Annotated in this window: 54 protein-coding genes (2 of these 54 cut by a window edge); 36 read left to right on the forward strand and 18 right to left on the reverse strand. The window is 70.8% G+C overall.

Features of this window, described 5'->3' with window-relative positions:
* From OG965_RS27660 to OG965_RS27765, 22 genes are all read left to right on the forward strand, one after another.
* A protein-coding gene (locus tag OG965_RS27660) for a homoserine dehydrogenase (RefSeq protein WP_371657080.1) crosses the window boundary here: on the forward strand, positions 1-651 show its 3' portion. 639 nt of this gene lie to the left of the window's left edge; 651 of the gene's 1,290 nt are visible here — the last part of the coding sequence; its start codon lies off the left edge, out of view; it ends in the stop codon at positions 649-651.
* Between the two features lie 6 nt (positions 652-657).
* A complete protein-coding gene (gene thrC, locus OG965_RS27665) occupies positions 658-1,716 on the forward strand; it encodes a threonine synthase (RefSeq protein WP_371654757.1) in 1,059 nt (352 codons plus the stop codon).
* 229 nt (positions 1,717-1,945) lie between these two features.
* A complete protein-coding gene (thrB, locus tag OG965_RS27670; protein WP_371654758.1) occupies positions 1,946-2,863 on the forward strand; it encodes a homoserine kinase in 918 nt (305 codons plus the stop codon).
* 401 nt (positions 2,864-3,264) lie between these two features.
* Entirely contained in the window at positions 3,265-5,313 is a 2,049-nt protein-coding gene (rho, locus tag OG965_RS27675; RefSeq protein ID WP_371654759.1) for a transcription termination factor Rho, read from the forward strand.
* A 237-nt stretch (positions 5,314-5,550) separates the two neighbouring features.
* Positions 5,551-6,666, forward strand: coding sequence for an LCP family protein (locus OG965_RS27680; RefSeq protein WP_371654760.1), 1,116 nt, complete (start codon positions 5,551-5,553; stop codon positions 6,664-6,666).
* A 160-nt stretch (positions 6,667-6,826) separates the two neighbouring features.
* On the forward strand, positions 6,827-7,045 hold the full coding sequence (rpmE, locus tag OG965_RS27685; protein WP_371654761.1) for a 50S ribosomal protein L31: 219 nt from the start codon (positions 6,827-6,829) through the stop codon (positions 7,043-7,045).
* Between the two features lie 100 nt (positions 7,046-7,145).
* Positions 7,146-8,225 (forward strand): peptide chain release factor 1, encoded by a 1,080-nt coding sequence (gene prfA, locus OG965_RS27690; RefSeq protein ID WP_371654762.1) that lies wholly within the window; start codon positions 7,146-7,148, stop codon positions 8,223-8,225.
* Positions 8,226-8,300: 75 nt separating this feature from the next.
* Positions 8,301-9,182, forward strand: coding sequence for a peptide chain release factor N(5)-glutamine methyltransferase (prmC, locus tag OG965_RS27695; protein ID WP_079126247.1), 882 nt, complete (start codon positions 8,301-8,303; stop codon positions 9,180-9,182).
* 56 nt (positions 9,183-9,238) lie between these two features.
* On the forward strand, positions 9,239-9,886 hold the full coding sequence (locus OG965_RS27700; protein WP_371654763.1) for an L-threonylcarbamoyladenylate synthase: 648 nt from the start codon (positions 9,239-9,241) through the stop codon (positions 9,884-9,886).
* Entirely contained in the window at positions 9,883-10,533 is a 651-nt protein-coding gene (locus OG965_RS27705) for a protein-tyrosine-phosphatase (protein ID WP_371654764.1), read from the forward strand. The genes OG965_RS27700 and OG965_RS27705 overlap by 4 nt, the downstream gene beginning before the upstream one ends.
* Before the next feature lie 86 nt (positions 10,534-10,619).
* Complete coding sequence (gene glyA, locus OG965_RS27710; protein ID WP_371654765.1) at positions 10,620-11,927, forward strand: serine hydroxymethyltransferase; 1,308 nt, start codon at positions 10,620-10,622, stop codon at positions 11,925-11,927.
* A 93-nt stretch (positions 11,928-12,020) separates the two neighbouring features.
* Complete coding sequence (locus OG965_RS27715) at positions 12,021-13,385, forward strand: MraY family glycosyltransferase (protein WP_371657081.1); 1,365 nt, start codon at positions 12,021-12,023, stop codon at positions 13,383-13,385.
* A 263-nt stretch (positions 13,386-13,648) separates the two neighbouring features.
* Positions 13,649-14,083 carry a hypothetical protein gene (locus OG965_RS27720; protein ID WP_371654766.1) on the forward strand — a complete coding sequence of 145 codons (435 nt, stop codon included), beginning with the start codon at positions 13,649-13,651 and terminating at the stop codon, positions 14,081-14,083.
* Positions 14,084-14,308: 225 nt separating this feature from the next.
* Positions 14,309-15,127: a F0F1 ATP synthase subunit A gene (atpB, locus tag OG965_RS27725; protein WP_371654767.1), complete on the forward strand. Its 819-nt coding sequence runs from the start codon at positions 14,309-14,311 to the stop codon at positions 15,125-15,127.
* A 76-nt stretch (positions 15,128-15,203) separates the two neighbouring features.
* Positions 15,204-15,437 (forward strand): ATP synthase F0 subunit C, encoded by a 234-nt coding sequence (atpE, locus tag OG965_RS27730; RefSeq protein WP_344069828.1) that lies wholly within the window; start codon positions 15,204-15,206, stop codon positions 15,435-15,437.
* A gap of 55 nt (positions 15,438-15,492) precedes the next feature.
* The gene (locus OG965_RS27735; RefSeq protein ID WP_361389566.1) at positions 15,493-16,035 is read left to right on the forward strand and encodes a F0F1 ATP synthase subunit B; all 543 of its coding nucleotides are present in this window, start codon (positions 15,493-15,495) and stop codon (positions 16,033-16,035) included.
* The gene (locus OG965_RS27740; protein ID WP_371654768.1) at positions 16,032-16,847 is read left to right on the forward strand and encodes a F0F1 ATP synthase subunit delta; all 816 of its coding nucleotides are present in this window, start codon (positions 16,032-16,034) and stop codon (positions 16,845-16,847) included. The genes OG965_RS27735 and OG965_RS27740 overlap by 4 nt, the downstream gene beginning before the upstream one ends.
* A 140-nt stretch (positions 16,848-16,987) precedes the next feature.
* The gene (gene atpA / locus OG965_RS27745) at positions 16,988-18,583 is read left to right on the forward strand and encodes a F0F1 ATP synthase subunit alpha (protein ID WP_371654769.1); all 1,596 of its coding nucleotides are present in this window, start codon (positions 16,988-16,990) and stop codon (positions 18,581-18,583) included.
* 20 nt (positions 18,584-18,603) lie between these two features.
* Entirely contained in the window at positions 18,604-19,521 is a 918-nt protein-coding gene (locus tag OG965_RS27750) for a F0F1 ATP synthase subunit gamma (RefSeq protein ID WP_371654770.1), read from the forward strand.
* Positions 19,521-20,963 carry a F0F1 ATP synthase subunit beta gene (gene atpD, locus OG965_RS27755; RefSeq protein WP_371654771.1) on the forward strand — a complete coding sequence of 481 codons (1,443 nt, stop codon included), beginning with the start codon at positions 19,521-19,523 and terminating at the stop codon, positions 20,961-20,963. The genes OG965_RS27750 and atpD overlap by 1 nt, the downstream gene beginning before the upstream one ends.
* A gap of 118 nt (positions 20,964-21,081) precedes the next feature.
* The gene (locus OG965_RS27760) at positions 21,082-21,456 is read left to right on the forward strand and encodes a F0F1 ATP synthase subunit epsilon (protein WP_371654772.1); all 375 of its coding nucleotides are present in this window, start codon (positions 21,082-21,084) and stop codon (positions 21,454-21,456) included.
* 137 nt (positions 21,457-21,593) lie between these two features.
* Positions 21,594-22,040 carry a DUF2550 domain-containing protein gene (locus OG965_RS27765; protein WP_371654773.1) on the forward strand — a complete coding sequence of 149 codons (447 nt, stop codon included), beginning with the start codon at positions 21,594-21,596 and terminating at the stop codon, positions 22,038-22,040.
* A 131-nt stretch (positions 22,041-22,171) separates the two neighbouring features.
* Here OG965_RS27765 and OG965_RS27770 read toward each other — a convergent pair whose 3' ends face one another.
* From OG965_RS27770 to OG965_RS27780, 3 genes are all read right to left on the reverse strand, one after another.
* Positions 22,172-24,031, reverse strand: a complete 1,860-nt coding sequence (locus tag OG965_RS27770) for a glycosyl hydrolase family 18 protein (RefSeq protein WP_371654774.1) — start codon at positions 24,029-24,031, stop codon at positions 22,172-22,174.
* Between the two features lie 175 nt (positions 24,032-24,206).
* On the reverse strand, positions 24,207-24,851 hold the full coding sequence (locus tag OG965_RS27775; protein WP_371654775.1) for a response regulator: 645 nt from the start codon (positions 24,849-24,851) through the stop codon (positions 24,207-24,209).
* The gene (locus OG965_RS27780; RefSeq protein WP_371654776.1) at positions 24,848-26,041 is read right to left on the reverse strand and encodes a sensor histidine kinase; all 1,194 of its coding nucleotides are present in this window, start codon (positions 26,039-26,041) and stop codon (positions 24,848-24,850) included. The genes OG965_RS27775 and OG965_RS27780 overlap by 4 nt, the downstream gene beginning before the upstream one ends.
* Before the next feature lie 198 nt (positions 26,042-26,239).
* Here OG965_RS27780 and OG965_RS27785 point away from each other — a divergent pair, with 198 nt between their 5' ends.
* Positions 26,240-26,800 carry a hypothetical protein gene (locus OG965_RS27785; protein ID WP_371654777.1) on the forward strand — a complete coding sequence of 187 codons (561 nt, stop codon included), beginning with the start codon at positions 26,240-26,242 and terminating at the stop codon, positions 26,798-26,800.
* A gap of 60 nt (positions 26,801-26,860) precedes the next feature.
* Here the strand turns inward: OG965_RS27785 and OG965_RS27790 are convergent, their stop codons facing one another.
* On the reverse strand, positions 26,861-27,433 hold the full coding sequence (locus tag OG965_RS27790; RefSeq protein WP_371654778.1) for a cob(I)yrinic acid a,c-diamide adenosyltransferase: 573 nt from the start codon (positions 27,431-27,433) through the stop codon (positions 26,861-26,863).
* A gap of 225 nt (positions 27,434-27,658) precedes the next feature.
* Here OG965_RS27790 and OG965_RS27795 point away from each other — a divergent pair, with 225 nt between their 5' ends.
* The 3 genes from OG965_RS27795 to OG965_RS27805 all read left to right on the forward strand — a co-directional run bounded on the left by OG965_RS27795 (position 27,659) and on the right by OG965_RS27805 (position 31,736).
* Positions 27,659-28,507 carry a 3-hydroxyacyl-CoA dehydrogenase family protein gene (locus OG965_RS27795; RefSeq protein ID WP_371654779.1) on the forward strand — a complete coding sequence of 283 codons (849 nt, stop codon included), beginning with the start codon at positions 27,659-27,661 and terminating at the stop codon, positions 28,505-28,507.
* Positions 28,508-28,666: 159 nt separating this feature from the next.
* Positions 28,667-28,990 (forward strand): STAS domain-containing protein, encoded by a 324-nt coding sequence (locus OG965_RS27800; RefSeq protein ID WP_067163978.1) that lies wholly within the window; start codon positions 28,667-28,669, stop codon positions 28,988-28,990.
* Between the two features lie 286 nt (positions 28,991-29,276).
* The gene (locus tag OG965_RS27805) at positions 29,277-31,736 is read left to right on the forward strand and encodes an ATP-binding protein (RefSeq protein ID WP_371654780.1); all 2,460 of its coding nucleotides are present in this window, start codon (positions 29,277-29,279) and stop codon (positions 31,734-31,736) included.
* A gap of 317 nt (positions 31,737-32,053) precedes the next feature.
* Here the strand turns inward: OG965_RS27805 and nucS are convergent, their stop codons facing one another.
* Positions 32,054-32,725, reverse strand: a complete 672-nt coding sequence (gene nucS, locus OG965_RS27810) for an endonuclease NucS (RefSeq protein WP_371654781.1) — start codon at positions 32,723-32,725, stop codon at positions 32,054-32,056.
* Positions 32,726-32,939: 214 nt separating this feature from the next.
* Between nucS and OG965_RS27815 the strand changes: the two genes are divergently transcribed.
* The gene (locus OG965_RS27815; RefSeq protein WP_371654782.1) at positions 32,940-33,332 is read left to right on the forward strand and encodes an SCO5389 family protein; all 393 of its coding nucleotides are present in this window, start codon (positions 32,940-32,942) and stop codon (positions 33,330-33,332) included.
* A gap of 108 nt (positions 33,333-33,440) precedes the next feature.
* Here the strand turns inward: OG965_RS27815 and OG965_RS27820 are convergent, their stop codons facing one another.
* A complete protein-coding gene (locus OG965_RS27820) occupies positions 33,441-34,472 on the reverse strand; it encodes an LLM class flavin-dependent oxidoreductase (RefSeq protein WP_371654783.1) in 1,032 nt (343 codons plus the stop codon).
* Positions 34,473-34,687: 215 nt separating this feature from the next.
* Here OG965_RS27820 and OG965_RS27825 point away from each other — a divergent pair, with 215 nt between their 5' ends.
* Positions 34,688-35,014, forward strand: coding sequence for an ATP/GTP-binding protein (locus tag OG965_RS27825; protein WP_371654784.1), 327 nt, complete (start codon positions 34,688-34,690; stop codon positions 35,012-35,014).
* Positions 35,015-35,030: 16 nt separating this feature from the next.
* On the opposite strand, the gene OG965_RS27830 is transcribed toward OG965_RS27825, so the two are convergent.
* From OG965_RS27830 to mce, 7 genes are all read right to left on the reverse strand, one after another.
* Positions 35,031-35,867 (reverse strand): ABC transporter permease, encoded by an 837-nt coding sequence (locus tag OG965_RS27830; RefSeq protein ID WP_371654785.1) that lies wholly within the window; start codon positions 35,865-35,867, stop codon positions 35,031-35,033.
* The gene (locus OG965_RS27835; RefSeq protein ID WP_371654786.1) at positions 35,864-37,084 is read right to left on the reverse strand and encodes an ABC transporter ATP-binding protein; all 1,221 of its coding nucleotides are present in this window, start codon (positions 37,082-37,084) and stop codon (positions 35,864-35,866) included. Before OG965_RS27835 ends, OG965_RS27830 begins: the two co-directional genes overlap by 4 nt.
* Before the next feature lie 146 nt (positions 37,085-37,230).
* Positions 37,231-38,010, reverse strand: coding sequence for an ABC transporter permease subunit (locus OG965_RS27840; RefSeq protein WP_371654787.1), 780 nt, complete (start codon positions 38,008-38,010; stop codon positions 37,231-37,233).
* A 3-nt stretch (positions 38,011-38,013) separates the two neighbouring features.
* Positions 38,014-39,006, reverse strand: coding sequence for an ABC transporter ATP-binding protein (locus OG965_RS27845; RefSeq protein ID WP_371654788.1), 993 nt, complete (start codon positions 39,004-39,006; stop codon positions 38,014-38,016).
* 104 nt (positions 39,007-39,110) lie between these two features.
* Positions 39,111-40,049 (reverse strand): cellulose-binding protein, encoded by a 939-nt coding sequence (locus tag OG965_RS27850; protein ID WP_067163982.1) that lies wholly within the window; start codon positions 40,047-40,049, stop codon positions 39,111-39,113.
* A 113-nt stretch (positions 40,050-40,162) separates the two neighbouring features.
* On the reverse strand, positions 40,163-44,290 hold the full coding sequence (gene scy / locus OG965_RS27855) for a polarized growth protein Scy (protein WP_371654789.1): 4,128 nt from the start codon (positions 44,288-44,290) through the stop codon (positions 40,163-40,165).
* Between the two features lie 169 nt (positions 44,291-44,459).
* A complete protein-coding gene (mce, locus tag OG965_RS27860) occupies positions 44,460-44,888 on the reverse strand; it encodes a methylmalonyl-CoA epimerase (RefSeq protein ID WP_371654790.1) in 429 nt (142 codons plus the stop codon).
* 138 nt (positions 44,889-45,026) lie between these two features.
* Here mce and OG965_RS27865 point away from each other — a divergent pair, with 138 nt between their 5' ends.
* Together OG965_RS27865 and meaB are read left to right on the forward strand one after the other, a co-directional pair.
* A complete protein-coding gene (locus OG965_RS27865; RefSeq protein WP_371654791.1) occupies positions 45,027-46,229 on the forward strand; it encodes an acetyl-CoA C-acetyltransferase in 1,203 nt (400 codons plus the stop codon).
* 60 nt (positions 46,230-46,289) lie between these two features.
* On the forward strand, positions 46,290-47,246 hold the full coding sequence (gene meaB / locus OG965_RS27870) for a methylmalonyl Co-A mutase-associated GTPase MeaB (protein WP_371654792.1): 957 nt from the start codon (positions 46,290-46,292) through the stop codon (positions 47,244-47,246).
* A gap of 362 nt (positions 47,247-47,608) precedes the next feature.
* On the opposite strand, the gene OG965_RS27875 is transcribed toward meaB, so the two are convergent.
* From OG965_RS27875 to OG965_RS27890, 4 genes are all read right to left on the reverse strand, one after another.
* Positions 47,609-48,085, reverse strand: coding sequence for a MarR family winged helix-turn-helix transcriptional regulator (locus tag OG965_RS27875; RefSeq protein WP_371654793.1), 477 nt, complete (start codon positions 48,083-48,085; stop codon positions 47,609-47,611).
* A 157-nt stretch (positions 48,086-48,242) separates the two neighbouring features.
* Complete coding sequence (locus OG965_RS27880) at positions 48,243-49,040, reverse strand: AIM24 family protein (protein ID WP_371654794.1); 798 nt, start codon at positions 49,038-49,040, stop codon at positions 48,243-48,245.
* Positions 49,037-49,687: an AIM24 family protein gene (locus OG965_RS27885; RefSeq protein WP_371654795.1), complete on the reverse strand. Its 651-nt coding sequence runs from the start codon at positions 49,685-49,687 to the stop codon at positions 49,037-49,039. Before OG965_RS27885 ends, OG965_RS27880 begins: the two co-directional genes overlap by 4 nt.
* Positions 49,687-50,325: an AIM24 family protein gene (locus tag OG965_RS27890; RefSeq protein ID WP_371654796.1), complete on the reverse strand. Its 639-nt coding sequence runs from the start codon at positions 50,323-50,325 to the stop codon at positions 49,687-49,689. Before OG965_RS27890 ends, OG965_RS27885 begins: the two co-directional genes overlap by 1 nt.
* 179 nt (positions 50,326-50,504) lie before the next feature.
* Here OG965_RS27890 and OG965_RS27895 point away from each other — a divergent pair, with 179 nt between their 5' ends.
* From OG965_RS27895 to OG965_RS27910, 4 genes are all read left to right on the forward strand, one after another.
* Positions 50,505-50,849, forward strand: a complete 345-nt coding sequence (locus OG965_RS27895; RefSeq protein ID WP_371654797.1) for a DUF3817 domain-containing protein — start codon at positions 50,505-50,507, stop codon at positions 50,847-50,849.
* Positions 50,846-51,139 carry an MTH1187 family thiamine-binding protein gene (locus OG965_RS27900; protein ID WP_190090896.1) on the forward strand — a complete coding sequence of 98 codons (294 nt, stop codon included), beginning with the start codon at positions 50,846-50,848 and terminating at the stop codon, positions 51,137-51,139. The genes OG965_RS27895 and OG965_RS27900 overlap by 4 nt, the downstream gene beginning before the upstream one ends.
* 135 nt (positions 51,140-51,274) lie before the next feature.
* Positions 51,275-53,098: a glycosyltransferase family 2 protein gene (locus tag OG965_RS27905; protein ID WP_371654798.1), complete on the forward strand. Its 1,824-nt coding sequence runs from the start codon at positions 51,275-51,277 to the stop codon at positions 53,096-53,098.
* 3 nt (positions 53,099-53,101) lie between these two features.
* Positions 53,102-55,057 carry a galactose oxidase-like domain-containing protein gene (locus tag OG965_RS27910; RefSeq protein ID WP_371654799.1) on the forward strand — a complete coding sequence of 652 codons (1,956 nt, stop codon included), beginning with the start codon at positions 53,102-53,104 and terminating at the stop codon, positions 55,055-55,057.
* Positions 55,058-55,061: 4 nt separating this feature from the next.
* Here OG965_RS27910 and OG965_RS27915 read toward each other — a convergent pair whose 3' ends face one another.
* Positions 55,062-56,096 carry a glycoside hydrolase family 6 protein gene (locus OG965_RS27915; RefSeq protein WP_371654800.1) on the reverse strand — a complete coding sequence of 345 codons (1,035 nt, stop codon included), beginning with the start codon at positions 56,094-56,096 and terminating at the stop codon, positions 55,062-55,064.
* A gap of 160 nt (positions 56,097-56,256) precedes the next feature.
* Between OG965_RS27915 and OG965_RS27920 the strand changes: the two genes are divergently transcribed.
* Positions 56,257-56,766, forward strand: a complete 510-nt coding sequence (locus tag OG965_RS27920; protein WP_371654801.1) for a MarR family winged helix-turn-helix transcriptional regulator — start codon at positions 56,257-56,259, stop codon at positions 56,764-56,766.
* A 121-nt stretch (positions 56,767-56,887) separates the two neighbouring features.
* On the forward strand, positions 56,888-57,016 hold the 5' portion of the coding sequence (locus OG965_RS27925) for a DUF3817 domain-containing protein (RefSeq protein WP_371654802.1). It continues 210 nt past the right edge of the window; the window shows 129 of its 339 coding nt (coding positions 1-129); it begins with the start codon at positions 56,888-56,890; the stop codon falls past the right edge of the window.

Consider the following 57,016-nt stretch of genomic DNA (forward strand, 5'->3'; position numbering starts at 1 on the left):
GCCTTCCACACCCGGGTCCGGCTCGACGACGTCTACCGCGAGGGCATGGCCGAGGTCACCGCCGCCGACTTCGCCTCGGCGAAGGAGATGGGCTGCACCATCAAGCTGCTCGCCATCTGCGAGCGGGCCGCGGACGGCGGTTCCGTCACTGCCCGCGTGCACCCGGCGATGATCCCGCTCGACCACCCGCTGGCCTCCGTGCGCGGCGCGTACAACGCCGTGTTCGTCGAGGCCGAGGCCGCCGGTCAGCTGATGTTCTACGGGCCGGGCGCGGGCGGCGCGCCGACCGCCTCCGCGGTCCTGGGCGACCTGGTCGCGGTCTGCCGCAACAAGCTCGCCGAGTCCACCGGGCCCGGTGAGTCGGCGTACACCCAGCTGCCCGTGAGCCCCATGGGCGACGTGGTGACGCGCTACCACATCAGCCTCGACGTGGCCGACAAACCGGGTGTGCTCGCCCAGGTGGCCACCGTCTTCGCCGAGCACGGGGTGTCCATCGACACCGTCCGCCAGCAGGGGAAGGACGGCGAGGCGTCCCTCGTCGTCGTCACCCACCGCGCGGCCGACGCGGCCCTCACCGGGACCGTGGACGTCCTGCGGGGGCTCGACACCGTGCGGGGTGTCGCCAGCATCATGCGTGTTGAAGGGGAGTAACGAGCAATGACCCACCAGTGGCGCGGAATCATCGAGGAGTACCGGGACCGGCTCCCCGTCTCCGCTACGACCCCGGTCGTCACCCTCCGCGAGGGCGGCACACCGCTCGTGCCCGCGCAGGTGCTCTCCGAGCGCACGGGCTGCGAGGTCCACCTCAAGGTCGAGGGCGCCAACCCGACCGGGTCCTTCAAGGACCGCGGGATGACGATGGCGATCTCCCGGGCGAAGGAGGAGGGCGCGAAGGCGGTCATCTGCGCCTCCACCGGCAACACCTCCGCCTCCGCGGCCGCCTACGCGGTACGGGCCGGCATGGTCTGCGCCGTGCTGGTGCCGCAGGGCAAGATCGCGCTCGGCAAGATGGGCCAGGCGCTGGTCCACGGGGCGAAGATCCTCCAGGTGGACGGGAACTTCGACGACTGCCTGACGCTGGCGCGCAGCCTCTCCGACAACTACCCGGTGGCGCTGGTCAATTCGGTCAACCCGGTCCGTATCGAGGGCCAGAAGACCGCCGCGTTCGAGATCGTGGACATGCTCGGCGACGCGCCCGACATCCATGTGCTTCCCGTGGGCAACGCGGGCAACATCACGGCGTACTGGCGGGGGTACCGGGAGTACGCGGCGGACAAGGTGTCCACCCGCGCGCCCCGCATGTGGGGCTTCCAGGCCTCCGGTTCGGCGCCGATCGTGCGCGGCGAGGTGGTCAAGGACCCGTCCACGATCGCCACCGCGATTCGCATCGGCAACCCGGCGTCCTGGCAGTTCGCGGAGGCCGCGCGCGATGAATCGGGCGGTCTCATCGACGAGGTGACGGACCGTGAGATCCTGCGGGCCTACCGGCTGCTGGCCGCCCAGGAGGGTGTCTTCGTGGAGCCCTCGTCGGCCGCCTCGGTCGCCGGTCTGCTCAAGGCCGCCGAGCAGGGTCTGGTCGACCCCGGCCAGACGATCGTGTGCACGGTCACCGGCAACGGCCTCAAGGACCCGGACTGGGCCGTCGCGGGCGCTCCGCAGCCGGTCACGGTCCCGGTGGACGCGGCGGTCGCGGCCGAGCGCCTCGGTCTGGCGTAGGCAAAACCCGTACAACCTCGTGCAACTAGGCACGTAGGGGCGCAGGGGGCTCGCGACACGCATCGTGCGCCTCCTGTGCGCCCTATGTCGCCACTGAACCTTCCTTCGATAGGCTGTACCCAACCCACCCCGCCGCATATGCCGCGGTGCAGTTGCCCACGTGGCCGTCGGGTCTTGGGTACCTCTTCGAAAATCTCGCAGCAGTCTCACAAGGAGAGTCATCAGAGCGATGGCCGGTCCCGCATTCCGCGCCGCCGCCGTACGGGTGCGCGTTCCCGCCACCAGTGCCAACCTCGGCCCGGGCTTCGACGCCCTGGGCCTGTCACTGGGGCTCTACGACGACGTGGTCGTCCGCGTCGCCGACTCCGGCCTGCACATCGACATCGCGGGCGAGGGCGCCGAGACGCTGCCCCGCGACGAGAGCCACCTCCTCGTACGGTCGCTGCGCACCGCGTTCGACCTGCTCGGCGGGCAGCCGCGCGGCCTTGAGGTCGTCTGCGCCAACCGCATCCCGCACGGCCGGGGCCTGGGCTCCTCGTCGGCCGCCATCTGCGCCGGCATCGTCGCGGCGCGCGCGGTGACCATAGGCGGCGACGCCAGACTCGACGACGCCGCGCTGCTTGAGCTGGCCACCGAGATCGAGGGCCACCCCGACAACGTCGCGGCCTGTCTGCTCGGCGGGTTCACGCTCTCCTGGATGGAGGGGGGAGCGGCGCGGGCCATCAGGATGGACCCCGCGGATTCCGTCGTTCCGGTGGTCTTCGTCCCCGGCAAGCCGGTGCTGACGGAGACCGCGCGGGGACTGCTGCCGCGCACCGTCCCGCACGGGGACGCGGCGGCCAACGCCGGGCGTGCGGCACTGCTCGTGGAGGCGCTGACCAGGCGCCCCGAGCTGCTGCTCCCGGCCACCGAGGACCGGCTCCACCAGGAATACCGGGCACCCGCCATGCCCGAGAGTGTGGCGCTGGTCAACCGGCTGCGGGCGGACGGCGTCCCCGCAGTCATCTCCGGCGCGGGGCCCACGGTCCTGGCGCTGGTCGAGGACGGTGCGGCCGACAAGGTCGCACGGCTGGCGGGCGACGGGTGGGCCGCGAACAGGCTCCGCCTCGACGCCTCGGGCGCGAGCGTCCTGCCACTGGGCTCCTAGGGCCTTCAGGGCAGGACGCGCGGCTTGCCGGTGAACGAGAGGGGGAATGTTTGTTGGATCCGGTAGTGTTAACCTCAAGTCTGCATCGGTCGTCATTGTGGCGCGGTGCTTCGTGTCCCCTTCAGGGACCGCCTTTCTTCCGGGAGCCTCCCAAACTGCCTGCGCAGCCTGCCTGAGCAGTTTCCGAGCACGCTCCGGAACCCGGCACGACACCCCCCGCTTTTCCCAGGGGGCCGAGTAGGGGAACTCGGGCCGGACCCCACGCACGTTTATCTCTCCGCCGTACGCGGCGGACCACCGCCCCGGCACGGTCAGTGACCCCAGGTCACGAGCCGCGTTCGGACAGCACAACCGGTCGCCGAGCCAGACAGGCCGACGTCCGCTCCAGGGAAGGACCCTTCGTGAGCGACACCACCGATCTGATGGGCGTGACAGCCGACACTTCTGTCGACGACTCCGCGCCCGCCGCAGGTGCTGCCTCTGGCACCACCTCACGGCGCCGCCGCTCCGGCACCGGCCTCGACGGCATGGTCCTGGCCGAGCTGCAGCAGGTCGCGTCCGGCCTCGGCATCAGGGGCACCGCGCGGATGCGCAAGAGCCAGCTGATCGAGGTCATCAAGGAGGCGCAGGCCGGTTCCGGCTCCGCCGCCCCGGCCAAGGGCGCCGACGCGACCGAGACGAAGCCGAAGCGCCGCGCCACCTCCAAGGCCCGTACGGGTGACGAGGCCGCCGAGAAGCCTGCCGCCCAGCAGCAGATCGAGATTCCCGGCCAGCCGGCCAGCGAGGACCAGCCCGCGGGCGAGCGCCGTCGTCGGCGCGCCACCGCGGCCGCCGGCTCCCCGGAGTCCGCGACCGCCGTCGCCGAGCCGCAGACCGTCAAGGCCGAGGCCAAGACGGACGTCCGGGCCGAGCAGAAGACCGACGCCCAGCCGGACGCCAAGGCCGCCGAGGCCGTCGACGGCGCCGAGGGCCGGCGCGACCGCCGGGACCGCGGCGAGCGGGGCGAGCGCGGTGGCGAGCGGGGCGACCGCCAGGGCCGCCAGCGCGGCGACCGTGACCGCGACCGCGGCGAGCGGGGCGAGCGCCGTGGCAAGGGCGACGACCAGCAGGGCCAGGGCGGCCAGCGCCAGCAGCGCCAGGGCGGCCAGGGCCAGGGCGGCCAGGGTGGTCAGGGCCAGCAGAACAACGGTCCCCAGGACGACAGTTACGACGACGAGGGCCGTCGCGGCCGTCGGGGCCGTTACCGGGACCGCCGTGGCCGCCGCGGTGGCCGCGAGGAGTTCGGCGCCGAGCCGCAGGTCGCCGACGACGATGTGCTGATCCCCGTCGCGGGCATCCTGGACATCCTCGACAACTACGCGTTCATCCGGACCTCCGGCTACCTGCCGGGCCCGAACGACGTGTACGTCTCGCTGGCCCAGGTCCGCAAGAACGGTCTGCGCAAGGGTGACCACGTCACCGGCGCGGTCCGCCAGCCCAAGGACGGCGAGCGCCGCGAGAAGTTCAACGCGCTGGTCCGTCTGGACTCCGCGAACGGCATGGCGGCCGACTCCGGCCGCGGCCGCCCGGAGTTCAGCAAGCTGACGCCGCTGTACCCGCAGGACCGGCTCCGTCTGGAGACCGACCCGGGCGTGCTGACCACGCGGATCATCGACCTCGTGTCGCCGATCGGCAAGGGCCAGCGCGGTCTGATCGTGGCCCCGCCGAAGACCGGCAAGACCATGATCATGCAGGCGATCGCCAACGCGATCACGGTCAACAACCCCGAGTGCCACCTGATGGTCGTCCTGGTCGACGAGCGTCCGGAAGAGGTCACCGACATGCAGCGGTCGGTCAAGGGCGAGGTCATCTCCTCGACCTTCGACCGTCCGGCCGAGGACCACACCACGGTCGCGGAGCTCGCCATCGAGCGCGCCAAGCGCCTCGTCGAGCTCGGCCACGACGTGGTCGTCCTGCTCGACTCGATCACCCGTCTGGGCCGTGCGTACAACCTGGCGGCCCCGGCCTCCGGGCGCATCCTGTCCGGTGGTGTCGACTCGACCGCGCTCTACCCGCCGAAGCGCTTCTTCGGTGCGGCGCGCAACATCGAGGACGGCGGCTCGCTGACCATCCTCGCCACCGCGCTCGTGGAGACCGGCTCGCGCATGGACGAGGTGATCTTCGAGGAGTTCAAGGGCACCGGCAACATGGAGCTCAAGCTCGACCGCAAGCTCGCCGACAAGCGCATCTTCCCGGCGGTGGACGTGGACGCGTCCGGCACCCGTAAGGAAGAGATCCTGCTCGGCAGCGACGAGCTCGCGGTCGTCTGGAAGCTGCGCCGGGTGCTGCACGCGCTCGACCAGCAGCAGGCCATCGAGTTGCTCCTGGACAAGATGAAGCAGACGAAGTCGAACGCCGAGTTCCTGCTCCAGATCCAGAAGACGACCCCGGGCAACGGCAACAACGACTGACGTCACCGCCGCGACCTCTGAGAACGCCCCCGCCACCTCGGTGCCGGGGGCGTTCTCGTGCGTACGGGGGCATCCGAGGGCGCCGAGAGCTTCACCACACGCCCAGGGCGTTCTTAAGGCGTTCTTAGAACCCTGTGCAACCCTTCTTGGTGCTTCTCCGTCTGACAAGTGTCGACAAACTGTGCCTGACAGACACGGCGGGGGGTACCAGGAGCGGCAGCGAGGACTGAGGAGAACATGGCCGAGCAGAGCGAGAACGGCAGCGACCGAATATCCGGCGGTGGCCGTGGCAGGCGCCGCAGGCGCCCGACCCCGCGCCGCCGAGCGCTGACGATCGCGGCCTGGTCCGCGGCGGGCGTGGTCCTGGCCGGCGGGGCCGGCCTCGGGTACGTCTACTTCAAGCTGAACGGCAACATCAAGGGCGTCGACATCAACGCCCAGCTCGGCACCGACCGCCCGCAGGACGTCGACAACGGATCCATGGACATCCTCGTCCTCGGCTCCGACTCCCGGGCCGGCGCCAACAAGGAGTACGGCCAGGACGACGGCGGTGCCCGCTCCGACACCGCGATGGTCATCCACGTCTACGAGGGCCACAAGACGGCCAGCGTCGTCTCCATCCCGCGCGACACCCTGGTCACCCGGCCCTCCTGCACCACCACGGGCGGTAAGAGCGACCCCGGCGGCAAGCGCCAGATGTTCAACACCGCGTACGAGGTCGGCGGCCCGGCCTGTGCGGTCAAGACGGTCGAGCAGATGTCCGGCATCCGTATGGACCACTACATCGAGGTCGACTTCACCGGCTTCAAGAAGCTCATCGACGAGCTCGGCGGGGTGCCCGTCACCACCGCGAAGCCGATCAAGGACACCAAGAGCCATCTGGACCTGCCGCCCGGCAGGCACACCCTCAACGGGGAGCAGGCCCTCGGCCTGGTGCGCACCCGGCACGGCGTGGGCGACGGCTCCGACCTCGGCCGCATCCAGCTCCAGCAGGCCTTCATCAAGGCGCTGATCGAGCGGGTCAAGGGTGTGGGCGTGTTCACCAGCCCCACCAAGCTCTACGGCCTCTCGGACGCCGCCACCAAGGCGATCACCACCGACTCCGACCTGAACTCGATCAACAAGCTGATCGGCTTCGGCAACGGGCTCAAGGGCCTGGGCGCGGACGACGTCCACATGATCACCCTGCCGGTGATGTACGACCCGGCCGACCCCAACCGCGTACTGCCGCAGCAGGCCCAGTCCCAGCAGGTCTGGGACGCCCTGCTCAAGGACCAGCCGGTCCCGGCCTCCGCGACCAAGGACTCGGCGGGTGACAAGGGTGACGCGGGCACCGTGGTGAAAACCGGCTGACCTGCTGTTTCGCCGAGCGGGACGGGGCGTGGAATAGATCGGGGCCGACCCCGGTTTTGGGAGATACGCCCAGTCCTGGCAGACTGGTACGTCGGCCCCGGTTCACGTGTGCGCATTCCCGCGCGGACGACCCGGCGCCCTCCCGAATCTAGGAGACACCTTGAAGCGCGAAATCCACCCCGAGTACGTCGAGACGCAGGTCAGCTGCACCTGTGGCGCGTCGTTCACCACCCGTAGCACCCTCGCCGAGGGCACCATCCGTGCCGAGGTCTGCTCCGAGTGCCACCCGTTCTACACGGGCAAGCAGAAGATCCTCGACACCGGTGGCCGCGTGGCCCGCTTCGAGGCCCGCTTCGGTAAGGCTGCTGCCGCCAAGTAGCGAGCCACTGCGCCGGTCTTCGGCCGCCCCCGTGGGGGCGGCTAGGACCGGCGCTTTGCCGTCTCCCGCAGCCACTCACGAAAAAACCCAGGAGCCCCCGATGTTCGAGGCGGTCGAGGAACTGATCGGCGAACACGCCGGTCTGGAGAGCAAGCTCGCCGACCCTTCGGTCCACGCCGACCAGGCGAACGCGCGCAAGCTCAACAAGCGGTACGCCGAGCTGACGCCGATCGTCGGGACCTACCGCTCCTGGAAGCAGGCGGGCGAGGACATCGAGACGGCCAAGGAGTTCGCGGCGGACGACCCCGACTTCGCGGCCGAGGTCAAGGAGCTGGAGAAGCAGCGCGAGGAACTGACGGAGAAGCTGCGGCTGCTCCTGGTCCCGCGCGACCCCAGCGACGACAAGGACGTCCTCCTGGAGATCAAGGCGGGCGCGGGCGGCGACGAGTCGGCCCTGTTCGCCGGTGACCTGCTGCGGATGTATCTGCGGTACGCCGAGCGCGTCGGCTGGAAGACCGAGATCATCGACGCCACCGAGTCCGAGCTGGGCGGCTACAAGGACGTCCAGGTCGCGGTGAAGACCAAGGGCGGCAACGGCGCCACCGAGCCCGGCCAGGGCGTCTGGGCGCGGCTGAAGTACGAGGGCGGGGTGCACCGCGTGCAGCGCGTGCCCGCCACCGAGTCGCAGGGCCGCATCCACACCTCCGCCGCCGGCGTGCTCGTCACGCCCGAGGCCGAGGAGGTCGAGGTCGAGATCAACATGAACGATCTGCGCATCGACGTGTACCGCTCGTCGGGCCCCGGCGGCCAGTCCGTCAACACGACCGACTCCGCCGTGCGCATCACGCACCTGCCGACCGGTGTCGTCGCCTCCTGCCAGAACGAGAAGAGCCAGCTCCAGAACAAGGAGCAGGCCATGCGCATCCTGCGCTCCCGGCTGCTCGCCGCCGCCCAGGAGAAGGCCGAGGCCGAGGCCGCCGACGCCCGGCGCAGCCAGGTGCGTACCGTGGACCGCTCCGAGAAGATCCGCACGTACAACTTCCCGGAGAACCGCATCTCGGACCACCGGGTCGGCTTCAAGGCGTACAACTTGGACCAGGTGCTCGACGGCGACCTGGACGCCATGATCCAGGCGTGCGTCGACGCCGACTCCGCCGCCAAGCTCGCCGCGGCGAGCTGACACCCGTAAGACACCCGGTACTTCCCCCGCCGCACGACCGGGCGGGGGAGGCCCATTGCAGCCCGGAGGACCAGCGTGCCGCAACATTCTGGGGGGCGAACCCCAGGCCCCCGCAGTGTGCTGCTCGCGGAGGTGGCCCAGGCCACCCAGCGGCTGGCCGACGCCGGCGTGCCCTCGCCGCGCTTCGACGCGGAGGAGCTCGCCGCGCACATCCACGGCGTCAAGCGGGGCGAGCTGCACCTGGTCAAGGACGCCGACTTCGACGCCCGGTACTGGGAGGCGATCGCCCGTCGTGAGGCGCGCGAGCCGCTCCAGCACATCACCGGGCGGGCGTTCTTCCGCTATCTGGAGCTCCAGGTCGGACCCGGCGTCTTCGTGCCCCGCCCCGAGACCGAGTCGGTCGTCGGCTGGGCCATAGACGCGGTGCGCGCCATGGACGTGGTCGAGCCGCTCATCGTCGATCTGTGCACCGGCTCCGGCGCGATCGCGCTCGCCATGGCCCAGGAGGTGCCCCGCTCGCGGGTGCACGCCGTGGAGCTGTCCGAGGACGCGCTCGACTGGACCCGCAAGAACGTCGAGGGCTCCCGCGTCGTGCTGCACCAGGGCGACGCCCTGACCGCGCTGCCCGAGCTCGACGGCCAGGTCGACCTGGTCATCTCCAACCCGCCGTACATCCCGCTCACCGAGTGGGAGTACGTCGCCCCCGAGGCCCGCGACCACGACCCCGAACTCGCCCTCTTCTCCGGCGAGGACGGCCTCGACACGATCCGGGGCATCGAGCGCACCGCCCACCGGCTGCTGCGGCCCGGCGGCCTCGTCGTGATCGAGCACGCCGACACCCAGGGCGGCCAGGTGCCGTGGATCTTCAACGAGGAGGCCGGCTGGGCGGACGCCGCCGACCACCCCGACCTGAACAACCGTCCGCGCTTCGCCACGGCCCGCAAGGCCCTGCCGTGACCGTTCCGCCCCCCAACCGCTCCAAGACCGCGTACGTGTACGAGGAGGCCCGTTAAATGGCTCGGCGATACGACTGCAACGACGCGACCGACCGCACGACCGGTCTGCGCGAGGCCGCCTCCGCAGTGCGCCGCGGCGAGCTCGTCGTCCTCCCGACGGACACCGTCTACGGCATCGGCGCCGACGCGTTCAGCTCCGAGGCCGTCGCTTCCCTGTTGGACGCCAAGGGCCGTGGCCGCAATATGCCCACCCCTGTCCTCATCGGGTCCCCGAACACGCTGCACGGCCTGGTCACGGACTTCACCGAGCAGGCCTGGGAGCTCGTCGACGCGTTCTGGCCGGGCGCCCTGACGCTGGTCGCCAAGCACCAGCCGTCGCTCCAGTGGGACCTGGGCGACACCCGGGGCACGGTCGCCATCCGGATGCCGCTGCACCCGGTCGCCATCGAGCTGCTCACCGAGGTCGGCCCGATGGCCGTCTCCTCCGCCAACCTCTCCGGACACCCCTCGCCCGAGGACTGCGACGCCGCGCAGGAGATGCTGGGCGACGCCGTCTCGGTGTACCTGGACGGCGGCCCCACCCCGGGCATCGTCCCGTCGTCGATCGTCGACGTCACGGGGAAGGTGCCGGTGCTGCTGCGCGCGGGCGCGCTCGACGCCGACGAGCTGCGCAAGGTGGTACCCGACCTTGAGGTGGCGAATTGACAGCCCCTGAGACGGGGCGTGGCATAGGCACCGGGCTCACCGGCACCACCTTCCGCATCCTCCACGTCAGCACCGGCAACGTGTGCCGCTCGCCCATCACCGAGCGGCTGACCCGGCATGCCCTGACCGATCGTCTCGGCGACCCGTTCACGGGCGGCCTGATCGTGGAGAGCGCGGGCACCTGGGGCCACGAGGGCGCCCCGATGGAGGCCAACGCGGCGGCCGTCCTCGCGGACTTCGGCGCGGACGCCTCCGGCTTCACGGGGCGCGAGCTCCTGGACGAGCACGTCATCACCGCGGACCTGGTCCTCACGGCCACCCGCGACCACCGCGCCCAGGTCATCTCCATGGGCCACTCGGCGGGCCTGCGCACCTTCACGCTGAAGGAGTTCACCCGCCTGGTGCGCGCCATAGACCCGGCGACGCTCCCCGACCCCCTCCAGGACGGCATGGTCGAGCGCGCCCGCGCCCTGGTCCGCGCGGCCGCGGCCCTGCGCGGCTGGCTGCTCGCCCCGAGCGCGGAGGCGGACGAGGTGAACGACCCGTACGGGGCCCCGATCACGTTCTTCCGCTCGATCGGCGACGAGATCAACGGAGCCCTGGAGCCGGTCGTGACGGCCCTGACGGGTGTGCGCGCGCCGCACTGACGTGATTCTGCCGGGCGTAGGCGCACGCGTCGGCCTACATTGGATCCGACGCCTCACACCACCCCCTGTCAGGCCCGGAGACCCCGATGACGGTCACCACCGCAGCCGTGTCCGCTGCCCGCGCCACCGCCCCCGAGGGGGCGTTCGACGCCCTGCGGCGGCAGGATCCCGAGATCGCCGACGTGCTGATCGGCGAGACGCGGCGGCAGGCCACCTCGCTCCAGCTCATCGCCGCCGAGAACTTCACCTCGCCCGCCGTGCTCGCGGCCCTGGGCTCCCCGCTCAGCAACAAGTACGCCGAGGGCTACCCCGGCGCCCGCCACCACGGCGGCTGCGAGATCGTGGACGTGGCCGAGCGGATCGCCGTGGACCGGGCCAAGGCGCTCTTCGGCGCCGAGCACGCCAACGTACAGCCGCACTCCGGCTCCTCGGCCGTCCTGGCGGCCTACGCGGCGCTGCTGCGGCCGGGGGACACGGTGCTCGCCATGGGGCTCCCGTACGGGGGACACCTCACCCACGGCTCGCCCGCCAACTTCTCCGGCCGGTGGTTCGACTTCGTCGGCTACGGCGTCGACCCGGAGACCGGGCTCATCGACTACGAAGAGGTCGCGGCCCTGGCCGAGCGCCGCCGCCCCAAGGCGATCGTCTGCGGCTCGATCTGCTACCCGCGCCACCCCGACTACGAGGCGTTCCGCGAGATCGCGGACTCGGTGGGCGCGTACCTCATCGCGGACGCGGCGCACCCCATGGGCCTGGTGGCCGGTGGAGCGGCGCCCAGCCCCGTCCCGTACGCCGACGTGGTCTGCGCGACCACCCACAAGGTGCTGCGCGGCCCCCGCGGCGGTCTGCTGCTGTGCGGCGCGGAGCTGGCGGCCCGGATCGACCGGGCGGTCTTCCCGTTCACTCAGGGCGGCGCCCAGATGCACACCATCGCCGCCAAGGCGGTCGCGTTCGGGGAGGCGGCGACCCCGGGGTTCACCGGGTACGCCCATCAGGTGGTCGCCAACGCGCGCGTGCTCGCGGCCGGGCTGGCCGCCGAGGGGTTCGCCGTGGTCACCGGCGGCACCGACACCCACCTCATCCTGGCCGACCCGGCCCCCCTGGGAGCCGACGGACGGGCCGCCAGGGGCCGTCTGGCGGGCGCCGGGCTGGTCCTGGACACCTGTGCCCTCCCGTACGACGAAGCGCGCGGCATCCGGCTCGGTACGGCCGCCGTGACCACCCAGGGGATGGGCGAGGCGGAGATGGCGAGGATCGCGGTGCTGTTCTCCGCGGCGCTGCGCGAGGACCGCGAAGCGGGCGGCGAGGGCCATGCGGAAGGCCGGACCGAAGCCCGCGAAGTCCGTGCCGAAGTGCGGGAACTTGCGGGAAGATTTCCCCCCTATCCGCACTAGATGGGGTTGACTGCAACCATCTCGTGTACCCGCATGTCTTCAACCATGTGGGCGCGAAGCTAGTGTGTGGGGCTGAGATGGCCAGCGATACCTCTGGGGCAGCCCGTGCGTGAATACCTGCTGACGCTCTGCGTCACGGCCGCGGTGACCTACCTGCTCACCGGGCCGGTGCGGAAGTTCGCCATCGCGACCGGCGCGATGCCGGAGATCCGTGCCCGGGACGTGCACCGTGAACCGACGCCGCGGCTCGGCGGCATCGCCATGTTCGGCGGGCTGTGCGCGGGCCTGCTCGTCGCCGACCACCTCGACAGCCTCAACGGCGTCTTCGAGCGCTCCAACGAACCGCGCGCGCTGCTCTCCGGCGCCGCGCTGATCTGGATCATCGGCGTCCTGGACGACAAGTTCGAGATCGACGCCCTGATCAAGCTGGGCGGTCAGATGATCGCCGCGGGTGTGATGGTCGTGCAGGGTCTGACGATCCTGTGGCTGCCCCTCCCGGGCGTCGGCGCGGTCTCGCTCACCTCCTGGCAGGGCACGCTGCTCACGGTCGCCCTGGTGGTGATCACCATCAACGCGGTGAACTTCGTGGACGGCCTGGACGGCCTCGCCGCGGGCATGGTCTGCATCGCCGCCGCGGCGTTCTTCATGTACGCGTACCGGATCTGGTTCGGGTACGGCATCGAGGCCGCGGCCCCGGCCACCCTCTTCGCCGCCATCCTGATGGGCATGTGCCTGGGCTTCCTGCCGCACAACATGCACCCGGCGCGGATCTTCATGGGCGACTCGGGCTCGATGCTGATCGGGCTCGTCCTCGCGGCCGGCGCCATCTCCATCACCGGGCAGGTCGACCCGGACGCGCTGCGGATGAACCTCAGCCTCAGCGGCAGTGAGCGCGAGGCGACGCACGCGATGCTCCCGGTCTTCATCCCGCTGCTGATGCCGCTGACCATCATCGCGATCCCGGTGGCCGACCTGGTGCTCGCGATCGTGCGGCGCACCTGGAAGGGCCAGTCGCCGTTCGCGGCCGACCGCGGGCATCTGCACCACCGGCTCCTGGAGATCGGCCACTCGCACAGCCGCGCGGTGCTGATCATGTACTTCTGGGCGGCGCTGATCGCCTTCGGGACGCTGGCGTACTCGGTGCACTCGGCGTCGATGTGGATCGTCTTCGTCATCGTCGCGCTGAGCGCGGTCGGTCTGGTCCTGCTGCTGCTCCCGCGCTTCACGCCGCGCGCCCCGCGCTGGGCCGAGGCGTTCGTCCCGCCGCGCTACCGGCGCCGTACACGGCTCGCCGCGGCGTCCGTGGCCGCGGAGGGCGGCGAGGAGTGGGACGAGGACGAGGACGAGGGGGCGGAGCGCACACCGGTCGGCGCGGGTGTCTCCGGCGTCAACGGGGCGACCGCCGTCGGCCCCCGTTCGCGCTTCCCCGACCGGCGGAAGACCGGCGCGTCACGCTGACGAATTGCCGCAGCGGGCCGCAATACCAGACAAGTTGCCGCCCGCTCTGCACATGCGCGCACGTTCACTCTCATGTGTGACGGGCAGCACACCATCTTGGTAAAGACCTCATCAAATAGTTTGTGATACGGTTCACGAGACCCGGCAACAGAGCCGAAGGACCGTAGTGCGACGGCCCATTGGCCCGAGGGGACCACCTCGGCCGGGGCCTACGCTCGTCCATGACGACACCCTGCCCCCACCCAGTAAGCGGAGCTGCCGCCATGCCGTCCAACGACGCCCGCACCCTCCTTCGGACCGCCGTACCCACTGCTGCCGCCGGCGTCATCGCCGTCGCGGTCAGCGCCGGGATCGCGGGCGGCAAGGGGGCCATCGGCGCCGCCATTGCGACGGTCGTGGTCGTCTGCTTCATGGGTATCGGGCTGCTCGTCCTGGAACGCACGGCCAAGACCCTGCCCCACCTGTTTCAGGCCATGGGGCTGATGCTGTACACGGCTCAGTTGCTGTTGCTCTTCATCTTCGTCGCGGTCTTCAAGGACACGACGCTGTTCAACCCCAAGGCATTCGCCGCCACACTCGTCGCGCTGACCCTCGTCTGGATCGGCATGCAGGCACGTGCGCACATGAAGGCCAAGATCCTTTACGTCGAGCCGGATTCGGAGGGTCAGAAGCCCACGAAATCCGGGTCTTCGTCGTGAAAGGTAGGGGCGGAATAAATGCGAGTTCGAGACCCTGCTATCGTCCGGTGCCAACTGCGGCACTGCGGGCGCGGGCATCTGAGCTGACGCCTGCTCGAACGCGAGGCTTGATGCCCGACCGCCGCCCCATCATCCGTAACACCAGTCCAGTGCCGAACCGCGGCTGTGCGCCGCGCCGACACAACGAGGTTGCCGTACCTATGCGCCACGCTGAAGGAGCCCGCGGTGAGTGCTGACCCGACGCAGCTCGCTTTCGACACCAGTTGCCACCTGTTCCAGGACTGCGGTGGCTTCGAGGGTCCGGGCCTGCACTCGTTCCTGTTCAAGCCTCTCTGGGGTGACGCGGACGGCGTTTATTTCAACAAGCCGATGCTGCTCGCCCTGCTGGGCTCGCTCATCATCGTCGGCTTCTTCTGGGCCGCCTTCCGTAAGCCGAAGGTCGTCCCCGGCAAGCTCCAGATGGTCGCCGAGGCCGGCTACGACTTCGTGCGCCGCGGCATCGTCTACGAGACGATCGGCAAGAAGGAGGGCGAGAAGTGGGTCCCCCTCATGGTCTCGATCTTCTTCTTCGTCTGGATGATGAACCTCTGGTCGATCGTCCCGGTCGCGCAGTTCCCGGTGACGTCGATCATCGCGTACCCGGCGGTTCTCGCGGGGATCGTCTACGTCATCTGGATGAGCCTCACCTTCAAGCGCCACGGCCTCGTCGGCGGCTTCAAGAACCTCACGGGCTACGACAAGTCCCTCGGCGCCGTCCTGCCGATGGTCATGGTCATCGAGTTCTTCTCGAACGTGATCGTGCGCCCCTTCACGCACGCGGTGCGACTGTTCGCGAACATGTTCGCCGGTCACACCCTGCTGCTGCTCTTCACGATCGCCAGCTGGTACATGCTCAACGGCATCGGCATCGCGTACTCGGGCGTCTCGTTCGTGATGGTCATCGTGATGACCGGCTTCGAGCTCTTCATCCAGGCCGTCCAGGCGTACGTGTTCGTGCTTCTGGCCTGCAGCTTCATCCAGGGCGCCGTCGCCGAGCACCACTGACCGCCCGCCCCCTCAAAACCCCAAGTCGTCCGGTGGCCAACCCCCACCGGTCCGTGAAAGAGAAGGAAGAACTGGCATGTCCCAGATCCTCGCTGCCTCCGATGGTGTCACCGGCTCCCTCAGCTCCGTCGGTTACGGTCTCGCCGCCATCGGCCCCGGCGTCGGCGTCGGCATCATCTTCGGTAACGGCACCCAGGCCATGGCCCGTCAGCCCGAGGCCGCCGGCCTGATCCGCGCCAACCAGATCCTCGGTTTCGCGTTCTGTGAGGCGCTGGCCCTCATCGGCCTCGTCATGCCGTTCGTCTACTAAGACGAACGACGACGACTAGACCGATCCGACGAAAGGCACTGATGTGAACCTCACCATGGTTCAGCTGGCGGCCGAGGGCAAGGAAAACCCCCTCGTTCCGCCGTGGCCTGAGCTGGTCATCGGCCTGATCGCCTTCGTCATCGTCTTCGGCTTCCTCGCCAAGAAGCTCCTCCCGAACATCAACAAGGTTCTGGACGAGCGGCGCGAGGCCATCGAGGGCGGTATCGAGAAGGCCGAGGCCGCGCAGACCGAGGCTCAGAGCGTGCTGGAGCAGTACAAGGCCCAGCTCGCCGAGGCCCGCCACGAGGCTGCCCGCCTGCGCCAGGAGGCGACCGAGCAGGGCACCGTGCTCATCCAGGAGATGAGGGCGGAAGGCCAGCGGCAGCGTGAGGAGATCATCGCTGCCGGCCACGCCCAGATCGAGGCCGACCGCAAGGCCGCGGCGCACGCGCTCCGCCAGGACGTGGGCAAGCTCGCCACCGACCTGGCCGGCAAGCTCGTCGGCGAGTCCCTTGAGGACCACGCCCGGCAGAGCCGCACCATCGACCGCTTCCTCGAAGGTCTTGAGGACGCTTCGAAGGCCGAGGCCACGCGATGAACGGAGCGAGCCGCGAGGCACTGGCTGCCGCGCGCGAGCGTCTTGACGCGCTGATGGACAACACGTCCGTCGACGCGGCGAAGCTCGCCGGGGAGCTGGCGGCCGTCACCGCGCTGCTCGACCGCGAGGTGTCGCTGCGTCGGGTCCTCACCGACCCGTCGCAGCCCGCCGAGGCCAAGGCCGAGCTGGCCGGGCGCCTCCTCGGCGGCCAGGTCGGCGGCGAGAGTGCCGACCTGGTGAGCGGCATGGTCCGCTCCCGCTGGTCGCAGTCGCGCGACCTGGTGGACGCGCTGGAGGAGCTGGCGAACACCGCCGACCTCACCGCGGCGCAGAAGGCCGGCGCGCTGGACGGCGTGGAGGACGAGCTGTTCCGGTTCGGCCGGATCGTCTCCTCCAGCACCGACCTGCGCTCCGCGCTGACCAACCGCGCCGCCACCACGGCCGCCAAGGGCGAGCTGCTGCGCAGCCTGCTCGGCGGCAAGGCCGACGCGGCCACCGAGCGTCTCATCACGCGTCTGGTGACCAAGCCGCGTGGACGTAGCCTGGAAGCGGGACTCGACTCCCTCTCCAAGCTCGCCGCGGAGCGCCGGGACCGCATGGTCGCCGTGGTCACCTCGGCGGTGCCGCTGACCGACGTACAGAAGCAGCGCCTCGGCGCCGCTCTGGCGAAGGTGTACGGCCGCCAGATGCACCTGAACCTGGACGTGGACCCGACGGTCCTCGGCGGGATCTCGGTGCGGGTGGGCGACGAGGTCATCGACGGCACGATCGTGCAGCGTCTCGACGAGGCGAGCCGGCGACTGGCCGGCTGACCTGCCTCGGCAGCGTCACCAATTACACAAGGCATCACAGCGGCCCGGTTGGGCCGTGCAGAACTTGCAGAAGATTCCTGGGGGTCGCCCCCAGACCCCCTAAGAAGCTTCAGGCCCAACAAGGAGAGCAGGGAACCCAGATGGCGGAGCTCACGATCCGGCCGGAGGAGATCCGGGACGCACTGGAGAACTTCGTCCAGTCGTACCAGCCGGACGCGGCCTCGCGCGAGGAGGTCGGTACGGTCAGCGTTGCCGGCGACGGCATCGCGAAGGTGGAGGGCCTGCCCTCCGCCATGGCGAACGAGCTGCTGAAGTTCGAGGACGGCACCCTCGGTCTCGCCCTCAACCTTGAGGAGCGCGAGATCGGTGCGATCGTCCTCGGCGAGTTCAGCGGTATCGAGGAGGGCCAGCCGGTGCAGCGCACCGGTGAGGTCCTCTCCGTAGGCGTCGGCGAGGGCTACCTCGGCCGCGTCGTCGACCCGCTCGGCAACCCGATCGACGGTCTCGGCGAGATCGCGACCGAAGGCCGCCGCGCCCTTGAGCTGCAGGCCCCGGGCGTCATGGTCCGTAAGTCGGTGCACGAGCCGATGCAGACCGGCTACAAGGCCGTCGACGCGATGGTGCCGATCGGCCGTGGCCAGCGTCAGCTGATCATTGGTGACCGTCAGACCGGCAAGACCGCGCTGGCCGTCGACACCATCATCAACCAGCGCGACAACTGGCGCTCGGGCGACGTGAACAAGCAGGTCCGCTGCATCTACGTCGCCATCGGCCAGAAGGGCTCGACCATCGCGTCCGTTCGCGGCGCCCTGGAAGAGGCCGGCGCGCTCGAATACACGACGATCGTCGCCGCCCCGGCGTCCGACCCGGCCGGCTTCAAGTACCTGGCGCCGTACACCGGTTCCGCCATCGGCCAGCACTGGATGTACGCCGGCAAGCACGTCCTGATCATCTTCGACGACCTGTCGAAGCAGGCCGACGCCTACCGCGCCGTGTCGCTGCTGCTGCGCCGCCCGCCGGGCCGCGAGGCCTACCCGGGCGACGTCTTCTACCTGCACTCGCGTCTGCTGGAGCGCTGCGCCAAGCTCTCCGACGAGATGGGTGCCGGTTCGATGACCGGTCTGCCGATCGTCGAGACCAAGGCGAACGACGTGTCGGCGTTCATCCCGACCAACGTCATCTCCATCACCGACGGCCAGTGCTTCCTGGAGTCCGACCTGTTCAACGCGGGCCAGCGCCCGGCGCTGAACGTCGGTATCTCGGTCTCCCGCGTCGGTGGTTCCGCCCAGCACAAGGCCATGAAGCAGGTTTCCGGCCGACTGCGCGTGGACCTCGCCCAGTACCGCGAGCTGGAGGCGTTCGCCGCCTTCGGTTCCGACCTGGACGCCGCGTCGAAGAACTCGCTGGAGCGCGGCAAGCGCATGGTCGAGCTGCTGAAGCAGGGCCAGTACCAGCCGATGCCCGTCGAGGAGCAGGTCGTCTCCGTCTGGGCCGGCACCACCGGCAAGATGGACGACGTCCCGGTCAACGACATCCGTCGCTTCGAGTCGGAGCTGCTGGAGCACCTGCGCCGTGAGCGCAAGGAGCTCCTCACCTCGATCGCCGAGGGCGGCAAGATGTCGGACGACACCCTGACGTCGATCGCGGACGCCATCGCGGCCTTCAAGCAGCAGTTCGAGACCTCGGACGGCAAGCTCCTGGGCGAGGACGCGCCGGCCGTCAACGTCTCCAAGTGACGACGGAAGGGACCTGACTCATGGGAGCGCAGCTCCGGGTCTACAAGCGTCGCATCCGTGCCGTCACGGCGACCAAGAAGATCACCAAGGCGATGGAGATGATCGCCGCCTCGCGCATCGTCAAGGCGCAGCGCAAGGTGGCGGCGTCGATGCCGTACGCGACCGAGCTCACCCGTGCGGTGACCGCGGTGGCGACCGGTTCGAACACCAAGCACGCCCTGACCACCGAGGCCGAGGCGCCGACCCGTGCCGCGATCCTGCTCATCACGAGCGACCGCGGTCTGGCCGGCGGCTACTCCTCGAACGCCATCAAGCAGGCGGACCGGCTCACCGAGCGGCTGCGTGCTGAGGGCAAGGACGTCGATGCCTACATCGTCGGCCGCAAGGGTGTCGCCTACTACGGCTTCCGCGAGCGCAAGGTCGCGGAGTCGTGGACCGGCTTCACCGACAGCCCGGCCTACGCCGACGCCAAGCGCGTCGCGGCGCCGCTGATCGAGGCCATCCAGACGGACACGGCCGAGGGTGGCGTCGACGAGCTGCACATCGTCTACACGGAATTCGTGTCGATGATGACGCAGAACGCGGTGGACGGCCGGATGCTGCCGCTCAGCCTCGACCAGGCTGTGGAGGAGAGCGGTACGAAGGGCGAGATCCTTCCGCTGTTCGACTTCGAGCCGTCGGCGGAGGACGTCCTCGACGCCCTGCTGCCGCGCTACGTCGAGAGCCGCATCTACAACGCACTGCTGCAGTCGGCCGCTTCCGAGCACGCCGCCCGCCGCCGCGCGATGAAGTCGGCGACCGACAACGCCGGGGATCTCATCAAGAGCCTCTCCCGGCTTGCCAACGCGGCCCGCCAGGCCGAAATCACCCAGGAAATCAGCGAGATCGTCGGTGGCGCGAGCGCCATGGCTGACGCGACCGCGGGGAGTGACAAGTAATGACGACCACTGTTGAGACGGCCGCCGCCACGGGCCGCGTCGCCCGGGTCATCGGCCCGGTCGTCGACGTGGAGTTCCCCGTCGACGCCATGCCCGACATCTACAACGCCCTCAAGGTCCAGGTCGCCGACCCGGCCGAGGACGGCAAGCTCAAGACGCTGACCCTTGAGGTCGCGCAGCACCTGGGTGACGGCCTCGTCCGTACCATCTCGATGCAGCCGACCGACGGTCTGGTCCGCCAGGCCCCGGTGACCGACACGGGCGAGGGCATCACCGTCCCCGTCGGTGACTTCACCAAGGGCAAGGTGTTCAACACGCTGGGCGAGGTGCTGAACTACCCCGAGGCGAACGCCGAGGTCACCGAGCGCTGGCCGATCCACCGCAAGGCCCCTCGCTTCGACGAGCTTGAGTCGAAGACCGAGATGTTCGAGACCGGCGTCAAGGTCATCGACCTTCTCACCCCGTACGTCAAGGGTGGAAAGATCGGTCTGTTCGGTGGTGCCGGTGTCGGCAAGACCGTTCTGATCCAGGAAATGATCTACCGCGTCGCCAACAACCACGACGGTGTGTCGGTGTTCGCGGGCGTCGGTGAGCGTACCCGTGAGGGCAACGACCTCATCGAGGAGATGGGCGACTCCGGCGTCATCGACAAGACGGCGCTCGTCTTCGGCCAGATGGACGAGCCCCCGGGCACCCGTCTTCGGGTCGCGCTGGCCGGTCTGACGATGGCGGAGTACTTCCGTGACGTCCAGAAGCAGGACGTCCTCTTCTTCATCGACAACATCTTCCGGTACACCCAGGCGGGTTCCGAGGTGTCGACCCTGCTCGGCCGTATGCCCTCCGCGGTGGGCTACCAGCCGAACCTGGCCGACGAGATGGGTCTCCTCCAGGAGCGCATCACCTCGACCCGTGGTCACTCGATCACCTCGATGCAGGCGATCTACGTCCCCGCGGACGACCTGACCGACCCGGCCCCGGCCACCACCTTCGCCCACCTCGACGCGACGACGGTTCTCTCCCGTCCGATCTCCGAGAAGGGCATCTACCCGGCCGTGGACCCGCTGGACTCGACGTCCCGCATCCTCGACCCGCGGTACATCGCGGCGGACCACTACTCGGCCGCCATGCGTGTCAAGGGGATCCTGCAGAAGTACAAGGACCTCCAGGACATCATCGCGATCCTCGGTATCGACGAGCTGGGCGAGGAGGACAAGCTCGTTGTCCACCGTGCCCGTCGCGTCGAGCGCTTCCTGTCGCAGAACACCCACGTCGCCAAGCAGTTCACCGGCGTGGACGGTTCGGACGTGCCGCTCGAAGAGTCGATCACCGCGTTCAACGCGATCTGCGACGGTGAGTACGACCACTTCCCCGAGCAGGCGTTCTTCATGTGCGGTGGCATCGAGGACCTGAAGGCCAACGCGAAGGAGCTCGGCGTCTCCTGACCCGAGCCGGTTTTGTGACGACGAGGGGGCGGGTGCGTCCCGCCCCCTCTCTCACGCCCACTAGACTTTGACCCAACACCCGGCAGCAACCGCCGGGTGGTGACCCGAGGAGCCCACCTTGGCTGCTGAGCTGCACGTCGAGCTCGTCGCCGCGGACCGCAGTGTCTGGTCCGGCGAGGCCACCCTGGTCGTCGCGCGCACCACGTCCGGCGACATCGGCGTCATGCCCGGTCACCAGCCGCTCCTCGGAGTGCTGGAGTCCGGTCCGGTGACCATCCGTACGACCGAGGGCAGCACCGTCGTCGCCGCTGTGCACGGCGGGTTCATCTCGTTCGCGGACAACAAGCTCTCCATGCTCGCGGAGATCGCGGAGCTCGCGGACGAGATCGACGTCCAGCGTGCCGAGCGGGCGCTGGAGAGCGCCAAGTCGGTCGAGGACGGCGCCGCCGAGCGTCGCGCCGAGGTCCGGCTGCGTACGGTGTCGGTGCGCTAGCACCCCGCCGAAGAGTTTTGCCCTCAGCCGCGGTCACGGGTCTGGAATTTTCCGGACCCGGCCGCGGCTGAGGCGATGCAGGCACAAGAGACCGGGGCGAACCCCCGGCCCCGAATGGAGCGAGGAGGTCGGTGTAGATGACCCTCGTTCTGCTTGTGGGCGGCCTGGTCGTCGCGCTGGTACTGGCGGGACTCTTCGTCTTCGGTCTGCGCCGACGGCTGATCCAGCGTTCCGGCGGGACCTTCGACTGCAGTCTGCGCTGGGACGTGCCCGAGGGCGGCGACCCCAACGGCAAGGGCTGGGTGTACGGAGTCGCGCGGTACAGCGGTGACCGGATCGAGTGGTTCCGCGTCTTCTCGTACGCGCCCCGGCCGCGGCGGCTCCTGGAGCGCTCCGCGATCGAGGTCGTGGCGCGCCGCAAGCCGGCGGGCGAGGAGGAGCTGGCGCTGCTGTCCGACGCGATCGTGCTCGGCTGTACGCACCGGGGCGTCCGCCTGGAGCTGGCGATGAGCGAGGACGCGCTGACGGGTTTCCTGGCGTGGCTGGAGGCGGCGCCGCCGGGACAGCGTGTGAACGTGGCGTAGTTCTTCCCCACCCCGCCCCTAGGGGGTGGGGGCGCGGGGAACTGCGCGACCAGCCCCCACCGGCCCGCAGGCGAAGGGTGACACCGGGGGACGGGGACGGGCCGCCCGCCCGGTGCCGTACCAGGAGCGGGTTACCTCAGGCCGCTGTCGATCGCCGAGATCAGCTCACCGCCGGACGTGTCGCCGCTGAATTCCCAGAAGAACGCCCCCTTCAACCCCTGGGCCTTCACGTACGACATCTTCCCCGTGATCGTCGACGGCGTGTCATAGCTCCACCAGTTGGAGCCGCAGCGGGCGTATGCCGTGCCCGCGATCGTCCCCGTCGCCGGGCAGGTGCTCTTGAGGACCTTGTAGTCCTCGATGCCCTGCTCGTACGTCCCGGGGGCCGGCCCCGTGGCCGTACCGCCCGGCGCGTCCTGGGTGACACCGGTCCAGCCGCGCCCGTAGAACCCGATCCCCAGGTTGAGCTTGCTCGCCGGGATCCCCTTGACCTTGTACTTCTGGATCGCCGCGTCCGTGTTGAAGCCCGCGATCGGGATGCCGTTGTACGAGGTGAGCGGGGAGTGCGGGGCCGTGGGTCCCTTCGCGTCCCACGCGCCGAAGAAGTCGTACGTCATCACGTTGTACCAGTCGACGTACTGCGCGGCCCCGGCGTAGTCGGCCTGGTCCATCTTGCCGTTGGCGGAGCCGTCGGCCGTGACGGCCGCGGTGACCAGGTTGGAGGAGCCGAACTTGGCCCGCAGCGCGGCCAGCAGGTTCTTCAGGGAGGCCTGGCCGCTGGTGTCGCAGGAGAGGCCGCAGGCGTTGGGGTACTCCCAGTCGATGTCGATGCCGTCGAAGACGTCGGCCCAGCGCGGGTCCTCGACCAGGGAGTAGCAGGAGTTGGCGAACGCCGTGGGGTTGGCGGCCGCCGCGCCGAAGCCGCCCGACCAGGTCCAGCCGCCGAACGACCACAGCACCTTGATGCCTGGGTACTTCTTCTTCAGCTCGCGCAGCTGGTTGATGTTGCCCGCGACCGGCTGGTCCCAGGTGTCGGCGGTGCCGTCGACGCTGGAGGAGGCGTCGTACGTCTTCTGGTAGTCGGCGTAGGCGTCACCGATGGCGCACTGGCCGCCCGTGACGTTGCCGAACGCGTAGTTGATGTGGGTCAGCTTGGCCGCCGAGCCCGAGGTGACGATGTTCTTGACGTGGTAGTTGCGCTGGTAGACGCCCCAGTCGGTGAAGTAGCCGAGCTTGACCGTGGAGCCCGGGTCCGGGTTGCCGCCGCCGCCCGTGGTGGTGACGGTGGCCGACCCGGAGGAGGGGCCCGTCTGGTCGGCGGTGTCGCGCGCGGTCACGCTGTACGTGTACGCCGTCCCGGCGGTGAGGCCCGAGTCGGCGTACGTCGTGCCGGTCACCGTGGCGATCTTCGCGGAGCCGCGGTAGACGTCGTAGTTCTTGACGCCCTTGTCGTCGGTGGCGGCGGTCCACGACAGGTTCACCGAGGTGTTGGTGACGCCGCTCGCCGTCGGGGTGCCCGGCGCGGACGGCGGGCTGTCGCCGGGCGGGGTCGAACTCCCGTCGCAGGAACCCCCGTTGAGCTTGCAGCCGGAGGGGGCGCCGGAGCCCGCGCCGTTGAAGCCGAAGGTGACGCTCGCGCCGGGCGCGAGGGTGCCGTTGTACGACTTGTTCTTGGCGGTCCAGTGGTTGACGTCATGGGTGACGTCCGCGTCCCAGAACGAGGTCACGGACGTACCGGAGGGGTAGTCCCACTCCACGTTCCAGGAGGTGAGCGTCGTGGTGCCGGTGTTCTTGACGGTCCACTGGGCGCCGAAGCCGGAGCCCCAGTCCTGGGTCTTGGCGTAGGTGGCGGTCGCCGAGGCGGCGGCCGCGGCGGGACTGGCGCCGGCCAGGCCGACGAGCGCGGCCAGGGGAAGTGCCAGCGCGGTCAGGGTGGCTGCGGCTCTGGTTCTGAAGCGGGTGCGGGTGCGGATGCGCGTTGCAGGACTCAAGGGAAGCTCCCGAGTGAGGTCCGACGGGTGTGGGGGTGGGACCCTGCTCCGCCCGGTGAGCACACGGTGTCGAGGAGCACACGGTGTCGGTGGCACGCTCACACAGCAGTGCCGTGAGCGTAGAAAGGTCTGTACCAACCGTCAAGAGGTCCAGACCAACGGCCGGAAGCCACCTCTAGACACCCAACTCCTGTGCCAGTACGGCCGCTTGGACCCGGCTGCGCAGCTCCAGCTTCCCCAGCAACCGGCTGACATGGGTCTTCACCGTGGCCTCCGCCATCGCAAGGCGCCCCGCGATCTCGGCGTTCGACAGACCCTCGCCCAGGCACGAAAGCACCTCCCGCTCGCGGCGGGTCAGCGCGTCCAGGGCGGCCGGCGGCACGGCGGGCGCCTTGGCCGCCGGAGCCGCGAACTCCGCGATCAGCCGGCGGGTGACGGCCGGGGCGATCAGCCCCTCGCCGCGCGCCACCGTCCGTACCGCCTCGATCAGGTCCCTCGCCTCGGTGTTCTTCAGCAGGAACCCCGCCGCGCCCGCGCGCAGCGCCCCGAAGACGTACTCGTCGAGGTCGAACGTCGTCAGGACCAGCACATCGGCCAGTTGCTCCGCGACCACCTGACGGGTCGCCGACACCCCGTCGAGCCGGGGCATCTGCACATCCATGAGCACCAGGTCCGGGCGCAGTTCGCGGGCCAGCCGCACCGCCTCCTCGCCGTCGGCGGCCTCCCCGGCCACCTCGATGTCCGGGGCACTGCCCAGGATCAGGACCAGACCGGCCCGTACCGACGACTGGTCCTCCGCGACCAGCACCCGGATCGTCATGTGGTCGACTCGCTTTCCTTGATGGGCAGTTCGGCCCGGACCCGCCAGATCTTGGCGCCGTCCTCGTCCGGCTCGGGGCCGGACTCGAAGCTCCCGCCGAGCAGCACGGCCCGCTCCCGCATCCCGACCAGACCCGCGCCCGAGCCCGGCGCGCGCGGCCCCGGACGCTCACCGTACGGGCTGGTCACCCGGACCGTCAGCGCCCGCCCGGTGTGCGCGAGCGCCGCCGTGACCGTGCCGGGCGAGGCGTGCTTGAGGGCGTTGGTCAGCGACTCCTGGACGATCCGGTACGCGGCCAGCTCGACCGGGGCGGGCAGCGCGGTCCCCTCGGGCCGGGTGTCGTCGAGGGCGAAGTCGAGCCCGCTGGACGCCCCGTTCGTACGGGCCTGGGCGATCAGCGCGTCGAGCCCGGCCAGCGTGGGCGCCGCGGCCGGGGCGCGCCCGGCGCCGCTGTCGCGCAGCAGCCCGATCAGCCGGCGCATCTCCGCGAGCCCGTCCACGCTGTTCGCGCGGATCACGGTGAGCGCCTGGCGGGTGGTGGCCGGGTCGTCGAGGGAGAGCGCGGCGGTGGAGTGGATGGCGATCGCCGAGAGGTGGTTGGCGACCATGTCGTGCAGTTCGCGGGCCATCCGGGCGCGCTCGGCCACCACCGCCTGGGTGCGGTCGACCTCGGCGAGCAGCGCGGTCTGTTCGGCGCGCAGGGTCGCCGCGTCGGCGGCGTCGCGGTGGTTGCGCACCAGCGCGCCGGTGGTGGCGGGCGCGAACGAGACCAGTCCGGTGATCAGGCCGATCAGCAGCGCCTCGGGCTTGTGCAGCCAGGCCACGAAGCCGATGGCAACGCCCACCGAGATCAGCCCGGTGGTGACGGGGATGCGGCGGGCGGCGGCCGGGGTGCCGTACAGGACGGCCGCGTAGACCAGATCCGTGAACATCAGGACCGTCACCACGTTGCCGAGCGTGAACTGGTCCGCGACGATCGCGAAGGTGCCGGTGACCAGGGCGAACCGCGGGGCGGTCCGGCGTACGAGTTCGAGGGCGGCCGTCACGGCCAGCGGCAGCAGCACCCAGGCGCCGCCGAACGGATGCCCGCCCTGGGTGTGCAGCCCGAGCGCCCAGCCCGCCACGCCGGTCAGCAGGCCGACGACGGCGATGATCACGTCATGGCGGTGCGGGCGGGGAAAACGTTTCACGTTCCCATGAAACACGGGGCCGGGGGCCCGGGCCTCCACGTGCGGGGCGATCCCGCGCTCGATCGAATACGCCGAAGGATGCAGTGCCGTTTCCTCACTGCCGACGACGAGCGGGCCCGATCGCGGGCCGACGCTGGAAGGGAGTCCGAACGAGGAGCTCGGGAAACGGGAAACGGGAAACGGAGAACGGGGTACGCCGTGATCGTCACACTGATCGTCATCTGCGAGGTCGGCTTCTGGGTGCTGCTGGCCGGGGGCCTGGCGCTGCGCTACTTCGCGAAGATGCCCAGGACGTCGGTGGCGGTCCTGCTCTGTGAGCCGCTGCTCGAAGTGCTGCTCCTCGTCGTCACCGTGATCGACCTCAAGAACGGCGCCGAGCCGGACTGGAAGCATGGCCTCGCCGCCGTCTACATCGGGTTCTCGGTGGCGATGGGCCACTCCATGGTGAAGTGGGGCGACGCCTGGTTCGCCCACCGCTTCGCGGGCGGGCCGCGCCCCGCCAAGGCCCCGGCGGGCGGCGCGGCCCGCGCGGTCCACGAGTGGAAGACCGCCGGGCGCTGGGTGCTCGCCGCCGCGCTCGCGATCGGGCTGCTCCAGGGCGGCATCTGGTACGTGGGCGGCGACGGGGACGTCGCCTCCCTGCGGATGTGGCAGCAGCGGATGCTGTGGCTGATCGGCATCAACCTGGTCATCGCGCTGAGCTACACGCTGTTCCCCAAGCGGGTGGAGGCGGCGCGGTCGCGCAAGAGGTTGTTCTAGCCCCCACCCCGCCCCTTCCCGAAAGCCCTCGAACGCCGGGCAGGCTGAACCCCGCAGACGTCAGCGCTCGCCGCCGGGTACCCACAGCACGTCCCCGGTCTCCACGTTCGCCGTCCGCGCGAGGATGAACAGCAGGTCCGACAGCCGGTTCAGATACGTGGCGGTCAGCGGATTCATCGTCTCGCCGTGCACCTCCAGCGCCGCCCACGTCGAGCGCTCGGCGCGGCGGACCACCGTGCACGCCTGGTGCAGCAGCGCCGCGCCCGGGGTGCCGCCCGGCAGGATGAAGCTGCGGAGCTTCTCCAGCCGCTCGTTGAACCGGTCGCAGTCCGCCTCAAGGCGGTCCACGTAGAACTGCTCGACCCGCAGCGGCGGGTACTTGGGGTCCTCGACCACCGGCGTGGACAGATCCGCCCCCACGTCGAACAGGTCGTTCTGGACCCGGGTGAGGACCTGCACGACCTCCTCCTCCAGACCGCCCAGCGCGATCGCCGTGCCGATCACCGCGTTCGCCTCGTTGGTGTCCGCGTACGCCGAGATCCGCAGATCCGTCTTGGGCGTACGGCTCATGTCGCCCAGGGCCGTGGTGCCCTTGTCGCCGGTACGGGTGTAGATGCGCGTCAGATTGACCATGGGGTCAGCCTAGCCACGGACATTCCCGGCCCAAGCCCGCCCAAGTACGCGGTACGGGACGACCGGTGGGGACCGCCGGGCCCCTCCGTGAGACGCCGCTCACCCGTCTTGGTGTGATGTCCGTCATCTGAGACGTGACGCGCATCTCTTACGGCTCCCAAGATGCCTCACGGCCGATAGCCTCCGCCGGAGAGCCGTATCAGTAAGCCGTCAAAGGGGTGTGAAGTGGCCAGGAAGCTCGCCGTCATCGGGGCCGGACTCATGGGTTCGGGCATCGCGCAGGTCTCGGCCCAGGCGGGCTGGGACGTGGTGCTGCGCGACGTCACCGACGCGGCGCTGGCCCGTGGCACCGACGGCATCAAGGCCTCGTACGACAAGTTCGTGAGCAAGGGCAAGCTGGCCGCCGAGGACGCGGAGGCCGCGCTCGCCCGCATCACCACCACGACCGACCTGGACGCGGCCGCCGACGTGGACATCGTCGTCGAGGCCGTCTTCGAGAAGCTGGAGGTCAAGCACGACATCTTCCGTACGCTCGACAAGATCGTGCGTCCGGACGCCGTGCTCGCCTCCAACACCTCCGCCATCCCGATCACCAAGATCGCGGCGGCCACCGAGAACCCCGAGCGGGTCGTCGGCGTCCACTTCTTCTCGCCGGTCCCGATGATGCAGCTCTGCGAGCTGGTGCGCGGCTACAAGACGAGCGACGAAACCCTGGCCACCGCCCGGGAGTTCGCCGAGTCCGTCGGCAAGACCTGCATCGTCGTCAACCGCGACGTCGCCGGTTTCGTCACCACCCGGCTGATCTCGGCGCTCGTCGTCGAGGCGGCCAAGCTGTACGAGTCGGGCGTGGCCACCGCCGAGGACATCGACCTCGCCTGCAAGCTGGGCTTCGGTCACGCGATGGGCCCGCTGGCCACCGCCGACCTCACCGGCGTGGACATCCTGCTCCACGCCACCAGCAACATCTACACCGAGTCCCAGGACGAGAAGTTCGCGCCGCCGGAGCTGATGCGCCGGATGGTTGACGCGGGTGACATCGGCCGCAAGAGCGGGCAGGGCTTCTACAAGCACTGATTGACGCACCCTCACCTCCCCTCGCCCCGGAATCACTCCATGGGGTGAATTAGGTATCGGTTCGCTTACAGACGGCAACTTCCCTGCGGTCTGTGCAGTCAGTTGGTGCAGTAAGAGACGACAGGCAGACAGGCATACGGAGCACTCCGGGGAGTACATATGCACATCAGGGGCGACCACGTCGAGCTGGTCGTCGGGGGCCGCCTCGACGTCCGCAGCGCGGCGGACGCCCGTACGGTCCTGCACTCGGCCGTCGACGACGGAGCCGGCGATCTGGTGCTCGACCTGACCGAGCTGGACTCCTGGGATGCCACGGGCCTCGGCGTGATCATGGGCGCCCACCGGCGGGCCGGCCGCTGCGGCCGGCGGCTCGTGCTGCGGGGCGTGCCGCCCCAGATGCAGCGCCTGCTGGTGGCGACCCGGCTGCACCGCATCCTCGCCATCGAGGGCGGCATCGCCGCGGAGGCGCTGCCGCGCGTGTGAGCGTGCGCGGCGCCACCGCCGTACGAGGCTCGTACGGCCCACTTGAGCACGACCTGTGCGGCACTTGTGCAGGTGATGTGGAATCCGGTCCTCCGCACGCAATCCTCACCGGACTGTGACGCTCTGGGCGGGGTGGCACCCCGCCCGTTCGGAGATACTGGGCGAAGGTTTAGGGTGCGGTCTCCCGCCGGTCGACATCCCTGCGGCGGGTACCGGACCAGAACGACAGCGCAGTGCGTAGCGGCCGGGGGGAAGGTTACGCAGGCGCATCTGGGGGGCTTTCACCATGAACCCGATGGACACCCGGGGACCGGACGAGTTCGATCACGAGCAGGGCGGACCGGGCACCGGCGCGGGCGCCGCCGCACCGCGCAAGGAGCGCGACCGCGACGCCGTCACCCCCGAGCTCGGAGCGCGCGCCGCCGCACTCGCGCGCACGGTCCAGCTCGTCTCGGGCGACTTCCTGCTCACCGTCAACCCCGTCGACGGCAGCGAGATCGAGGCCTGCCCGCCCGGCGAGATACCCGGCCGCCCCGAACGCCAGTCCGCCGCCGAACGCACCGACCGGGAACGGGCGCTCAAGCCGCCGGTGCCCGCCGGGCCCGCTTCGCCCGCGCCGGTCCTCCTGGAGCGCGGCGAGGAGCGCGAGCGACTGGTGCGCCTGCTCGGCCGGGGCCGCTCGGTACGGCTCACCGGGCCCGCCGGATCCGGGCGCACGGTCCTGCTCGACGCGGTGGCCGCCGACTGCGCCCGGCTCGCGCCCGACGGCGTCGTCCGCCTCAGCGGCCACCGCCGCACCCCCCAGGAACTGCTGCACGAGCTGTACGCCACGGTGTACCGCGCCCCGCTGCACCGGCCCGACCGGGCCGGGCTGCACGACCGGGTACGCGAGATCGGCGCGGTCGTCCTCGTCGACGACCTGGAGTTCGGCGGCGCCGCCCTCGAAGAGCTGCTCGCCGCGGCCCCCGAATGCGCCTTCCTGCTCGCCGCGACGCCCGAGGTGGCCGCGCCGCCCGCCGAGTCGCACCTCGAAGAGGTCTTCCTGACCGGGCTCGGGCGCAGCGCCTCCCTCGAACTCCTTGAGCAGGCCGTGGACCGGCCGCTCAGCGACGACGAGGCCAACTGGGCGGGCGACCTCTGGTTCGAGTCGGAGGGCCTGCCGCTGCGGTTCGTCCAGGCGGGCTCGCTGCTGCGGCAGCGCGACGGGCTGCGCGGCGAGGGCGTCCCGCGCGACGAGTTCGGGCTGCCGGTCGACGAGCCCTCCGACGTCTCCGTCTTCTCGGCCGAGGGCCGCGAAGTGCCGCTGCCGTCGCTCGGCGAGGGCGCCGCACCCGCCGCGCCGCTCGCGGCCCGGCTCGGCCAGGCTTCCCGGGAGACCCTGCGGTTCGCCGTCGCGCTCGGCGGCGAGGTGCCGCACCAGGCGCATCTGCCCGCGCTCGTCGGGGACACCCACGCGGACGCCGCGCTCGGCGAACTGCTCGGCTGCGGGCTGCTCTCCCCGGTCGGTACGCGCTACCGGCTCGCGGCGGGCGTACTCACCCAGCTGGAGGCGGCCGGGTACGGGGAGGGCGCGGGGGAGCGGGCGCACACCGCCGCCCAGCACTACGCCTGGTGGACCGGGCACCCCTCGGTCACGCCCGAGCGGGCGGCGGCCGAGGCGGACGCGGTCCTCGCGGCCCTGGGCGCGCTGGTCCCCGGCGGCGACCCCGCGCACCCCGCCACGGCCGTCAAGCTCGCCCGCAGCGCGGCGCCCGCGTTCGCGGCCGGGCTGCACTGGGGGGCGTGGGAGCGTGCCCTGCGGATCGGCTCGGCCGCCGCCCGCCTCACCGGCGAGGTGGCGGAAGAGGCCTACTTCCACCACGAACTGGGCGTCCTGGCACTCTGCGCCGGAAACGTGGACCGCGCCCGTGCCGAACTGGAGGCGTCCATCGGCCTCAAGGGCGCGCTCTCCGACAAGCGGGGCACGGTCGCGGGGCGCCGCGCGCTGGCCCTGGTCGAGGACCGCTCGGGCGGCCCGGTGGTCTCCGGCGGCCGCACCCCGTCCGGCGACGAGGTCCCCGCCGCGCGCTACGAGGAGTCCCAGTCGCCCCCGGCCGGCGTCCCCACCCCGGACGCCACCCCCACCGTGCTGATCCCCGGCGCGACGCCCCCGACGGCGAAGCGGACGCTCTTCACCGGCACGCGTCGCAACCTGGTGGCGGCGGGCGCGGGGGCGGTGCTCGCGGCGGTCCTGGGCACGGTGGTGACGCTGAGCGCGACGTCCGGCTCCGATGCGCCCGGCGACAAGGTCGAGCAGCAGCAGTCGGCGAACGAGGGGGGTGCCGAGGAGGGCCTCCCGGCGGACACGCCCACGCCGGAGTCCCCGCCCCGGTCCGGGGACGCTCCCGCGACCCCGACGACCCCGAGGCCGGGCACCCCGGGAACGACCCCGTCGTCCCCGCCCAGCCCGTCGTCCCCGACTACGCCTTCGGGGAGGCCGTCTACGCCGTCGGGCAAGCCGTCGGGGCCGTCGACGTCGCCGGGTGGGCCGAAGCCGTCGGTTCCGGGGCACCCGTCGCCGACGACCAAGCCGTCGGCGACGAAGCCGCCGAGCCCGACGTCGTCGCCGCCGACTCCGACCAGTCCCGCACCGACGCCGACCGCGTCCACGCCGACGACCACGGGCGGCTCGTCCGGCGGCACGCCCCCGACCAACAGCGCGTCGGGCCCCACAACCCCAAGCCCGGCGGCGTCGCCTACGACGTAGGCCCCGCCCCGCCCCTTCCCTAAAGCCCTGGGCGGGCGGCCGGGGGCTTCGTCTGCGGGTGGGTGGTGGCTGGGCGCGCAGTTCCCCGCGCCCCTTAGGTAACTCCAGCCCCGGCGGCGTGCGAGGGGCGGGGCCCGGGCACATTCAGCCCCTCCGGCGTTTGAGGAGCGGGGTCCGGGGCGGAGCCCCGAAAGCGGGGTGCAGGGGCCGCAGGCCCCGCAAAAGGGGTCCGGGGGCGTAGCCCCCGGGAAGACACCCTCACCCCCACCCACCCCCGGAGGGTTAAGGGAACGGGCGGGGTGGGGGTCGCCCAGGGGTCAGAACAGGCGGAGTTTGTCGTCCTCGATGCCCCGCATCGCGTTGTAGTCCAGGACAACGCACCCGATCCCCCGGTCCGTCGCCAGCACACGCGCCTGCGGCTTGATCTCCTGCGCCGCGAACACCCCCCGCACCGGTGCCAGATGCGGATCCCGGTTCAGCAGCTCCAGGTACCGCGTGAGCTGCTCGACCCCGTCGATCTCACCGCGCCGCTTGATCTCGACCGCCACCGTCCCGCCGGACGCGTCCCGGCACAGGATGTCCACCGGGCCGATCGCCGTCGGGTACTCGCGGCGGATCAGCGTGTACCCCTCGCCCAGCGTCTCGATCCGGTCCGCGAGCAGCTCCTGCAGGTGCGCTTCCACGCCGTCCTTGATGAGGCCCGGGTCCACGCCCAGCTCGTGCGACGAGTCGTGGAGGATCTCCTCCATCGTGATGATGAGCTTCTCGCCCGCCTTGTTGACCACCGTCCAGACGCCGGTGTCGTCCCCGGCCCCTTCCTTGAGGGTGCAGGGCGGAGACATCCAGTTGAGGGGCTTGTACGCCCGGTCGTCCGCGTGAATGGAGACGCTGTTGTCCGCCTTCACCAGGATCAGCCGGGTGGCGGAGGGCAGATGGGCGGTGAGGCGGCCCGCGTAGTCGACGGAGCAGCGGGCGATGACGAGACGCATGGTCGGCAACGCTACTCGAATCCCCCCGCCGAACGCGATTCGTCCGGCAAAGCACTGTTCGTTATTGGCCGGTTACGTGCCAAGTACCTGTCGCAGCCACCATGCCGCGCCTACCGTGTAAGCGGGAGGTTGTCGGTCAGGCACGCTGCGTGGCTGACTTCGTTCCTTTCCCTGGCCGTAAGACCCCCTCCCCGGGGTCGCGAGAGGAGAAACCATGTCGCTCGACGTCTCACCGGCCCTACTCGAACAGGCCGAGCGAGGCGAGGTCGACGAAGCCGATTTCGTCGACTGCGTCCGGACCTCCCTGCCGTACGCATGGGAGATGATCAGTTCTCTGGTGGCCCAGCTGAAGGTGGACGGTGGCGAGTTCGCCGACAACCAGACGCCTCCGCCGGACGAGCAGGCGCGCGGCCAGCTCCTTCGTGCGCTCGCGAGTGACGCCATCCGCGGTTCGCTCCAGCGGCACTTCGGTGTCCGTCTGGCGTTCCAGAACTGCCACCGCGTCGCGGTGTTCCCCTTGGACCCGGCGGCCGACGAGCGGCTTGCCCGCTTCACCTCGGTCCGGGGTCAACTGCTCAACCAGTCCCCGGAGTTGAGGGACTGCTGACGTCTTCGCCGCCGCTCCGCATCGCGGGAGGTGCAACTGATGCGGAGCGGCGGCCTCTTGTGGGGCCCCGGGTCCCCGCGCCCCTCCGGCGCCGTCCCCCCTCGGGCCTCACCCCAGCAGCGGCAGCACTTCCGCGCCCAGCCTTCGTACGTTCTCCTCCGTCGCGGTCAGGTCTCCCGATCCCTCCACCAGGAAGGCGAAGCGCGTGATGCCCGTCTTCTCCGAGGTCGCCGCGATACGGTCCGCCGCCTGGCGCGGGGTGCCGACCGGGTGGAGGCTGCACAGCAGTTCTGTGTACAGCACCGGGTCGCGCATCGCGCGGTGCCGGCCGTCGACCGTCACATGCGCGTCGAGGCCCTGCTTCAGCCAGCCGGGCATCGCCTTGAGCAGTGTCTCGCTGGCCCGGGCGCGGTGGTCCTCGATCTGCGCCACCCCGGCCGACACATGCGGCGCGGCCGCCACCGCCTCCGGTGAGACGCCGGACGCCAGCGCGTGCGACCGCCACAGCGCGACCATCTCCGCCTTCTCCTCGTCACCGCAGTGCATCCCGAGCAGCATCGGCAGACCCCGCTCGGCGGCCAGCTTGACGCTCTTCGGCGAGGTGCACGCCACGATGACCTCGGGGCCCGCGGGACCGTCCGAGAGCAGCTCGTCGGGCCTCGGCACCACCGGGACCTCCCGGAAGGCGAAACGTTCGCCCAGACTCGCCACCCGGGGTTCGGTCAGCCACCGCAGCAGCAGATCGAGGGACTCCGGGAACCCCTCCTCGTACGCCCGCAGACCCGAGCCGAAGACCTCCAGGTCGACCCAGGGTCCGCCGCGGCCCACTCCCAGCGAGAACCGGCCGCCGGACGTCAGGTGCAGCAGCGCCGCCTGTTCGCCCAGCGCCACCGGGTGCGCGCTGGGCAGCACGCTGACCGCCGTGCCGACGCGGATCCGGCGCGTGCGCCCGAGCAGCAGTGCCGCCAGCGTCACCGCCGACGGGCACACCCCGTACGGAACGAAGTGGTGCTCGGCGAGCCACACCGCGTCCAGGCCCGCTTCCTCGGCCACCTCGGCGGACCGCACCGCTCTGTGCAGTGCCTCCCCCTGGCCCTGGCCCGGAAATTGGGCTGCCAGTACAAAAGTTCCGACGCGCATCGCCTTCTGCCTCCTCGCGGCCGACGCGGCTCCCCCTCTTACCGGCAACAACGCCTGACAAGTGCCAAGGGCACGGCCCGGCGGAATCTTCTTGCGATAGTCCGGTAAAAGTCCCTCGTACGAGTTACCGTCCCACGCTCGTGCGGTTCGGGTACCCGGGCCATGTGGCCCTACGCTGGAGTCAGTCCGTCAGCCCGGCCCCGTGAGGTGTTTCCGTGTCCCCGCGCCGCAACCGCCCCAAGGGCGGCGACCAGCCGACCGAACCGACCGGCGGGGCGGGGGAGCGCTACGGCCTCCAGCGCACCGAGACCTACCAGGGCGAGGAGTGGTCCGTCCGGCATGTGAGCGGCGCGAGCGCGCAGGGCAAGCGCTACCGCTGCCCGGGGTGCGACCAGGAGATCCCCTCCGGTGTCCCGCACGTGGTGGCCTGGCCGGAGTTCGGCGGAGTGGACGACCGCAGGCACTGGCACAAGGCCTGCTGGAACGCGAAGGACCGCCGCACCAGCAGGGTGCAGCGGTCCAGGAACGCGCCCAGGTACTAGCGGGCTCAGGTCGCGGTCACACGTCCCGGTTGTTCAGCGCCGCGAACGCGCCGCCGAGCGCGGCGGCCGTGACTGCCCCCAGGATCAGCAGCGGCGTCCAGCCGGTCGGGCCCGAGTCGTTCACCGTCTGGCCGTAGAACACGGCCAGTTGGCTCGGGATCGAGTACTCGAACAGGGCCTCGCGGACCGATTCGAGCGACGGCGCGAACATGAACAGCGCGAGCACCAGCGGCAGCAGGACCACGCCGATCATGACCGTGATCGCGCCGGCCGAGTGCCGGATCAGCGCGCCGACCGCGAGCGAGAGCAGGCCGAGCGTCGAGACGTAGAGGCTGACGCCGACCGTCGCCTTGAACAGCTCGGAGCCGGTCGGCTGGTTGACGGCGTCCACCATCCCGGTCTGCAGCATCGCCACCAGGCCGGTGGAGAGCGTCAGGATGACGAACGACAGCAGGAAGAAGACGATCGACTTGGCGGCGAGGATCCGGGCCCGGCTGGGGCACGCGGTCAGCGTCGTACGGATCATCCCCGTGCCGTACTCGGAGGCGATGGTCAGCACGCCGAGCGTGATCACGCAGATCGAGCCGAGCAGCACGCCGTAGAAGCCGAGGACGAGCAGCGGGGTGTCGCCCATGTCGGCGTCGGAGGCGTTGACCGCGACCGCCGCGAGGAGCCCGATGCCGAGCACGAGCACGACGAGCACGCCCAGCGTCCACATCGTGGAGCGCACCGAGCGGATCTTGGTCCACTCGGAGGCGAGCGCGTCGCCGAGCGAGGCGGGCCGCACCGGGATCGGCGAGGTGTACGTCCCGAAGGGCGCACCCGGTGCCTGCTGCTGGTAGGGGGTGGTCATCGGGCGTCCTCGGGCTTGGTCAGGGCGGGGGCGGGCGCGGCGGCGGGATGGGTGGCCGGGGGAGCGGCGGAGGCGGCCGGAGCGGGCTGCGGGGCCATGGCCGGGGCCTGTGGCACGGGCGCCTGCGCCGGGGCCGCGGGGGCGCCCTGCGGGGCCGGTGGGGCCTGTCCGGGGGCCTGGGGGGCCGCGTACGGGTTCGCTCCGGGCGGCGGCGGGGCGTACCAGCCCTGCGTCGGCACCTCGGGGATCACCTGCGGCGGCTGGTACCCGAGCGGCGCGGGCTGCATCAGACCGGCCTTCTGGTCGGCGGTGGAGCGGTAGTCCACCGCGCCCTGCGTCATCCGCATGTACGCCTCCTCAAGGGAGGCCTGGTGCGGCGACAGCTCCCACAGGCGTACGTCCGCGCCGTGCGCGAGGTCGCTGATGCGCGGCAGCGCGAGGCCGGTCACCCGCAGGGCGCCGTCCGGCTCCGGCATGACCTGGCCGCCGGCCTCGGTCAGCGCGGCCGTCAGCTTCTCCCGGCCGGTGTGCTCGGGCGTCCGCACGCGCGCGAAGTCGGCGGAGTTGTGCGAGATGAAGTCCTTGACGCTCATGTCGGCGAGCAGCTGGCCGCGGCCGATCACGATGAGGTGGTCGGCGGTCAGCGCCATCTCGCTCATCAGGTGCGAGGAGACGAAGACGGTGCGGCCCTCGGCGGCGAGCCGCTTCATGAGGTTGCGCACCCACAGGATGCCCTCGGGGTCGAGGCCGTTGACCGGCTCGTCGAAGAGCAGCACCTGGGGGTCGCCGAGGAGGGCCGCGGCGATGCCGAGCCGCTGGCCCATGCCGAGCGAGAACCCCTTGGAGCGCTTGCCCGCGACCTCCTGGAGGCCGACGACGCCGAGCACCTCGTCGACCCGGCGGGCCGGGATGCCGGAGAGCTGGGCGAGTGAGAGCAGGTGGTTGCGGGCGCTGCGGCCGCCGTGCACGGCCTTGGCGTCGAGCAGCGCGCCGACCTGGCGGGGCGCGTTGGGGAGCGTACGGAAGGGGTGGCCGCCGATGGTGACATGGCCGGAAGTGGGCTGGTCCAGGCCGAGGATCATGCGCATGGTCGTCGACTTGCCGGAGCCGTTGGGCCCCAGGAAGCCGGTGACGGCGCCCGGCCTCACCTGGAAGGAAAGGTTGTACACGGCTGTCTTGGCGCCGTAGCGCTTCGTCAGGCCGACTGCCTCGATCATTCTCCAGCCCCATCGACGGTGTGGGTCGTCGGGGCGGTGGCCGATCGCCAGGGTGCCCCCGTATGAGTGAGGAGCTTATCCAGGAGTTTACGGTTCCGGCCAAGCGATGAGACGTACGTTACGTAGGGTTTTGTCCGGTGTATGGACTAGGCGTCGCGCTTCTTGAGGACGAGGTAGCCGCCCGCGAGCGCCGCGACGACCCACAGCGCCATGATCCCGAGCCCGGCCCAGGGGCCGTACGGCGGCGGCTCGGTGTTCATCGCGTTGGGCACCACCTGCATGATCTTGGAGCCCGCCTGGTCGGGGAAGTAGCGGGCCACCTTCTTGGCGCCCGGCACCGCCGACAGGATCTGCGAGATCAGGAAGAAGAACGGCATCAGGATGCCGAGCGAGAGCATCGAGCTGCGCAGCATCGTGGCCACGCCCATCGAGAAGAGCGCGATCAGCGCCATGTAGAGGCCCGCCCCGAAGACCGCGCGCAGCACATTGGGCTCGCCGATGGTGGTGCGGTGCGGGCCGAGCAGCGCCTGGCCGAGGAAGAACGACAGGAAGCTGGTCGCCAGGCCCACGACCAGCGCGAGCACGGTGGCGACCAGGAGCTTGGAGAAGAGGAAGGTGGCCCGCTGCGGCACGGCGGCGAGCGAGGTGCGGATCATCCCCGAGCTGTACTCGGTGCCGACCACCAGGACGCCGAACACCACCATCGCCAGCTGGCCGAGCACCATCCCGGAGAAGCTGATGAAGGTCGGGTCGAAGGTCAGCCGCTCGGCCGGCTTGAGGTCGTCGAACTGCGACTTCATCAGCGCGCACAGGGCCGCGCTCACCGCGACCGTGACGACGAGCGCGCAGACCAGCGTCCAGGAGGTGGAGGAGACCGAACGGATCTTGGTCCACTCGGACTTGAGGACCGCGGGTACCGATGCCATGGGTCAGACCCCCTCGCCGTCGCCCCGGGCCTTCGCCCGGTAGTTCTCGCCCCAGTCGGCGGCGGGCGCCGGGGGCGGCCCGTGGCCGGTGTCCGAGTGCGCGTGGTACTCCACCGATCCGGCCGTCATCCGCATGAACGCCTCCTCCAGCGAGGCCTGCTGGCCGGAGAGCTCGTGCAGCACGATCTGGTACTGCGCGGCCAGCTCGCCGAGCCGCTCGATCCGGCCGTTGTCGACCTCCAGGGCGCCGTCGGCGGTCTGGGTCACGGGGACCCCGGCCCGCGCCAGCACATCGAGCAGGTGTTCCCATTGCGGTGAGCGCAGCCGTACGAAACTCCGCGAATTCTGCCGAATGAAATCCGCCATCGATGTATCGGCGAGCAGTCGGCCCTGGCCGATGACGATCAAATGATCCGCCGTCAGCGCCATTTCGCTCATCAGGTGAGACGAGACGAAGATCGTTCTGCCCTCCGCCGCGAGGGCTTTCATGAGATTGCGGATCCAGTGAATTCCCTCGGGGTCCAGACCATTGACGGGTTCGTCGAACATCAGGATCTCGGGGTCGCCGAGCAGTGCGGAGGCGATTCCGAGGCGCTGGCCCATGCCGAGCGAGAACCCCTTCGACTTCTTCTTCGCCACGGCCGTCAGACCGACCGTGTCCAGCACCTCCGCGACCCGGCGCTCGGGGATCCGGTTCGACTGCGCCAGGCACAGCAGGTTGTTGTACGCGCTGCGGCCGCCGTGCATCGACTTGGCGTCGAGCAGCGCGCCGATGTACTTCAGCGGCTCGTCGAGGTCGCGGTAGTGCCGGCCGTCGATGCGCACGGTGCCGCTGGTCGGGTTGTCGAGATCGAGCATCATGCGCATGGTGGTGGACTTGCCGGCGCCGTTCGGGCCCAGGAAGCCGGTCACCACACCCGGTCTGACCTGGAACGACAGGTCGTCGACCGCGGTCTTGGAACCGAAGCGCTTGGTGAGACCGGCTAGCTCGATCATGTCGCCACGCTAAAGGCGGACAAAGCCCCCCGCCACCGGAGTGGCGAGGGGCTCTCGACCGTACGAACGCAGCCCACGGGGGAGGAGCTGCGGCACCAACGGGACTAGCGGGACTGCTGTGCCGGGACGCCGCGCGAGACGGGCTCGTCGTCGACCGGGGAGCCGGCCGCCGCGACCGCCGCACCCGTCAGGGTCGCCAGCATCTCGCGGACGTTGGTCAGCTGCGCGTTGATCGAGTCGCGGCGGTTGGTGAGCGCCGCCAGCTCGCGCTCGGATTCCGAACGGATGCGGTCGGCCTTGGCGTTGGCGTCCGCCACGATGTCCTCGGCCTGGCGCTGGGCCGTCTCGACCGTCTGACGGGCCCGGCGCTCCGCGTCCGTACGCAGCTTCTCGGCCTCCAGGCGCAGCTGCTCGGCGCGGTGCTCGATCTCGGCGAGACGCTTCTCCGCCTTGGCCTGACGCGACGCCAGGTCGCGCTCGGACTGCTCGCGGCGCTTGGCGAGGTTCGTCTCGAAGTCCGCGGCGGCCTGGGCGGCCTTGGCGCGGGTCTCCTCGAAGAGGGCGTCCGCCTCCTCGCGCTTGGACTGCGCGTCCTTCTGCGCCTCGGAACGCAGCGTGGAGGCGTCACCCTTCGCCTTCTCGACGATCCGGACGCCCTCGTCCTCCGCCTTCGACTTGCGCTCGGCAGCAAACGATTCAGCGTCGTTGCGCACCTGCTGGGCCGCCGACTCGGCCAGCTCGCGGTGCTGTTCGGCAGCGCGGCGGGCCTCCTCGCGCAGGTCCTTCGCCTCTTCCTCGGCGAGCCGCAGGATCTTTTCGACCCGCGCGCCGAGGCCCGCGTACGACGGCTCCGCGTCGCTCACCTGGGCCTGGGCGTTCTGCGTTTCGAGGTGCAGTTCCTCGATGCGCTTTTCCAGAGAAGTGATCCGTGCGAGAGCGCTGTCGCGGTCGGAGACGATCTTGGTAATGCGGTCGTCCACCTGACCGCGGTCGTAACCACGCCGCACGAGCTCGAAGCCGAAGGGGGAGGAAGTGTCGCTCATGGGGTTCCTGTCGAATGAGACCGGTGAGGTGATAGGGGAATCCTAGGGGCCCAGGCGGCGTGTCATCGAGCGTATGCCCGTTTGATCTGGAGAATGTCCAGCCTTTTGAGTGGCTACCCCTCCGAAGACTTGCCACTCGAACGGGTTCCGCCGGCCGCCGCGCCCGCCTTGGCGGCCTCCTTACCGCCGGAGGACGGTGTCTCGAAAGATTCCAACGCCTCAAGTACGTCCTGGACACGGGAGATCTCGGCATTGATGTCCGCGCGGCGCCGGACCAGCACGTCCAGTTCGTGCTTGCCCTCGTCGACCGTGCGCCGGGCCTCCGCCGCCGCTTCGTCGCGCAGCTTCGTCGCCTCGCGGATCAGCTCGGCCTTCTTGGTCTCCGCCTCCTTGAGCAGCGCCTCGGCCTTCTTCACGGCCGCGATACGCACCTTGCTCGCCTCGGAGTTGGCGTCCGAAAGAAGCTCCTTGGCCTTCGTCTCGGCCTGCGTCGTCTGCTCGGTGGCGGCCGTGACCAGCTTGTCGACGCGCTCGCCCGCCGTCTTCATCTGCTCGGCGCTCTCCCGCCGGGCCCGCTCGTGCAGTTCCTCGATCTCCGACTCGGTCCGCGCGCGCACCTCCTCGGTGCGCTCCCTTATGGCCGTCGCGTCCGCGCGCGCCCCGGCCAGCAGCTCGTCCGCGTCCGTACGGGACTTCTCCACCAGGGAGTTGCCGTCCACGGTCGCCTCGGCGACGATCCGCTCGGCCTCCTTGCGGGCCGCGCCGACCATCGTGTCGGCCTGCTCCTCGGCCAGTGTGGCCGCGAGCAGCGCCTCCTCCTGGGCCTTGGCGATGAGCTGGTCCGCCTGCTCGGCCGCGTCCGAACGGCGCTTGGCCGCCGCCGTACGCGTCTCGTCGAGCAGCCGGTCGGACTCCTCGCGGGCCTCGGTACGGGTCTTCTCGGCGGCCTCCTCGGCCCGGGCACGGCTCTTCTCGGCTTCCGCGCGGATCCGCGTCGAGGCCTGCTGGGCGGAGCCCACGGTCTCGGCGGCCTCGGCGCGCAGCCGCTCCGCCTCCCCGTTCGCCTCGGTGAGCACCCGCTCGGCCTCGCTGCTCGCCTCGGCGATGAGCTGGTCCGCCTGCTCGGCCGCGTCCGAACGGCGCTTGTCGGCGGCCTGGCGGGCCTCGTCGAGCAGCCGCTCGGACTCCGTACGCGCCTCGGTGAGGATCTGCTCGCCCTGCTCGCGGGCGTCCGCGACCGTCTGCTCGGCCTCGGCGGCCGCGGCGCTCAGGACCGAACTCGCGTCCGCGCGCGCCTCGGTGGTGACGAGCTCCGCGTACGTGTCGGCCTCGGACGTGGTGCGCTCGGCGTGGGCGGTGGCCTCCGCGAGCAGCCGGTCGTGCTCCGACTGGCCCTCGTCGTGCAGCTGCTGAGCCTGAGCCACCAGCCGCTCGGCCGTGGCCGTCGACTCGGCGGCGAGCCGCTCGGCCTCCGCGGTCGCCTCGGTGACCAGGCGGTCGGCCTGGCTCGCGGCGTCGTTCCGGATGCGGTTGGCGTCCTCGCGGGCGTCCGCCCGGGTGCGCGAGGCGTCCTGCTCGGACGAGGCCAGCGCGTCGGAGGCCTCGGTGCGCATCCGCTGCGCGTACTCCGACGCGTCCGAACGCGCCTTGTCCGCCTCGGCGATGGCGTCCGCGACGGTCCGCTCGGCCAGCTCCCTGGCGGCCTCCGACTCCTCCTGCGCCCGGGTGCGGATGCGCTGGGCGTCCTCCGCGGCGCGCTCGCGCTCGGAGTGCGCGTCGGCGCGGAGCCGGTCCGCCTCCTCCTGCGCCTCCGTCTTCGTACGCTCCGCCACGTGCTCGGCCGTCGAGCGCAGCCCGGAGATCTCCTGCTCGGCCTCCTCGCGCAGCCCCGACACCGAGTCCCGCACCTGCTGGGCGGTCTGCTCGGCGGCCGCCACCAGCTCGGTGGCGCGCCGGTCGGCCTCCTCGCCGAGCCGCTGCGCCTCGGCCTGCGCCTCCTCCACCCGCTTGCGGGCGGAGGCCAGCAGCTCCTCGCTCTGCTCGCGGGCCTGCGCCCGCTCCGAACCGGCCTCGGTACGCGCCGAGTCCAGCGTCTCCTCCGCCTCGCGGCGCCGGCGCGCGGCCTCCTCCTGGGCGGCGGCGAGCGCCTCGGCGGCCTCGGCGCCCACCCGCTCGGCGGCGGCCGCGGCCTCCGCGCGCATCCGGTCGGCGGTGTCCTGCGCCTCGGACTTGAGGCGCTCGGCCTCCGCGGCCGCCTCGGACCGCAGCCGTACGGCCGCGCCCTCCGCCTCGGCGCGGGCGGTCGAGGAGTCGGCGGCCGCCTCGGTGCGCAGCCGCTCGGCCTCCTGCTCGGCCTGCGCCTGGAGCGTACGGACGCGCTCGGCGGCCTCCGTACGGAGCCGCTCGGTCTCCTCGCCGGCCTCGCGCCGGATCCGCTCGCTCTCGCCGCGCGCCTCGGTCAGCGCCTGCTCGGCGGAGGCGTGCCGCTGCTCGGCCTCGGTGTGCAGCCGCGTCAACTCGTCGGCGGCGTCCGCCTGGCGGGCGGCGACGGCCCGCTCGGTCTCCGCGCGCAGCTTGGCGGAAGCCTGCTCGGCGGCCGTCCTGACCGCCTCGGCCTGCTCCTCGGCCTCCGCGCGCAGCCGCTCGGCCTCGGCCCGGGTGCGCTCCAGGGTCTCCTCGGCCTGCTTGCGCAGCGTCGTCGCGCGCTCCATGGCCTCGCCGCGGACCCGCTCCGACTCCGCCCCGGCGGAGGTGCGCAGCTCCTCCGCGTCGGACTTCGCCTTGGTCAGCAGCTCCTCGGCGGTCCTGGCCGCCTCCTCGATCTGCTGGACGCCCTCGCGGCGGGCCTCGCCGCGGATGCGCTCGCCCTCGGCGACCGCCTCGGCCCGCAGCTGCTCGGCCTCGCCGCGCAGCCTGCGCGCCTCCTCCTGCAGCTCGACCGTCTTGGCCCGGTACTCCTTGGTGTCGTCCTTCGCCGCGCCCTTGAGCTCGTCGGCTCGCTCCTCGGCCTGCGAGCGCAGCCGGTCCGCCTCGGCGTCCGCCTCGCGGCGGATCCGCTCGGCCTCCTCGGACGCCTTGCGGGTGGTCTCCTGGGCGTCCGCGGACGCCTTGGTGAGCACCTCCTCGGCGGCCCGGGCGGCCTTGGCGAGCTGGGCGGCGGTGTCCTCGGCCGCGCTGGTACGAGCCTTCTCGGCGGCCTCGGAGACCAGCCCCTCGGCCTTGGCGCGCGCGTCGGCGAGCGCCTGCTCGGCCTCCGACTTGAGCGCCTCGGAGTCCTTGGTCGCCTCGGCGACGAGCCGGGCGATCTCGGTCCTGGCGGTACGGGTGCGCTGCTCGTTGGCGGACTCGGCGCCCGCGAGCTGCTTGGCCGCCGACTCCTTCGCCTCGGCCAGCACCTTCTCGGCCTCGGCGCGCGCCTCGCGCAGCGCCGACTCGGCCTCCTGCATCCGCTGCTCGGCGGTCCGGCTCAGCTCGGCCGCCTGCTGGCGCGCCTGGTCGGACTCGGCGGTGGTGGACGAGCGCAGCTGCTCGGCGTGGGAGGTGGCCTCCTGGGCCTGCGTGGAGGCGGCGTTGAGGAGCCGCTCGGCGTCCTTGCGGGCGCGCAGCAAGGTCGCTTCGGCTTCCGTACGGGCCGACTCGGCCTCGGAGCCGAGCCGTTGCCTGGTCTCCTCGGCGACCCGGGCGGCCTCCGCGCGGGCGGCGGCCAGCGCCGCCTCGCTCTCGGCGCGCGACTCTTCGAGCAGGCGCCGGGCCTGCGCCTCGGTCCTCGCCCGCAGCTGCTCGGCCCACGCCACGTTCTCGTTGACGTGCGACTCGACGGTCGCACGCCGCTCGGCCAGCTCCTGGTCGAGCCGCTGGCGGCGGGTGACCGCCTCCGTGTGCAGCTCGGCCTGGAGCCGGGCCTGGTGCTCGGCGTGCTCCTGGAGGATGCGCTGGGTCTGGGCACGGGCGTCGCGCAGCTCGCGCTCGGCGTCCGTGCGCAGCTGTTCGGCCTGCATCTGCGCGTTGCGCAGCAGCTGTTCGGCCTGGTAGCCGATGTCCGCGGCATCGTAGGCAGGGCGCGTCGCGAGGTTGCGGCGCGCCTCGTGCAGCTTGGCGCGCAGCACCTCGACCTGGTAGCCGAGGTCCTCGGCGTGCTGGACGGCCTTCTCCCGCTCGGTCTTCAGCCGGTCCATCTCGGCCTCGAACCGCGAGAGGTGGTCGTCAGGCCGGTGGCTGTCCTGGCGTTCGTAGCCCCGCACTGCGCGGTCCCATCCGTCCCCTGGTCGCGAACACTGCCCGTACGAGCACCGTCCGACGACGGACGGGCCCCCGGTGAATGGTGTCAGATCGACAAGGGGGCGTGGGTCCCAGGCCCCGACCCGACCCCGGCCCGGAACCGCCCACTGTACCGGCCCCGGAATCCCGGGGTCAGTGCTCGGCTGCCGAGGTGACCAGTTCGGTCAGTACGCCGTGGCAGTCCTTGGGATGCAGGAACGTGATGCGGGACCCCATCGAGCCGGTGCGGGGCTCGTCGTAGAGGACCCGGACGCCCTTGCCGCGGATGGCCTCGGCGTCCCCGTCGACGTCGGCGGTGCCGAAGGCGATGTGGTGGACGCCCTCGCCGTTCTTGGCCAGCCACTTCCCGACCGCGGAGTCCTCGCGGGTGGGCTCCAGGAGCTGGAGGTAGGAGGCGCCGCCGTCCGAAGTACCGTTGATCTTGAGCATGGCCTCCCGTACGCCCTGCTCCTCGTTGATCTCGGAGTGGAACACCTCGAATCCGTACGTAGCACGATAGAACTCGACGGTCTTGTCGAGGTCGAAACAGGCGATCCCGATGTGGTCGATGCGCGTCAGCATGGGACCAGTGCAGCGCGCCGGAGGTGGTTACGCAACGTGCGCGCGATCACACCGGCTGGCCGGTGACGCCGCCGGTACCGCTCAGTACATTTCCAGTAAACCCTCGTTCACTTCTCACCTCCCAAGGGGCTGTGCCTCATGTCTGGAACGACCGGTACCACTTCAGTGATCGTCGCGGGCGCCCGCACGCCCATGGGCCGACTGCTCGGCTCCCTCAAGTCCTTCTCGGGCGCCGACCTCGGCGGCGTCGCCATCAAGGCCGCGCTCGACCGGGCCGGCATCGGCGGCGACCAGGTCCAGTACGTGATCATGGGCCAGGTGCTCCAGGCCGGCGCGGGCCAGATCCCGGCCCGCCAGGCGGCCGTCAAGGCCGGCATCCCGATGAGCGTGCCCGCGCTCACGATCAACAAGGTCTGTCTCTCGGGCCTCGACGCGATCGCGCTCGCCGACCAGCTGATCCGCGCCGGCGAGTTCGACGTGGTGGTGGCCGGCGGCCAGGAGTCGATGACCAACGCCCCGCACCTGCTGCCGAAGTCCCGCGAGGGCTACAAGTACGGCGCGATCGAGATGCTCGACGCGATGGCGTACGACGGTCTGACCGACGCCTTCGAGAACATCGCCATGGGCGAGTCCACCGAGAAGCACAACGCCCGCCTCGGCATCGAGCGCGCCCCGCAGGACGAGATCGCGGCGCTGTCCCACCAGCGCGCCGCCGCCGCCCAGAAGAACGGGCTCTTCGAGGCCGAGATCACCCCGGTCGAGATCCCGCAGCGCAAGGGCGAGCCGGTGATCTTCGCCAAGGACGAGGGCATCCGCGCGGAGACGACCGCCGAGTCCCTCGGCAAGCTGCGCCCGGCCTTCGCCAAGGACGGCACGATCACGGCCGGCACCTCCTCGCAGATCTCGGACGGCGCGGCCGCGGTCGTGGTCATGTCCAAGGCGAAGGCCGAGGAGCTGGGCCTGGAGTGGATCGCGGAGATCGGCGCCCACGGCAACGTGGCGGGCCCCGACAACTCCCTCCAGTCGCAGCCGTCCAATGCCATCAAGCACGCCCTGGGCAAGGAGGGCCTGGAGGTCTCGGACCTCGACCTCATCGAGATCAACGAGGCGTTCGCGGCGGTCGCGGTCCAGTCAATGAAGGACCTCGGGGTCACCCCGGAAAAGGTGAACGTCAACGGCGGCGCGATCGCCCTTGGCCACCCCATCGGCATGTCGGGCGCGCGCGTGGTGCTCCACCTGGCCCTTGAGCTCAAGCGGCGTGGCGGCGGTACGGGTGCGGCGGCGCTGTGCGGCGGCGGCGGCCAGGGCGACGCCCTGATCATCAAGGTCCCGGGCAAGTAGGCGCTGTTCCCGGCGGTACGTACGCACTGATCACTGGTCACTGAACCGAACGGAGCGGCAATGGTGGACGTCCCCGAACTGGTGGCACAGGCGAGGGAGGGCCGGCCGCGCGCCGTTGCCCGGCTGATCTCGCTGGTCGAGGGGGCGTCCCCGCAACTGCGCGAGGTGATGGCGCAGTTGGCTCCGCTGACGGGCGGGGCGTACGTGGTGGGCCTCACGGGCTCCCCGGGTGTCGGCAAGTCGACATCGACGTCGGCGCTGGTGACGGCGTACCGGCGGGCCGGGAAGCGGGTCGGGGTCCTTGCCGTCGACCCCTCCTCGCCGTTCTCCGGGGGCGCCCTGCTGGGCGACCGGGTCCGTATGTCGGACCACGCCTCCGACCCCGGCGTCTACATCCGCTCGATGGCCACCCGGGGGCACCTGGGCGGCCTCGCCTGGTCGGCTCCGCAGGCGATCCGCGTCCTGGACGCGGCGGGCTGCGAGGTGATCCTGGTGGAGACGGTCGGCGTCGGCCAGTCCGAGGTCGAGATCGCCTCCCAGGCGGACACCTCGGTGGTCCTGCTCGCCCCCGGCATGGGCGACGGCATCCAGGCGGCGAAGGCGGGAATCCTGGAGATCGGCGACGTATACGTCGTCAACAAGGCGGACCGCGACGGCGCGGACGCGACCGCCCGCGAGCTCAACCACATGCTGGGGCTCGGCGAGGCGCGCGGTGCGGGTGACTGGCGCCCGCCCATCGTCAAGACGGTGGCGGCCCGGTCCGAGGGCATCGACGAACTCGTGGAGGCGCTGGAGAAGCACCACGCGTGGATGGCGGAGCGGGGGGTGCTGGGGGAGCGGCGGCTGGCTCGCGCGGCGCGGGAGGTCGAGACGATCGCGGTCACGGCCCTGCGCGAACGCATCGGCGACCTCCACGGCGACCGCCGCCTGGACGCGCTGGCGTCCCGCATCATCGGGGGCGAGCTGGACCCGTACGCGGCGGCGGACGAGCTGGTGGCGGGGCTCACGGGCGAGTAGGTGCCCGGCGGGTGATCTCCCGGGGGCTGCGTCCCCGGACCCCGTTGCGGGGCTTCGCCCCGGGCCCCGTGTTCACCCGCGGGTTCGGTGGGGGCTGGTCGCGCAGTTCCCCGCGCCCCTTAGGTAACTCCAGCCTCTCCGGTGTGCGAGAAACGGGGCGCGGGTAAATCCAGCCCCTCCGGCGTTTGAGGAGCGGGGTCCGGGGCGGAGCCCCGAAGCGGGGTGCAGGGGCCGCAGGCCCCGCAAGCGGGTGCAGGGGCGCAGCCCCGCCCGGGGGTCCGGGGGCGCAGCCCCCGGGAAACCCACCTCACCCCCCACCCACCCCCGGAGGGTTAAGGGAACGGGCGGGGAGGGGCAAAACCTCAGAGCTTGCCGCGGTGCCCGCGCAGATGCTCCGCCACCGGCGTCAGCGACGCCCGCAGATCCGACAGCGCCTCACTCGACAGCAAGTCGATGAAGTGCTTGCGCACCGACGCCACATGGTGCGGCGCCACCTTCCCCATCGTCTCCACCCCCGCCTCGGTCAGCACCGCGAACAGCCCCCGCCGGTCGGACTCGCAGTTCTCCCGGCGGACCAGACCCGCGTTCTCCATCCGCGTGATCTGGTGCGAAAGGCGGCTCTTGGACTGAAGGGTCGCGGCGGCGAGGTCGCTCATACGCAGCCGCTGCCCCTCGGCCTCCGAGAGGTTGACCAGGATCTCGTAGTCGTTGTTGGTCAGGCCGAACGGCTGCAGGTCCTTTTCCATCTGGTGCGTCAGCATCCTGTTGACGTCCAGATAGGTACGCCAGGCGCACTGCTCGCTATCGGTCAGCCAGTTGGTGGCCGTCTCGGTCTCCATATGTGGATTCTACCTAAGAAGTTGAATTCTGAACGAAGCCTGGGAGTGTGACGCCTCGCACGCACCGGCACAAGGGTGCGTCAGCGGCCCAGCCCAGGTCGTGGTCAGCGCCTGGCAAGGGTGCACGCGTTCGACGTCACACTCCGCAGACTACCGCTCACAGGCCGAAGCGACGCTGGAGGTCTCCGAGCTGGCCGGGAAGACGCGGTGCCGAACCCGCCGCCCCGCCCGCCCCGGCCGGCACTCCGCCGCCCGGAACGCCCGGCTCCGCGGGTACTTGCCCCGTCATCTGCTCGGCCATCAGCACCTCGGTGGACTGGAGCAGCACCGTACCCGCGCCCACGAACTCGAACTGGTGCTCCTCGCCCGACGTCCCCCCGAGCCCCGTCAGTGACCGGATTCCGCCCAGTACGCCCGTCATGTAGCCGTGATCGTAGTGGTGGCAGGGCGACGGACAGTCCGCCCAGCCCACCAGCGCCTGCGGGTCCACCCGGATCGGCGGCTCCATGAACACCACCGGTCCGTTGGACGCCGCCACGAACTTCCCGGTTCCGATCAGCGTCAGGAAACCCGGCACGATCGACTGCTTGAGCGCCAGCGTCGGTTGGTAGGCCAGCAGGTTCCCGGCCCGGATGGTGAGGTTGCCGTCCTCCAGGTCGTACGAGTTGACGTCGAAGGCCCGGTCCGCGAGCAGCATCTTGCCGGAGCCGTCCGCGACCACCCAGTCGCTCGCGTGCAGCGGCGAGTGGAAGCTGGTGCGCAGCAGCCGGTCGAGGCGACCGTGGCCGATGCCGTTGAACTCGATGCGCCCGTAGTAGGCGATCATCTTGCCCTTCTGCAGGAACCACTGGCTCGATTTGAGCTCCACGCAGAAGGTGTACTTGTTGACGTTGTCGTCCGCGGGCAGGGAGTGCGGGTCAAAGATCGACGGCCCTCCGGGCAGGGGGGTACTCACAGCTTCTCCTCCGAGGCCTGGACGTACACCGCGCCGTTGCCGGACAGTTCGAGTTGGAAGGCCTCTCCCGAGCCCCGGCCCACCATGTCCCGCCAGCCCAGCGCCGTGGACAGCTTGTTGCGTACGTCGCCGTGGTGGGCCACGTACGCCTGCGGGTCGACGTGGACCGGGCGCTGCGGGGTGATCGGCAGCTCGATCACGCCGCCGTGCGCCATCACGGCGACCGCGCCGTGGCCCTTGAGCGTGGTGGTGAACAGGCCCTGGCCCGTCACCTGGCCCCGGACCATGCCCATGACGCCGCCCTGCGAGCCCATGAACATCGTGCCCTGCTGGAGGGTGCCGTCGAAGGCGAGCAGCCGGTCCGCCTCCACGCACAGGGTGTCCCCGCCGAGGTTGATGACCTGGATGTGGTGGCCGCCGTGGCCGAACATCACCGTGCCGCTGCCCTCGACCGTCATCAGCGGCGTCGCCTCGTTGGCCACCCGCCGGCCGATCATCGACATCAGCCCGCCCTGGCCGCCCTGCATGTTGGGCGTGAACGACACCTCGCCCTTGTACGCGAGCATCGCGCCGCGCTGGCTGAACATCTTCTGGCCGGGGGCCACCGTGGCCTCGACCATCTTGGAGTTGATCTCGCGGAAGGGCATCAGACGTCCCCGCCGATCGTGTTGCGCTCGCTGGGCTGCACGTACACCAGTCCCTCGCCCTCGAAGCGGATCTGGAACGCCTCCCCCGAGCCCTCCCCGAGCAGGGTGCGGAAGGTCACCCCGGACTGGAAGTGCTGCTGGAGGTTGCCCTGGTGGGCGATGTACGCGCCCGGGTCCACCTGCAACGGGTACTGCGCGGAGACCCGCAGCACCACGGCCGGGCCGTCCGAGACGATCGCCGCCTGGCCGTGGCCCTCGACCGTGGTCGTGAACAGGCCGTTGCCCTGGGTCGCCCCGCGCAGTCCGGTGAAGGTGGTGCCGGTGCGCAGCCCCGCGTCGGTGGCGAGCAGATTGCTCGCCTCGACCCAGAGCTTGTCGCCCTGGAGCGAGACCAGGTTGATCTCGGAGGCGCGGTCGGCGAAGTAGCAGGTGCCGTTGCCCTTCACCTCCATCACGGTCATGGATTCGCCGGTCAGCCGGCGGGTCACCATGCCGCGGATGCCCTCACCGCCGCCGGACATCTTCTTGAAGGCCATCTGGCCGTCGTAGGCGACCATCGAGCCGTTCTTCGCCTTTACGGCGTCCCCGGCCATGTCGACGGCCAGCACTTTGCTGCCTTGGAGTCGGAACGTTGCCACGGGCTGACGTTAGCGGCCCCGTCCCCGCCCGACCAGGCCCTTGGGTGCCGGGCCCCGAACCCCGCCGGGGTCCGCGGGGACCCCCGCCAAGATCCCGGCGCCGCCGATGTCACAATGGAGAACGTTTGTGCTTGCGTTCACAAGCAACACCCTCCGACCCTCCCACCGAAGGTGCCCCCGTGGACATCAAGACCGCATCCGCCTTCCACCGCCTCCGGCTGGTCTCGGCCCCGGAAGCCGTCTCTTTCCTGCTGCTGCTCGTCTGCTCGGTGCTGAAGCGGACGACCGACGTCAACGCCGTCCCGGTGATGGGCGCGATCCACGGCATCCTCTTCATCCTGTACGTGGTCTTCTGGGCCGACGCCTGGAACAAGGCGAAGTGGCCGGTGAAGACCGCCGCCCTGTACTTCGTCCTGTCCGTGCTGCCGTTCGGCGGCTTCGTGGCCGAGCGCAAGCTCAAGCGCCAGGCCGAGGACGCCCTGATCGCCGCCCGCGCCCGCAAGGAAGGCGTGGTCGGAGCGTGATCGTCGCCTTCTCGGTCACCCCGCTGGGCGTCGGCGAGGACGTGGGGGAGTACGTGGCCGACGCCGTACGCGTCGTACGCGAGTCCGGGCTGCCGAACCGCACCGACGCCATGTTCACCTCGATCGAGGGGGAGTGGGACGAGGTGATGGACGTCGTCAAGCGCGCCGTCGCCGCCGTCGAGGCCCGTGCCCCGCGCGTCTCGCTCGTCCTGAAGGCGGACGTCCGCCCGGGCGTCACCGACGGGCTCACCTCCAAGGTGGAGACGGTGGAGCGCCACCTCTCCGCCTGAGAGCCGCTGTCCGAGCCCCCGGCCGCCCCGCGCGGCACCGGGGGCTCTTCCGTGCCGTGAGCCGGGTCAAACCGCTCGAACAAGAACCGCTCACTCGGAGTACTCCAGTCGACACACCGAAGAATCTCCACTTTTGTGGGGATATCTACCTGGCTCGATCAGCTGGAGGGCACAGTGCGGTCGGAGAGTCCGTCGGAGCAGTACGACTACGAGACCCACAGCCGGCTCGCCGGACCGCTCACAAAGCCGGACGGGGCGGCCTACCGGGTGCGGTACCGAAGTCTCCTCTCCGCCGAACCCCGCCGAATACGCGCCGTACTCCTGATGACGCTGGCGCCCGTGCTCACCGCGGTCCTCCTCGTCTACCTCGTCTGGCCCACCCACTGGGTGGAGCGCGAGGGCGGCGACGAATGGCTCGTCGGCCTCGACATCGCGATGCTCGTCGCGATCGGCCTGATCGAGCTCTTCATGGTCGCCAACGTCGTCTCGATCGCGCACGCCACCATGGTCGCCAGGGACCCCATACCGGTGTACCCCGAGCCCGGCACCCGGGTCGCCTTCCTCACCACCTGGGTGCCCGGCAAGGAGCCCATAGCCATGGTCCGGGCCACCCTGGAGGGCGCCGTCCGCCTCCACCACCCCGGCCCCCTCGACGTCTGGCTCCTGGACGAGGGCGACGACGAACGGGCCAAGGCGCTCTGCGAGGAGCTGGGGGTGCGCCACTTCACCCGCAGCGGCGTCCCCGAGTGGAACCGCAAGAAGGGCCCGCACAAGGCCCGTACCAAGCACGGCAACTACAACGCCTGGCTCGCCATGCACGGCGCCGGCTACGACTTCTTCGCCTCCGTCGACACCGACCACGTGCCGCTCCCCAACTTCCTGGAGCGGATGATGGGCTACTTCCGCGACCCCGACGTCGCGTTCGTGGTCGGCCCCCAGGTCTACGGGAACTACGACTCGCCCGTCACCAAGGCCGCCGAGTCCCAGCAGTTCCTCTTCCACGCGCTGATCCAGCGGGCCGGCAACCGCTACCGCGCCCCCATGTTCGTCGGCACCAACAACATCGTCCGGATCACCGCACTGCGCCAGGTCGGCGGGCTCTACGACTCGATCACCGAGGACATGGCCACCGGCTTCGAGCTGCACCGCCGCAAGAACCCCAGGACCGGCCACTTCTGGAGGTCCGTCTACACCCCGGACGTGCTCGCCGTCGGCGAGGGCCCGGAGTCCTGGACCGACTTTTTCACCCAGCAGACGCGCTGGTCGCGCGGCACGTACGAGACGCTGTTCAAGCAGTACTGGAAAGCGCTCTTCCGGGTCCCGCCCGGGCGGCTCCTCTCGTACACCCTGATGCTCGTCTACTACCCGATGACCGCCGTCAACTGGCTGCTCGGCATCGTCAGCTGCGTCCTGTTCCTCTGGTTCGGCGCCTCCGGCACGCAGGTCTCCGCCTCCGTCTGGCTGATGCTCTACAGCGACGCGGCCGCCCTCCAGATCGGGCTCTACCTCTGGAACCGCCGCCACAACGTCTCGCCCCACGAACCCCAGGGCTCCGGCGGGCTCGCCGGCATGGGGATGTCCGCGCTCTCCGCGCCCATCTACCTCAAGTCGCTCTGCTCGGCAGTGCTGCGCACCCGCGGCCGGTTCGTCGTCACCCCCAAGGGCGGTGAAGCCAGCCCCGACCGGCTGTGGACCTTCCGCATCCACCTCTTCTGGGCCGCGGTGCTCGTCGTGTCCCTTGCCGCCTCGGTCCACTACGGCCACACCCATGTGGCGATGCGGACCTGGGCCGTCCTCGCCCTGGCCATCGCGCTGGCCCCCGTCGCCGTCTGGTCCTGGACCGCCCGGCGCGAGCGCGCGGCCGCCAGGCAGCGGGCCCTGGCCCGGCCCGCCGAGCCCGAGGGGACGGAGGCCGCACTGGCCGCCGCACCGGCTGCCACGACGACCGGAGGGAACTGAACCATGGCCTACCGGCCCTCCCCGCGCACCAAGAAGACGCTCCTCGGCGGCGGCGCGGTCGTGCTGCTCGCCGGGCTCAACGCCCCGGCCGCGCTCTCCTTCGCCGAGGAGCAGTACCACGCGTACCAGATCCGCCAACCCGACTACATGCGCAAGTACGGCGCCTGGGACACCGTCGACATCCCCGCGAAGTACCGCACCAACGCGATCCACGCGGCCCTGCTGCACACCGGCAAGGTCCTGATCGTCGCCGGGTCGGGCAACAAGCAGGAGAAGTTCGACGCCGGCTCCTTCGACACCGTGCTGTGGAACCCGAAGGACAACACCTTCAAGAAGGTCCCCACCCCCGAGGACTTCTTCTGCTCCGGCCACGCCCAGCTCCCCGACGGCCGCCTCCTGGTGGCGGGCGGCACCGCCCGCTACGAGGTCCTGGACGCCCAGGTGAAGCGGGCCGGCGGCGGGATGCGGGTCAAGAACGAGAACCCGGACAAGCCCGTCACCATCAAGAAGGGCACCCGGTTCCGCTCCCCTTCGGGCGTCGAGTACGTCTCCAAGTTCGACGTCACCGTGCCCCGGGCCAAGCGCGAGTTCGTGGTCAGCTACTACGCGACCGGCCAGATGAAGCCGTGGAAGACCAAGGTCACCGCGGCCGAGGCCCGCGTCTTCGTGGAGGCCGCCGCCGAGGGCCCGAAGTTCGTGGCCACCGACCAGGCCCAGTACGAGATCGAGGGCCTCAAGGGCGACGACGCCGACAACACGTACGGCCTCGCCGAGAAGATCACCATGGACAAGCAGGACTTCCAGGGCATCCGGGCGGCCTACGAGTTCGACCCGAAGGCGGAGAAGTACCTACCCGTCGCCCCGATGCAGGAGGCCCGCTGGTACCCGACGCTCACCACCCTCCAGGACGGCAAGGTCCTCGCCGTCTCCGGGCTCGACGACGTGGGCACGATCCTCACGGGCGAGAACGAGATCTACGACCCCAGGACGAAGAAGTGGGCCAAGGGGCCCTTCCGGTACTTCCCCACGTACCCCTCGCTCTTCCTCACCAAGAGCGGCAAGCTCTTCTACTCGGGCGCCAACGCGGGCTACGGGCCCGCCGACAAGGGCCGCGAGCCGGGGCTGTGGGACATCGCCACCAACACCTTCACCAAGATCAACGGCCTGGGCGACGGCGACCAGCTCGAAACGGCCAGCTCGCTGCTGCTCCCGCCCGCCCAGGAGCAGAGGTTCATGCTGCTGGGCGGCGGCGGGGTCGGCGAGTCCAAGAAGTCCACGCCCCGCACCGCGCTGATCGACCTCAAGCAGGACAGCCCCGCTTTCAAGACCGGCCCCGTGCTCCCGCAGGGCACCCGCTACCTGAACAGCGTGATCCTGCCCGACGACTCCGTCTTCACCAGCGGCGGCTCCGAGGACTACCGGGGCCGCGGCTCCAGCAACATCCTCAAGGCTCAGTTCTACGACCCCGCCGCCAACGCCTTCCGTGAGGCCGCCGACCCCACGGTCGGGCGCAACTACCACTCCGAGGCGCTGCTGCTGCCCGACGGCAGGGTCGCCACCTTCGGCTCCGACTCGCTCTTCGGCGACAAGGACAACACCAAGCTCGGCAAGTTCGAGCAGCGCATGGAGATCTACACCCCGCCCTACCTCTACCGTGACAAGGACAGGCGCCCCGCCCTCGGCGACGGCCCGCAGGCGGTCGGCCAGGACCGCCGCGCCACCTTCCCCGCCGCCCACCCCGAGCGGATCGCCAGGGCCCGGCTGATGCGGCCGAGCGCGGTCACCCACACCACGGACGTCGAGCAGCGCTCGATCGACGTGCGGCTGACCAAGGACCGGAACTCGGTGACGGTCGAGGTGCCGCGCGACAAGGCCCTCGTCCCGCCCGGCTGGTACATGCTCTTCGTCACGGACGCCGAGGGCACGCCGTCCGAGGCGAAGTGGCTGTTGATCGACTGATTGCTCAGGCGGTCGAGCGGCGGGCCAGGCCCAGGGCGTAATCCGGCCACCAGGCGCCCGCCGCGGGCCCGCCCCGGCAGGTCCCGTCCGAGTCGCCGGGCCGCTTGATCCACAGATACGCGTCGAGCCGCTGGTCGCCGGTGCTGGTGGTCGGCGGGGTGCCGAGGGCCCGGCCGGGCGGGTTGCACCAGGCCTGGCCGGGGTCGTCGAGCAGCGGCCCGGCCCCGTTGCGGCTGGTGTCGATCACGAAGTGCTTGCCGCCGAGCCCCTGCGAGACCCTGGTGCCGTACGCCCGTACGGCGTCGTCGGTCTGGAAGTTGGAGACGTTCAGTGCGAACCCGTCCGCCCGGACGACCCCGGCCCGGGTCAGCGGCTCGACCAGCTTGACCGGGTCGGGGATCCACGCCGGGTTGCCCGCGTCCAGGTACACCTGGGTGTTCGGCAGCTTCTTGAAGTGGTCGATCGCCTCGTTGAGCAGCTGGTAGCGCTCGTCCCAGTGCTCGGGCGTGGTGCAGCCGTCGATCATGTGGGCCACCGCGTCCGGCTCCAGGACCACGATCGCCTTGGCGTCCCCGATCGCCTCGGCGAACATGCCGAACCAGGTGCGGTACGCGGCCGTGTCCGCGGCCCCGCCCGCCGAGAGCCCGCCGCAGTCGCGGTGCGGGATGTTGTACGCCACGAGCAGGATCGTGCGCTGGTCCTTGGCGGCGCCCGCCACGGCCCGGCGGATCCCGGGCCCCGGGTTGTCCCACGCGGGCCAGTCCGCCATCGGCCGGTCCGCGATCCGCCGCAGCGCCTCGGCGTCGGCGGTGCGCCCCTGCCCCTCCCAGATCTTGATCTGCTTGGCGGCGCTGCTGTCCGGGTCGACCCAGAAGGGCCCGCCGGGCGCCGGTTCGGCGCCCTCGCCCGTGGAGTGGCGCCGGCCTTCGGTCGAGGTGGCGCCGGGATCCGGGTCGGGGGAGCCCGAGCAGCCGACCGCCAGGGTGAGCAGGGCGGCGGCGAGCAGGATGCGGTGCCGGGCGGTTCCGTGCCGGGACATACGGCTCCCTGGGGTCACAGGGCGTACACAGGACGCGAACAATCCTGACATATTGGTCACTCTCCGCAGTGGAGCGCCACGGGCCGGGGCGCGGGCAGTTGTGTGGGCCGAAGTGTGAGACGGGGCTGACCGGCATGTGACCAGTCGGTAAGGTCAATGCGTGCCGAAGCCGCTCAGCCTCCCGTTCGACCCCATCGCCCGCGCCGACGAACTCTGGCAGCAGCGCTGGGGGCCGGTCCCCTCCATGGGGGCGATCACCTCGATCATGCGCGCGCACCAGATCCTGCTCGCCGAGGTCGACGCGCTCGTCAAGCCGTACGGGCTGACCTTCGCGCGGTACGAGGCGCTGGTGCTGCTCACCTTCTCCAAGGCGGGTGAGCTGCCGATGTCCAAGATCGGCGAGCGACTGATGGTCCACCCCACCTCGGTGACGAACACCGTGGACCGCCTGGTGCGGTCCGGGCTCGTCGACAAGCGCCCCAACCCCAACGACGGGCGGGGCACGCTGGCGTCCATCACGGACAAGGGCCGCGAGGTCGTCGAGAACGCGACGCGGGATCTGATGGAGATGGATTTCGGGCTGGGTGCGTACGACGCGGAGGAGTGCGGGGAGATCTTCGCGCTGCTGCGGCCGCTGCGCGTTGCCGCGGGCGATTTCGCGGACGGGTGAGAGCTCGGTCCTGGCCGTGATTTTGCCGGGTGCGGGTCGTTCTGGGCTGGTCGCGCAGTTCCCCGCGCCCCTTCAGGGGCCCGGGCAAGATCGCCCGGAACGGGCCGTTACGCTCGTGGGCATGAAAAAGAGCGTGCTCACCCGCTACCGGATCATGGCTTACGTCACCGGTGTCCTCCTCGTCCTGCTCGCCCTTGGCGTGATCGCCAAGTATCTGCTGGACATGGACGGCGCGGCCGACTTCACCAAG

Source organism: Streptomyces sp. NBC_00224, from assembly GCF_041435195.1.
Taxonomy (GTDB): Bacteria; Actinomycetota; Actinomycetes; order Streptomycetales; family Streptomycetaceae; genus Streptomyces.

Excerpts from the sequence above, each read along its gene's own strand:
- thrC (WP_371654757.1), top strand. The coding sequence starts at position 658 with ATGACCCACCAGTGGCGCGGAATCATCGAGGAGTACCGGGACCGGCTC.
- thrB (WP_371654758.1), top strand. The coding sequence starts at position 1,946 with ATGGCCGGTCCCGCATTCCGCGCCGCCGCCGTACGGGTGCGCGTTCCC.
- OG965_RS27680 (WP_371654760.1), top strand. The coding sequence starts at position 5,551 with ATGGCCGAGCAGAGCGAGAACGGCAGCGACCGAATATCCGGCGGTGGC.
- prfA (WP_371654762.1), top strand. The coding sequence starts at position 7,146 with ATGTTCGAGGCGGTCGAGGAACTGATCGGCGAACACGCCGGTCTGGAG.
- OG965_RS27700 (WP_371654763.1), top strand. The coding sequence starts at position 9,239 with ATGGCTCGGCGATACGACTGCAACGACGCGACCGACCGCACGACCGGT.
- glyA (WP_371654765.1), top strand. The coding sequence starts at position 10,620 with ATGACGGTCACCACCGCAGCCGTGTCCGCTGCCCGCGCCACCGCCCCC.
- OG965_RS27720 (WP_371654766.1), top strand. The coding sequence starts at position 13,649 with ATGCCGTCCAACGACGCCCGCACCCTCCTTCGGACCGCCGTACCCACT.
- atpE (WP_344069828.1), top strand. The coding sequence starts at position 15,204 with ATGTCCCAGATCCTCGCTGCCTCCGATGGTGTCACCGGCTCCCTCAGC.
- OG965_RS27735 (WP_361389566.1), top strand. The coding sequence starts at position 15,493 with ATGGTTCAGCTGGCGGCCGAGGGCAAGGAAAACCCCCTCGTTCCGCCG.
- OG965_RS27740 (WP_371654768.1), top strand. The coding sequence starts at position 16,032 with ATGAACGGAGCGAGCCGCGAGGCACTGGCTGCCGCGCGCGAGCGTCTT.
- atpA (WP_371654769.1), top strand. The coding sequence starts at position 16,988 with ATGGCGGAGCTCACGATCCGGCCGGAGGAGATCCGGGACGCACTGGAG.
- OG965_RS27750 (WP_371654770.1), top strand. The coding sequence starts at position 18,604 with ATGGGAGCGCAGCTCCGGGTCTACAAGCGTCGCATCCGTGCCGTCACG.
- atpD (WP_371654771.1), top strand. The coding sequence starts at position 19,521 with ATGACGACCACTGTTGAGACGGCCGCCGCCACGGGCCGCGTCGCCCGG.
- OG965_RS27765 (WP_371654773.1), top strand. The coding sequence starts at position 21,594 with ATGACCCTCGTTCTGCTTGTGGGCGGCCTGGTCGTCGCGCTGGTACTG.
- OG965_RS27775 (WP_371654775.1), bottom strand. The coding sequence starts at position 24,851 with ATGACGATCCGGGTGCTGGTCGCGGAGGACCAGTCGTCGGTACGGGCC.
- OG965_RS27790 (WP_371654778.1), bottom strand. The coding sequence starts at position 27,433 with ATGGTCAATCTGACGCGCATCTACACCCGTACCGGCGACAAGGGCACC.
- OG965_RS27800 (WP_067163978.1), top strand. The coding sequence starts at position 28,667 with ATGCACATCAGGGGCGACCACGTCGAGCTGGTCGTCGGGGGCCGCCTC.
- OG965_RS27805 (WP_371654780.1), top strand. The coding sequence starts at position 29,277 with ATGAACCCGATGGACACCCGGGGACCGGACGAGTTCGATCACGAGCAG.
- nucS (WP_371654781.1), bottom strand. The coding sequence starts at position 32,725 with ATGCGTCTCGTCATCGCCCGCTGCTCCGTCGACTACGCGGGCCGCCTC.
- OG965_RS27815 (WP_371654782.1), top strand. The coding sequence starts at position 32,940 with ATGTCGCTCGACGTCTCACCGGCCCTACTCGAACAGGCCGAGCGAGGC.
- OG965_RS27820 (WP_371654783.1), bottom strand. The coding sequence starts at position 34,472 with ATGCGCGTCGGAACTTTTGTACTGGCAGCCCAATTTCCGGGCCAGGGC.
- OG965_RS27830 (WP_371654785.1), bottom strand. The coding sequence starts at position 35,867 with ATGACCACCCCCTACCAGCAGCAGGCACCGGGTGCGCCCTTCGGGACG.
- OG965_RS27835 (WP_371654786.1), bottom strand. The coding sequence starts at position 37,084 with ATGATCGAGGCAGTCGGCCTGACGAAGCGCTACGGCGCCAAGACAGCC.
- OG965_RS27840 (WP_371654787.1), bottom strand. The coding sequence starts at position 38,010 with ATGGCATCGGTACCCGCGGTCCTCAAGTCCGAGTGGACCAAGATCCGT.
- OG965_RS27845 (WP_371654788.1), bottom strand. The coding sequence starts at position 39,006 with ATGATCGAGCTAGCCGGTCTCACCAAGCGCTTCGGTTCCAAGACCGCG.
- OG965_RS27850 (WP_067163982.1), bottom strand. The coding sequence starts at position 40,049 with ATGAGCGACACTTCCTCCCCCTTCGGCTTCGAGCTCGTGCGGCGTGGT.
- mce (WP_371654790.1), bottom strand. The coding sequence starts at position 44,888 with ATGCTGACGCGCATCGACCACATCGGGATCGCCTGTTTCGACCTCGAC.
- OG965_RS27865 (WP_371654791.1), top strand. The coding sequence starts at position 45,027 with ATGTCTGGAACGACCGGTACCACTTCAGTGATCGTCGCGGGCGCCCGC.
- meaB (WP_371654792.1), top strand. The coding sequence starts at position 46,290 with ATGGTGGACGTCCCCGAACTGGTGGCACAGGCGAGGGAGGGCCGGCCG.
- OG965_RS27875 (WP_371654793.1), bottom strand. The coding sequence starts at position 48,085 with ATGGAGACCGAGACGGCCACCAACTGGCTGACCGATAGCGAGCAGTGC.
- OG965_RS27885 (WP_371654795.1), bottom strand. The coding sequence starts at position 49,687 with ATGCCCTTCCGCGAGATCAACTCCAAGATGGTCGAGGCCACGGTGGCC.
- OG965_RS27910 (WP_371654799.1), top strand. The coding sequence starts at position 53,102 with ATGGCCTACCGGCCCTCCCCGCGCACCAAGAAGACGCTCCTCGGCGGC.
- OG965_RS27915 (WP_371654800.1), bottom strand. The coding sequence starts at position 56,096 with ATGTCCCGGCACGGAACCGCCCGGCACCGCATCCTGCTCGCCGCCGCC.